This is a genomic window from Labrys sp. (in: a-proteobacteria) (genome assembly GCF_047605565.1).
Lineage (GTDB): Bacteria > Pseudomonadota > Alphaproteobacteria > Rhizobiales > Labraceae > Labrys > Labrys neptuniae.
The window spans coordinates 1-57,671 of the sequence record NZ_JASGFM010000027.1; the positions used below are offsets into that span (position 1 = coordinate 1).

General features: G+C 64.4%; 50 protein-coding genes (1 of these 50 running past the window's edge). 23 read left to right on the forward strand and 27 right to left on the reverse strand.

Annotation, left to right across the window (positions count from 1 at the left end; translation table 11 throughout):
* Positions 1-303: 303 nt before the first annotated feature.
* From QM672_RS21560 to ppaT, 6 genes are all read right to left on the reverse strand, one after another.
* Complete coding sequence (locus tag QM672_RS21560; protein WP_415085003.1) at positions 304-1,077, reverse strand: ABC transporter ATP-binding protein; 774 nt, start codon at positions 1,075-1,077, stop codon at positions 304-306.
* On the reverse strand, positions 1,070-1,960 hold the full coding sequence (locus tag QM672_RS21565) for an ATP-binding cassette domain-containing protein (RefSeq protein WP_415085005.1): 891 nt from the start codon (positions 1,958-1,960) through the stop codon (positions 1,070-1,072). The genes QM672_RS21560 and QM672_RS21565 overlap by 8 nt, the downstream gene beginning before the upstream one ends.
* The gene (locus tag QM672_RS21570) at positions 1,957-2,787 is read right to left on the reverse strand and encodes an ABC transporter permease (RefSeq protein ID WP_311932794.1); all 831 of its coding nucleotides are present in this window, start codon (positions 2,785-2,787) and stop codon (positions 1,957-1,959) included. The genes QM672_RS21565 and QM672_RS21570 overlap by 4 nt, the downstream gene beginning before the upstream one ends.
* The gene (locus QM672_RS21575) at positions 2,784-3,725 is read right to left on the reverse strand and encodes an ABC transporter permease (RefSeq protein ID WP_415085007.1); all 942 of its coding nucleotides are present in this window, start codon (positions 3,723-3,725) and stop codon (positions 2,784-2,786) included. Before QM672_RS21575 ends, QM672_RS21570 begins: the two co-directional genes overlap by 4 nt.
* 143 nt (positions 3,726-3,868) lie before the next feature.
* Complete coding sequence (locus tag QM672_RS21580; protein WP_415085009.1) at positions 3,869-5,482, reverse strand: ABC transporter substrate-binding protein; 1,614 nt, start codon at positions 5,480-5,482, stop codon at positions 3,869-3,871.
* A complete protein-coding gene (gene ppaT / locus QM672_RS21585) occupies positions 5,466-6,689 on the reverse strand; it encodes a pyridoxamine--pyruvate transaminase (protein WP_311932797.1) in 1,224 nt (407 codons plus the stop codon). Before ppaT ends, QM672_RS21580 begins: the two co-directional genes overlap by 17 nt.
* 381 nt (positions 6,690-7,070) lie before the next feature.
* On the opposite strand from ppaT, the gene QM672_RS21590 reads away from it, so the two are divergent.
* Positions 7,071-8,129 (forward strand): lysylphosphatidylglycerol synthase domain-containing protein, encoded by a 1,059-nt coding sequence (locus QM672_RS21590; RefSeq protein WP_415085011.1) that lies wholly within the window; start codon positions 7,071-7,073, stop codon positions 8,127-8,129.
* Positions 8,130-8,205: 76 nt separating this feature from the next.
* Here QM672_RS21590 and QM672_RS21595 read toward each other — a convergent pair whose 3' ends face one another.
* Positions 8,206-9,120 (reverse strand): bestrophin family protein, encoded by a 915-nt coding sequence (locus QM672_RS21595; protein WP_311932800.1) that lies wholly within the window; start codon positions 9,118-9,120, stop codon positions 8,206-8,208.
* 172 nt (positions 9,121-9,292) lie between these two features.
* Between QM672_RS21595 and QM672_RS21600 the strand changes: the two genes are divergently transcribed.
* From QM672_RS21600 to QM672_RS21615, 4 genes are all read left to right on the forward strand, one after another.
* Positions 9,293-9,700, forward strand: coding sequence for a VOC family protein (locus QM672_RS21600; protein WP_415085013.1), 408 nt, complete (start codon positions 9,293-9,295; stop codon positions 9,698-9,700).
* Positions 9,697-9,951, forward strand: coding sequence for a hypothetical protein (locus tag QM672_RS21605; protein ID WP_415085015.1), 255 nt, complete (start codon positions 9,697-9,699; stop codon positions 9,949-9,951). The genes QM672_RS21600 and QM672_RS21605 overlap by 4 nt, the downstream gene beginning before the upstream one ends.
* Positions 9,952-10,156: 205 nt before the next feature.
* Entirely contained in the window at positions 10,157-10,672 is a 516-nt protein-coding gene (locus tag QM672_RS21610) for a hypothetical protein (protein WP_367625106.1), read from the forward strand.
* 57 nt (positions 10,673-10,729) lie between these two features.
* A complete protein-coding gene (locus QM672_RS21615; RefSeq protein WP_415085017.1) occupies positions 10,730-11,875 on the forward strand; it encodes a PQQ-dependent sugar dehydrogenase in 1,146 nt (381 codons plus the stop codon).
* A 1-nt stretch (position 11,876) separates the two neighbouring features.
* On the opposite strand, the gene QM672_RS21620 is transcribed toward QM672_RS21615, so the two are convergent.
* A complete protein-coding gene (locus tag QM672_RS21620; protein WP_367625104.1) occupies positions 11,877-12,500 on the reverse strand; it encodes a GNAT family N-acetyltransferase in 624 nt (207 codons plus the stop codon).
* 227 nt (positions 12,501-12,727) lie between these two features.
* Positions 12,728-14,446, reverse strand: coding sequence for a caspase family protein (locus tag QM672_RS21625; protein ID WP_415085020.1), 1,719 nt, complete (start codon positions 14,444-14,446; stop codon positions 12,728-12,730).
* A gap of 386 nt (positions 14,447-14,832) precedes the next feature.
* Here QM672_RS21625 and QM672_RS21630 point away from each other — a divergent pair, with 386 nt between their 5' ends.
* Entirely contained in the window at positions 14,833-15,720 is an 888-nt protein-coding gene (locus QM672_RS21630) for a cupin-like domain-containing protein (protein ID WP_311932810.1), read from the forward strand.
* Positions 15,721-15,748: 28 nt separating this feature from the next.
* Here QM672_RS21630 and QM672_RS21635 read toward each other — a convergent pair whose 3' ends face one another.
* Both QM672_RS21635 and QM672_RS21640 read right to left on the reverse strand, forming a co-directional pair.
* Positions 15,749-16,333 carry a class I SAM-dependent methyltransferase gene (locus QM672_RS21635; protein WP_311932811.1) on the reverse strand — a complete coding sequence of 195 codons (585 nt, stop codon included), beginning with the start codon at positions 16,331-16,333 and terminating at the stop codon, positions 15,749-15,751.
* 263 nt (positions 16,334-16,596) lie between these two features.
* Positions 16,597-18,645 (reverse strand): DUF4139 domain-containing protein, encoded by a 2,049-nt coding sequence (locus QM672_RS21640; RefSeq protein ID WP_415085022.1) that lies wholly within the window; start codon positions 18,643-18,645, stop codon positions 16,597-16,599.
* A gap of 245 nt (positions 18,646-18,890) precedes the next feature.
* Here QM672_RS21640 and QM672_RS21645 point away from each other — a divergent pair, with 245 nt between their 5' ends.
* From QM672_RS21645 to QM672_RS21655, 3 genes are all read left to right on the forward strand, one after another.
* The gene (locus QM672_RS21645; RefSeq protein ID WP_367625100.1) at positions 18,891-19,769 is read left to right on the forward strand and encodes a metal ABC transporter solute-binding protein, Zn/Mn family; all 879 of its coding nucleotides are present in this window, start codon (positions 18,891-18,893) and stop codon (positions 19,767-19,769) included.
* Entirely contained in the window at positions 19,766-20,554 is a 789-nt protein-coding gene (locus QM672_RS21650; protein ID WP_367625099.1) for a metal ABC transporter ATP-binding protein, read from the forward strand. Before QM672_RS21645 ends, QM672_RS21650 begins: the two co-directional genes overlap by 4 nt.
* A 121-nt stretch (positions 20,555-20,675) precedes the next feature.
* Positions 20,676-21,467 (forward strand): metal ABC transporter permease, encoded by a 792-nt coding sequence (locus QM672_RS21655; RefSeq protein ID WP_415085025.1) that lies wholly within the window; start codon positions 20,676-20,678, stop codon positions 21,465-21,467.
* A gap of 8 nt (positions 21,468-21,475) precedes the next feature.
* Here the strand turns inward: QM672_RS21655 and QM672_RS21660 are convergent, their stop codons facing one another.
* Complete coding sequence (locus QM672_RS21660; protein WP_415085027.1) at positions 21,476-22,882, reverse strand: PLP-dependent aminotransferase family protein; 1,407 nt, start codon at positions 22,880-22,882, stop codon at positions 21,476-21,478.
* A gap of 108 nt (positions 22,883-22,990) precedes the next feature.
* On the opposite strand from QM672_RS21660, the gene QM672_RS21665 reads away from it, so the two are divergent.
* Positions 22,991-23,503 carry a GNAT family N-acetyltransferase gene (locus QM672_RS21665; protein ID WP_415085029.1) on the forward strand — a complete coding sequence of 171 codons (513 nt, stop codon included), beginning with the start codon at positions 22,991-22,993 and terminating at the stop codon, positions 23,501-23,503.
* A 26-nt stretch (positions 23,504-23,529) separates the two neighbouring features.
* Complete coding sequence (locus QM672_RS21670) at positions 23,530-24,390, forward strand: DMT family transporter (RefSeq protein ID WP_415085031.1); 861 nt, start codon at positions 23,530-23,532, stop codon at positions 24,388-24,390.
* Positions 24,391-24,696: 306 nt separating this feature from the next.
* On the opposite strand, the gene QM672_RS21675 is transcribed toward QM672_RS21670, so the two are convergent.
* Entirely contained in the window at positions 24,697-26,268 is a 1,572-nt protein-coding gene (locus tag QM672_RS21675) for a serine hydrolase (protein ID WP_415085033.1), read from the reverse strand.
* 229 nt (positions 26,269-26,497) lie between these two features.
* The gene (locus QM672_RS21680) at positions 26,498-27,361 is read right to left on the reverse strand and encodes an alpha/beta fold hydrolase (protein WP_415085035.1); all 864 of its coding nucleotides are present in this window, start codon (positions 27,359-27,361) and stop codon (positions 26,498-26,500) included.
* 169 nt (positions 27,362-27,530) lie between these two features.
* Between QM672_RS21680 and QM672_RS21685 the strand changes: the two genes are divergently transcribed.
* From QM672_RS21685 to QM672_RS21705, 5 genes are all read left to right on the forward strand, one after another.
* Positions 27,531-28,310: a class I SAM-dependent methyltransferase gene (locus tag QM672_RS21685; protein ID WP_367625091.1), complete on the forward strand. Its 780-nt coding sequence runs from the start codon at positions 27,531-27,533 to the stop codon at positions 28,308-28,310.
* Between the two features lie 136 nt (positions 28,311-28,446).
* Complete coding sequence (locus QM672_RS21690; RefSeq protein WP_415085038.1) at positions 28,447-29,733, forward strand: chloride channel protein; 1,287 nt, start codon at positions 28,447-28,449, stop codon at positions 29,731-29,733.
* Positions 29,734-29,862: 129 nt separating this feature from the next.
* A complete protein-coding gene (locus QM672_RS21695; RefSeq protein ID WP_068297942.1) occupies positions 29,863-30,138 on the forward strand; it encodes a DUF1153 domain-containing protein in 276 nt (91 codons plus the stop codon).
* 577 nt (positions 30,139-30,715) lie between these two features.
* Positions 30,716-32,239 carry a gamma-glutamyltransferase family protein gene (locus QM672_RS21700; protein WP_415085040.1) on the forward strand — a complete coding sequence of 508 codons (1,524 nt, stop codon included), beginning with the start codon at positions 30,716-30,718 and terminating at the stop codon, positions 32,237-32,239.
* Positions 32,240-32,241: 2 nt separating this feature from the next.
* Positions 32,242-33,483 (forward strand): amidohydrolase family protein, encoded by a 1,242-nt coding sequence (locus QM672_RS21705; RefSeq protein ID WP_415085042.1) that lies wholly within the window; start codon positions 32,242-32,244, stop codon positions 33,481-33,483.
* Between the two features lie 77 nt (positions 33,484-33,560).
* Here QM672_RS21705 and QM672_RS21710 read toward each other — a convergent pair whose 3' ends face one another.
* The 8 genes from QM672_RS21710 to QM672_RS21745 form a co-directional block, all read right to left on the reverse strand.
* Entirely contained in the window at positions 33,561-35,207 is a 1,647-nt protein-coding gene (locus QM672_RS21710; RefSeq protein ID WP_367625087.1) for an AMP-binding protein, read from the reverse strand.
* Between the two features lie 135 nt (positions 35,208-35,342).
* Positions 35,343-37,085: a tetratricopeptide repeat protein gene (locus QM672_RS21715; protein WP_415085044.1), complete on the reverse strand. Its 1,743-nt coding sequence runs from the start codon at positions 37,083-37,085 to the stop codon at positions 35,343-35,345.
* 344 nt (positions 37,086-37,429) lie between these two features.
* Positions 37,430-38,860 (reverse strand): gamma-aminobutyraldehyde dehydrogenase, encoded by a 1,431-nt coding sequence (locus tag QM672_RS21720; RefSeq protein ID WP_415085045.1) that lies wholly within the window; start codon positions 38,858-38,860, stop codon positions 37,430-37,432.
* A gap of 131 nt (positions 38,861-38,991) precedes the next feature.
* Positions 38,992-39,798, reverse strand: coding sequence for an ABC transporter permease (locus QM672_RS21725; protein ID WP_322434324.1), 807 nt, complete (start codon positions 39,796-39,798; stop codon positions 38,992-38,994).
* Between the two features lie 306 nt (positions 39,799-40,104).
* Complete coding sequence (locus tag QM672_RS21730) at positions 40,105-41,046, reverse strand: ABC transporter permease (protein WP_068297923.1); 942 nt, start codon at positions 41,044-41,046, stop codon at positions 40,105-40,107.
* On the reverse strand, positions 41,046-42,077 hold the full coding sequence (locus tag QM672_RS21735) for an ABC transporter ATP-binding protein (RefSeq protein ID WP_415085047.1): 1,032 nt from the start codon (positions 42,075-42,077) through the stop codon (positions 41,046-41,048). The genes QM672_RS21730 and QM672_RS21735 overlap by 1 nt, the downstream gene beginning before the upstream one ends.
* Positions 42,078-42,432: 355 nt before the next feature.
* Complete coding sequence (locus tag QM672_RS21740; protein WP_311932834.1) at positions 42,433-43,575, reverse strand: ABC transporter substrate-binding protein; 1,143 nt, start codon at positions 43,573-43,575, stop codon at positions 42,433-42,435.
* 260 nt (positions 43,576-43,835) lie between these two features.
* Entirely contained in the window at positions 43,836-44,747 is a 912-nt protein-coding gene (locus tag QM672_RS21745; RefSeq protein ID WP_415085049.1) for a LysR family transcriptional regulator, read from the reverse strand.
* Positions 44,748-44,788: 41 nt separating this feature from the next.
* Between QM672_RS21745 and QM672_RS21750 the strand changes: the two genes are divergently transcribed.
* On the forward strand, positions 44,789-46,009 hold the full coding sequence (locus QM672_RS21750) for an NAD(P)/FAD-dependent oxidoreductase (RefSeq protein WP_415085051.1): 1,221 nt from the start codon (positions 44,789-44,791) through the stop codon (positions 46,007-46,009).
* 112 nt (positions 46,010-46,121) lie between these two features.
* Here the strand turns inward: QM672_RS21750 and QM672_RS21755 are convergent, their stop codons facing one another.
* The 3 genes from QM672_RS21755 to QM672_RS21765 all read right to left on the reverse strand — a co-directional run bounded on the left by QM672_RS21755 (position 46,122) and on the right by QM672_RS21765 (position 48,031).
* The gene (locus tag QM672_RS21755; RefSeq protein WP_415085053.1) at positions 46,122-47,084 is read right to left on the reverse strand and encodes a nucleoside hydrolase; all 963 of its coding nucleotides are present in this window, start codon (positions 47,082-47,084) and stop codon (positions 46,122-46,124) included.
* Between the two features lie 103 nt (positions 47,085-47,187).
* Positions 47,188-47,793, reverse strand: coding sequence for a methyltransferase (locus QM672_RS21760; protein ID WP_415085055.1), 606 nt, complete (start codon positions 47,791-47,793; stop codon positions 47,188-47,190).
* 67 nt (positions 47,794-47,860) lie between these two features.
* Positions 47,861-48,031 (reverse strand): hypothetical protein, encoded by a 171-nt coding sequence (locus QM672_RS21765; RefSeq protein ID WP_415085057.1) that lies wholly within the window; start codon positions 48,029-48,031, stop codon positions 47,861-47,863.
* A 104-nt stretch (positions 48,032-48,135) separates the two neighbouring features.
* Here QM672_RS21765 and QM672_RS21770 point away from each other — a divergent pair, with 104 nt between their 5' ends.
* Together QM672_RS21770 and QM672_RS21775 are read left to right on the forward strand one after the other, a co-directional pair.
* Complete coding sequence (locus QM672_RS21770; protein WP_415085059.1) at positions 48,136-49,074, forward strand: LysR family transcriptional regulator; 939 nt, start codon at positions 48,136-48,138, stop codon at positions 49,072-49,074.
* A 168-nt stretch (positions 49,075-49,242) separates the two neighbouring features.
* Complete coding sequence (locus QM672_RS21775) at positions 49,243-49,752, forward strand: hypothetical protein (RefSeq protein WP_156771783.1); 510 nt, start codon at positions 49,243-49,245, stop codon at positions 49,750-49,752.
* 83 nt (positions 49,753-49,835) lie between these two features.
* Here the strand turns inward: QM672_RS21775 and QM672_RS21780 are convergent, their stop codons facing one another.
* Positions 49,836-50,879 carry a helix-turn-helix transcriptional regulator gene (locus QM672_RS21780; protein ID WP_415085061.1) on the reverse strand — a complete coding sequence of 348 codons (1,044 nt, stop codon included), beginning with the start codon at positions 50,877-50,879 and terminating at the stop codon, positions 49,836-49,838.
* 263 nt (positions 50,880-51,142) lie between these two features.
* Here QM672_RS21780 and QM672_RS21785 point away from each other — a divergent pair, with 263 nt between their 5' ends.
* The 3 genes from QM672_RS21785 to QM672_RS21795 are packed head-to-tail and all read left to right on the forward strand — an operon-like array spanning position 51,143 to position 54,935.
* Positions 51,143-53,329 (forward strand): TonB-dependent receptor, encoded by a 2,187-nt coding sequence (locus QM672_RS21785; RefSeq protein ID WP_415085063.1) that lies wholly within the window; start codon positions 51,143-51,145, stop codon positions 53,327-53,329.
* Positions 53,330-53,331: 2 nt separating this feature from the next.
* Positions 53,332-53,700: a hypothetical protein gene (locus tag QM672_RS21790; RefSeq protein ID WP_415085065.1), complete on the forward strand. Its 369-nt coding sequence runs from the start codon at positions 53,332-53,334 to the stop codon at positions 53,698-53,700.
* Positions 53,697-54,935 carry an MFS transporter gene (locus tag QM672_RS21795; RefSeq protein ID WP_415085067.1) on the forward strand — a complete coding sequence of 413 codons (1,239 nt, stop codon included), beginning with the start codon at positions 53,697-53,699 and terminating at the stop codon, positions 54,933-54,935. The genes QM672_RS21790 and QM672_RS21795 overlap by 4 nt, the downstream gene beginning before the upstream one ends.
* Here the strand turns inward: QM672_RS21795 and QM672_RS21800 are convergent.
* Positions 54,917-56,143 (reverse strand): MFS transporter, encoded by a 1,227-nt coding sequence (locus QM672_RS21800; protein WP_415085069.1) that lies wholly within the window; start codon positions 56,141-56,143, stop codon positions 54,917-54,919. The genes QM672_RS21795 and QM672_RS21800 overlap by 19 nt on opposite strands.
* 153 nt (positions 56,144-56,296) lie before the next feature.
* Here QM672_RS21800 and QM672_RS21805 point away from each other — a divergent pair, with 153 nt between their 5' ends.
* Positions 56,297-57,671: the 5' portion of an IucA/IucC family protein gene (locus tag QM672_RS21805; protein WP_415085071.1), read on the forward strand. 416 nt of this gene lie beyond the right edge of the window; only the first 1,375 of its 1,791 coding nucleotides appear in the window; it begins with the start codon at positions 56,297-56,299; its stop codon lies beyond the right edge, outside the window.

The window sequence follows — 57,671 nt, forward strand, 5'->3', positions numbered from 1 at the left end:
GCAACGCCGTCCGTCGATGGCCGCTGTATAGAGGCACCAAACCGCAGGTGTCAACGCCCCCTTTTGCGGATTTTTGCAAAATCGTCATGGGGCCATGCCGGGCCAGTAGAGGCCGCGGATCGGCATCCCGGTCGAAACCCACCCGAAAGGCCCATTTTGCTGCATCTAGAGCCCAAATCAGGAATAATTTACCATATTGCGCCGCATCAAAAATTTCCTGCGCTCTGTGGATAAATTCCAGCCAGCCCGGTCGGCTTGCTCCAAATCCGGGTCGGAATCGGCCTCACCCTCGCGAAAAATTTTTCAGAATCTCATTTTGGGGGCCGCGGCGACCAACAAACGCGTCATTTCGCTTTGCGGCACCGCAACAAGAAGATCGGGAGGACCGGATTCGACGATCCGTCCGGCATCCATCACGCAGAGCCGATCGCACAAGGCCGCCATCACGGCCAGATCATGGGCGATGAACAGGAGCGCCGTGTTGGCCTTCTCGCGGATGTCGAGCAGCAGGTTGAGGATCTGCGCCCTGACGGCCACGTCGAGCGCCGAGACCGGTTCATCCAGGACGATCAGGGCCGGATCCGTTGCCAGAGCCCGGGCGATGGCGACACGCTGGCGCTGGCCACCGGACAGTTCATGGGGGAAACGGCCGAGCAACCGTTCCGGCAGGCCGACCCGCTCCATCAATGCCAGGATCCGCTGCCTCTCCTGCGTCCGAGACAGGGAATGCCAGATTCGCAAGGGATCGCCGATGACGCGCTCGACCCGGGCACGCGGATTGAAGGCAGCCAGGGGATCCTGGAACACCATCTGCAGCCGCGGCCGGATATGGCGCAACGCCTTGCCGGCAAGATGGGTGATCTCGCGTCCTTCGAAACGGATGGAACCGGAATCGACCGGATTGAGTCGCAGAATCGCGCGGGCGAGGCTGGTCTTGCCCGCGCCGGAGCCTCCTGCCAGACCGACGATCTCGCCCGGTGCGATGGCAAGGTCGACGCCACCCAGGATGGCATGCCGCCCCGCCGGACCACGCACGCTGAAGCACAGCGCCTCGATTTCAAGCAGGGCATCAGCCATGACCGGCCCCCTCCCCCACGGCGGGAACCTTGACGGAAAAATCCCTGGGATCGATCTCGGCAAAGCGGCGCGAGCGGGGACGTCCGAGCCCCTGATTCTCGAGGTCCAGACTCTTCAGTTCCAGACTCTTCAGTTCCTGCCGTGTCGCCAGCAAGGCCTTGAGATAGGGATGGGATGGTGCCCGGAACAGCCGCTCCGCCGGGCCGGCCTCGACCAGGCGGCCCTGATAGAGCACCGCGACATCGTCTGCCAGTTGCGAGGCAAGGGCGATGTCGTGGGTGACGAAGATCAGGGTGAGCCCACTTCCCGCCGTCAGCGTCCGCAGCAATTCGACGATGGCATGCTGCGTGATAGAATCGAGAGCGCTGGTCGGCTCGTCCGCGATCAGCATGCTGGGCTCGCTGACCAGGGCCGCGGCGAGGGCGATGCGCTGTTTCTGGCCACCTGAAAACTGGTGCGGATATTTGCGCAATGCGGCGTGCGGATCGGGCAAGGCCATGCGGCCGAGCCAACCCTGCGCCAGGGCCAACGCGTCCGCACGACTCCCGCCCCGGCAGGCCCGGCGCGCCTCGGCGATCTGATCGCCCACCCGGATCAGCGGGTCGAGGCTGCCGCCCGGATCCTGGAAGACCATGCCGATATCGCGCCCGGGACGCGGCTGCGAGGCAAAGCCCGGCCGGGTCAGCCGGCCGGTGCTGACCGCATTGGATGGCAGCAGCCCCGCCAGGGCCGCCGCCAGGGTTGACTTGCCCGATCCGCTTTCTCCCAGCAAGGCCAGATGCCGGCCGGCCTCGATGTCGAGGTCGATGGCCTGCAAGGCCGGATGCATGCCGGCACGATCGCGATAGGAGACGCCGAAGCCGCGCAAGGAAAAGAGCTTCATGCCGCCGGCTCCTTCACGCGTAGCGCCTTGGCATAGCCTCGCCCGGTGAGATGGATCGCCAGCACCATGGCAACAAGGGCAAGACCCGGCACCAGCGATAGCGACGGTGCGCTGCGCAGCAGCGAGCGCCCTTCGGCCACCATGCTGCCCCAGCTCGGCCGGTTGGGATCGCCGAAACCGAGGAAGGACAGAGCCGCTTCGATCAGCACCGCCGCCGCCGCGATGATCGCAGCGAGCGAAATCACCGGCGGCAGGGCATTGGGCAGGATCTCGCGAAAGCCGATGACGAGCGGATGCATGCCGGCAACACGGGCGGAGGCGACGAAATCGCGCTCGCGCAGGGAACGGATTTCGGCGCGCGCGATGCGGGCAGGTTGCGGCCAGGCGCCGGCACCGATTGCCAGCACGACGGCCGGCAGGCTCGGCCCGGTCACGCTGATCAGCGCCATGGCGAGCAGGAAGGCCGGCACGGTCTGGAAGGCATCGGAGAGGCGCATCAGCACGTCGTCGGTCCAGCCGCCGAGGAAACCGGCCAGCGTGCCGACGAAACAGCCAAGCAGCAGCGAGGCGAGCGCAGAAGCGATGGCCACGAGAAGCGTGGTACGGCTACCCCAGGCGAGCTCGGCGGCGATGTCGCGCCCCAGCCGGTCGGCTCCCAGAGGGTGGGCCGAATCGGTGAAAGGCGGAAGCAGCGGCGGCGCACTGATGGCAAGCGGATCGCCGGGAAAGATGAATGGCGCCGTCAAGGCCAGCGCAGCAAACAAAGCAAGCAACACCAGGCCGACACGGCCCTCCCCACTGCGCAGCATGGCCATCAATATGGTCATGCGACACGCTCGCTGGCGCCGATGCGCGGATCGAGCCAGGCCTGCACCAGATCGGCCAGCAGGTTCATGGCGATGACGACGATGGCGCTGAACAGCACTACGCCGAGCAGCAGCGGCGTATCGCGGCGAGAGACCGCCTCGGCCGCCAGGCGGCCGAAGCCGGGTATGGCAAAAACGCTCTCCACCACCACGCTGCCGCCCAGCAGGGAAGCCGACTGCAGGCCGAGCATGGTGATCACCGGCGCCAGGGCATTGCGAGCGACGTGGTTCAACGCCAGCCGCCAGCCCGTCACGCCGCGGGCGCGCGCGGCCCGGATGAAGTCGGCATGCCAGACCTCCTCCATGCCATCGCGCAACAGGCGCAGGAACAGGGTCATGTAGAGCAGGCCGAGCGCGCCGACCGGCAACACCAAATGCCGGGCGATGTCCCCTGCCCGTTCCAGGCCCGTCTTGCCGGAAGCCATCGTTTCGAAGCCGCTAGCCGGCAGCCAGCGCAGCATGACGGAAAAGACCAGGATCAACACCAGGCTGAGCCAGAAGCCGGGCATGGCGTAGAGGGCGAGCGAGCCCAGCGACAGAACGCGATCGAGCCAGCCATTCGGGCGCCAGCCCGCCAAGAAGCCGAGCCCGATGCCGAGCAGGAATGCCAGCGCCAACGCCGAGCCCATGGTGATCAGCGTCACCGGCAGGCGCTCGAGCAGGACGCCGAGCACCGGCCGCTGAAAGGCGGTCGACCAGCCGAAATCGCCGTGAGCCAAGGCCGACAGATAGGCCTTGAGCCGAAAGGCGGGCCCCTGATCCAGACCCCACTCGCTTCTCAGCTCGGCGATCCGCGCCGCATCCGCCCCGCCGATACCGGCGACATAGGCATCGACGGCATCGCCCGACGCCGATTCGAGCATGAAGAAGGCGCCGATGACGACCAGGAGCAGAACCATCAGGGCTCCACCCAGCCGTCGAAGAAAGCGCGGAATCACGGGCGATTATTCCCGGATGCGCGGACGTCTCGTCCGCCTCTTGGTCTCCCGGGAACGTGGCGGTTCCAAGAGCGGACGAGACGTCCGCGCACCCGGAAACGATATCACGGTGCCATCTCCGGCAAGGCGGTATCCGCCCAGGACGACACCGCCCAGCGCGGATTGTTGGAGACGTTCTGCAAATTCTCGCTGGCCACGGTGATGAAGGAGAACTCGGCCACGTTGATGAGCGCGAGATCGTCCACCACCAGCTTCTGGAACTGCTTGTAGAGCTCGGCTCGTTTTTCGGGATCGATCTCGACCGCGGCCGCCGCGATCAGCGCATCGGTCTTGGGATTGGCGTAGCCATACTGGTTCGAGAACGGCACGCCGGCCGGTATGCCGCTCTGGAACAGGATGGTGGTGGAAATCGCCGGATCGGAGCGGTAGACCGGCGTGCCGACGGCCAGATCGAAAGCGTGATCGGTATAGACGGCCTTCAGATGGGCGGGCGAATCGTTGGAGACGATCTCGGCATCGATACCGATCTTGGCCAAAGCCTGCCGGAGATAGGCGCCGAACTGCACGGTTTCGTTGAAGAAGGGCGCCGGTAACAGCTTGAGATGGAAACGGATGCCATCCGCTCCCTTCTTGTAGCCGGCTTCGTCGAGCAAGGTCTCGGCCTTGGCCGGATCGAATTCGTAACGCTCGACATCCGGGTTGTAGAAGGTCTTGTCGGTCTGCGGCACCGGTCCGGTGGCCGCAGTCGCATAGCCGCGGAAGATCGCCTGCACAACGAAGCCCTTGTCGATGGCATGGGCAATCGCCTGGCGGACGCGTAGATCCGCCAGTTCCTTGCGGGTATGGTTGATCTCGATGATCATCTGATAGGTGAGCGCCTCATAGCCCGTGGAATAGACCTTGAGGCCCGGCACCTTGGAGATGCGGTCGAGATCGGCCAGCGGCACGGCCGAGAAAGCGGCAAGCTGGATCTCGCCCGCCTCGAGCGCCGCGCCGGCGGATTGGCGATCGGACAGCACCTTGAACAGGATCTCGTTGAAGTGCGGCTCACCCTGGGCCCAATAGGCTTCATTGCGCCTGAGCAGATAATATTCGCCCGGCTTGTGCTCGACGAATTTGAAGGGCCCGGTGCCGATGAGCTTCTCATTGGCCGGGTTCTTCATGATGTCGGTCCCGGCAAAGACATGCTTGGGCAACACCGAGGTCAGGGCCGGCAGGCAGTTGCGGATGAGCTGGAAGGGTGTGGGCGCCGAGAAACGCAGGACCGCCGTGAGGGGATCGGGCGTATCGACGCTTTCGAGATCCTTGAATACGACACGGCCGAGATTCTGCAGCTTCTTCCACACTTCCAGGGCGGAGAAGGCGACATCGGCCGAGGTGAAGGGCTTGCCGTCATGCCATTTCACATCGGGGCGCAGCTTGAAGGTGACGGCCTTGCCATCGGTCGATCCCTCCCAGGACAGGGCAAGCTTCGGCACCAATCCGTCCGGGCCGTTGTAATCGGCCTCGGCCAAGGGCTCGACCACCTTACTGGCGACGAAGAAAACGCCGTTCGAAGCAACGATAGCAGGGTTGAGATTGGTCGGCTCGGAATCGGCGGCAACGGTCAGGCGACCGGCCGGAACTTCGCTGGCAGCCAGGCGATGCGGCAGCCCAAGCGCCAGGGCCGTTCCGGCACTGGCGAGCAGGAATGAGCGGCGGCTAAGCAGGATCGGCATGTGCAACCTCCCGGGAGGAGCCGTTCGAATCAGCGTGATTGGATGATGCTTGGCTGAGAATGGCAAGCGCAGCATTGACCCCGGTGCCGGCATCGGCCTGCCGGCCGAGTTGGTTCAGCGCGCCGCCCAGCGCCGCCACCGCGGTCACGGCCAGCATCGGCTCGGCCGCCGGGCCCATATGGCCGATGCGCAGCACCTTGCCCGCCGTCTCGCCGCGACCAAGCGACAGCATCACGCCGTAACGTTCCAGCAGCGTATCGCGCAGACGGATGTCCGCAATGCCCTCGGGCAAGCGGAAGACCGTAGCGGAGGGTGCGGCAATTGCTTCTCGTGCCGGCCACAGCTGCAGGCCCAGCGCCTTAAGCCCGGCCCGCGCGGCTGCCGCCGTACGGGCATGCCGGGCCCAGACCCGTTCGGGCCCTTCCCGGAGATAAAGGTCGAGCGCCGCGTCGAGGCCATGAATCTCCGCGAGCGACGGCGTGACCGGAAACGCCCGCCCGGCCTCGGCCGCCAGTTCCCAGTCGAGCAGCGACAGGAAGGAAGCCCGCGGGGCATCCGGGTTGGCCTTGATTCTCTCCCAGGCCCTCTCACTGACGGCAAGCAGGCTCAGGCCCGGCGTAGCCCCCAGGCATTTGGCCGCGGAGGTCACGAAGATGTCGATCGCGGCCTCCTCCGGATGCACGTCCAGGCTGCCGAAGGAGGAAACGGCATCGGCGATGACATAGGCGCCGTGCGCGCGGCCGAGGCGGCCGATTTCAGCCAGGGGATTGAGCGTGCCGGAGGGCGTGTCGTGATGGCAAACGGTGATGATCGAAATATCGGGGCGCGCCGCCAGCGCCTCGCGCACCCTTTCCGGGTCGATCGCCTCGTCGAACGGCACTGCAAGCTCGATCACCTCGCTGGCATAGCGGCGGGCCCAGCCGGCATAGCCCTTGCCATAGACGCCCGAAACGAGATTGAGCACGACGTCCTTGCGGCCGATCAGGGAAGCGGCGGCAGCTTCGAGCCCCAGCAATGCGTCCCCCTGCAGGATCAGGGGCAGGCTCGAAAGGCGCAAGGCGGCCTGCAACTTACCCACCACCGAGCGGTAGAAATGCTGGAAAGCATGATGTCCATCATAGACGGCAGGCCGGGCCATGGCGTTGAGCACAGCGGGATAGGCCGTCACCGGCCCGGTCGTCAGCATGAAAGGCGGTGGTGCAAGCATGGAACAGTCCGCGCGGAAAACGATTTGATTGGATGCTAGCTTTGCGGCGCATCGCCGACAACGCATGAATTACAGCGAGTTAACGCGCCTCATGGGGAAATACATGTTAGTTGCGTTAAAAATAGGACTGTCTCCGGCGTGACTGTTCTGCGACGCTCATCATCGGGTTGTCTTGTGTTCGACACGATCCCGTTGTTAATGGCACCAGGTAGAGTTTCCCGATGAAGCGTTCGGATGGGCTTCATCGGGAAACTCTGCGAATGCCCGATAACGAGCAGTCTCTCTTGATGATCCTTGCCGCCCCATCAAGAGAGACCTACTTGCGGGACATGGTGCGATGACACGTTTCGGCAACCGGTTCGAACCCTTACCCAGACGGACATGATGAAGAACAAACTCGAATATGTTTGGCCGGTCATCGGGCTCGCCGCCGTCGTATTCTCGGTCTATCTCCTGTCCAAGGAGCTCAAGGGCGTCGAAGTCGGCCAGGTCTGGCAGGCCGTGGTCGATCGCGGCCCCGTGATGATCCTGCTGGCCTTCGCCTCCACCACGCTCGCCTACGCTGCGCTGGCCTGGTACGATCGCATCGCGCTGATGCATGTCGGCAAGAAGCTGTCCTGGCCGGTGGTCTCGGTCGTCTCCTTCGTCGCCTATGCGCTCGGCCACAATATCGGCGTCTCCGTGCTCTCCTCCGGCCTGGTGCGCTACCGGGCCTATTCCAGGATGGGGCTGAACGCAGCCGAGGTTGCCGTCGTCACGGCCTTCTGTGCCTTCACCTTCGCCTATGGTGCCGTGTTCCTCGGCGGCATCGTGCTGGTGGGTGAGCCGGAACTGCTTTCGCGCCTGTTCCATTTCCCGCCCAGCGCCGCCTTCATGCTGGGCTTGGCCATGCTGGCCTTCGTACTGCTCTACCAGGCCGGTGCGATCCTGCATCTCAAGCCCCTGCGCATCCGTTCGCTGCAGATCGCCTATCCCAAGCCGACCATCGCCTTCCGGCAGCTCTTCGCCGCTCCCATCGAAATCGTCGGTGCCGCCGGCATCATCTATTTCGCCCTGCCCGACGCCCTCAACCCGGGTTTCTTCGTGGTATTGGGCATGTTCCTGGCTTCCTTCTGCGCCGGCCTGATTTCCAACGCCCCGGGTGGTGTCGGCGTGTTCGAGGCGGTTTTCCTGCTGATCATGCTGCCGGCCGGCGCCAATCCGAGCGATCCTGCGGTGATTCAGTCCAAGGCTGAGATCATTGCGGCCCTCCTGATGTTCCGCCTGCTCTATCTGCTCATCCCGCTGGCGATTTCCTGCGTCATCGTGCTCTACACCGAGCGCCAGTCCCTGGGCGGCCTGCTCGGCTCCGTCGTCGGCGGCAAGTCGGTCGAAGGCAAGGACACCCAGCCGACGATCAAGCTCGAAACCGTGCGCCAGGACCCTCCGCAGCATTCGTAAGCCCGGCCAGATCGGCGCTTGCTCGATTTGCCTTGAAGTCGGGGCGCAGATCGCTCGATCAGGCCCTGCCTTCATGTCAGCTCAGCACGAAATCAACGGGCGTGGGTGCCTCGGGCAGGTCGGTCTCGCCGAGATCCTCCAGAATGTTGATTTCGATGGTCCGGCAGATCGCCATCACCGGCAGGCTGTTCGGTGTGGCGCCAAAGGGCGCCACCAATTCGTCGCCGAGCACGTCGAGACCGAAGAAGGTGTAGGTCACGATGGCAGCGATCACTGGCGTCCACAGGCCCATGCTGTCGGCAAGGCCGAAGGGCAGCAGGAAACAGAACAGATAGACGGTGCGGTGCAGCAGCAGGGAATAGGCGAAGGGCAGCGGCGTCTGCTTGATGCGCTCGGCCGCGGTCAGGTCGGTCGAGAGCCCCGAAATTCTCTCCTCGAGAACTTGCGCCATCTGCGCCGAGATCCGTGCCTTGTCGAGGGCTTCGCCGACCAGCCGGCTCATCTGCAGCAACAGGCGATTCGGCCCGTGCCGGCTTGCGGTGACGGCAGCACGATCGGCGGCGTCGAGATGGCGTAGCGCCACTTCGTCCGGCGCCTCGTCGCGCAAATGGCAGCGGACCAGATCGCAAAAAGCGATGGCAAGAAGCGCCAGCCGCCTCGCCACCTCCGGCTCGGCGGCAAGATAGGCAAGGGCCTGGCGCGACAATCCCCTGGCATCGATCACCAGAGCCCCCAGGATCTTGCGCGCCTCCCACCAGCGATCATAGCTCGCAGTGTTGCGAAAGGCCGAGAAGATCGACAGCGCCACGCCGATCAGGGAGAAGGGCAAGGCGGCGATCGGCGGCACATGCATGAAGCCGCGGGTTTCCAGCAGCGTCACCGCAACCGAGATCAGCACCACCACCAGCATTTGGGGCCAGATCTGCGGCACGATGGAGCCGCGCATGATGAAGAAGAGTTCCCATGCCTGCGGGTTTTTGCGAACAATCATAAAAGAGTGATCCGGTTGGGGCGTATCCTGGCATGTGGCACGCAGGCCAGCTTGTGCCACACCGCGAAGGCGACGTGAATTTTCTCGCCGCCGCATCGGGATGCCGTATTGTCGCGCTCGGCCGGGTGCGCTGGAGGCCAGCCCCGATCGGCGCTTCAAAACAGGAGAAACGATGCCGCAGCATCTGGGTGCAGTCACACTGGTCGTCCGCGACTATGACGAGGCCAGGGATTGGTATGTCGGCAAGCTCGGTTTCGAGGTGGTCGAGGACAGCGACCTCGGCGACGGCAAGCGCTGGCTTCTGGTTGCTCCGCCGGGTGCTGGCCAGACCCGCCTCCTCCTCGCCAAGGCTGCGTCGCCGGTACAGGCGGCGGCAATCGGCAATCAGACGGGGGGCCGCGTCTTCCTGTTCCTCAATACCGACGATTTCCGGCGCGATCATCGCCTCTATCTCGCGCGTGGCGTGCGATTTCACGAGGAGCCGCGGGTGGAGGCCTATGGCACGGTGGCAGTGTTCGAGGATCTGTACGGCAATCTCTGGGACCTGCTGCAATTGAGCGGGTCGGACAGGCCGGCATGACCTGTCATTTCCATGCCGGCCTATGCCCGGGCTGCGGTCAGGGCCGGCTGTTCCTCTATCGCAGTGCTGACACAGGCACCGTCTATGGCCATTGCGAGGAATGCGAATGGGGATATAGATCGCCGGACAGGCTGGCGGCAAGGGACGGCTTTCTGACGCTCCTGGATGAGGAAGATGCCGAGCCGGCCAATGAGGAAGACATCCGTCGCAGCGCCTGGGCCAATGGCAGGATTTTCGCGGTGCGCGAATAGAATTGCCGCCTTTTCCGCTCCTGACGCGGGGTGATCCGCTCGGTGGCGCCTCTCGCCATTTTCGATGGCCTGGTGTCCGATCGCACACGGCCCCCTCGTCGTCTTCGATAAGACCCGAATGCGGTTGACGATGGCCTCGAGATCATTTAAGTTAGCGTTCGTTCACTAACTTAAATGATCTCGAGCAAGCCAGCAGGACAGGACCATGACCTCTCCTACGCCGTCACAGACCAGGGCTTTCTCCAACGGATTGCTGGCCTATGCCCTCGCGAGCGTTGCGCTCGCCCTGTTCTACTGGGGTGTCTATCTCTACATCGACAGCCTGCCCTGCCGCGAACTTCTGTGCAATTTCGAATGGATCCTGCTTTTCTTCGGTCCGATCGTGGCAGTGTTTCTGGTGGGGCCCCTGGCCAATTTCGGAATTCTCCTGTGGGAGCGCCGGCGCTCATCGACCGTCTGGCCACTCCTGCGCCTCGCCTTCAGCGCGATCGGCGCCGGCTTCTCGGCGCTGGTCGCGGCGACCTTCGTCATCCAGCTGGCACGGCGCGGCATGGTCATGATCGATCTTTCACCCCAGAGCCTGATCTTTGCCGTGATCTTTTTGACAGCGACCTGGATCAACCTGCGCTGCGCCGAGGCCATCCTGCGCAAGGGCGATATCTGTCCGCTGCGCTGCAGACGGACAACGTCGTCCGGCCATTGGAAGGACGCAATCGGCTGAGATTGATGCATCCGGGTCCGGGCCGGCAGGTTGCACGGGCCGGTGGGGGACTCATCGATGCGCAATGCCGTCCGAATCGCTCTGACTGCCGCAATCATTGGGGGCATAGCGGCCCTTCCCGGCCTGGCCCTGGCCGAAGTGAATGCGGCGAACAGCCCGGCCTCGCCGAGCCGCCCCTTCAAGACCACGACTGTCGCGCGTTTCGACACGCCCTGGGCCATCGCCTTCCTGCCCGACGGGCGCATGCTCGTCACTGAGAAGGGCGGGCAGCTGTTCCTGGTGACCCCAGCCGGCACCAAGTCTGAGGTTAGCGGCGTTCCGCGCGTGCAGGCCGGCGGCCAGAACGGCCTGCTCGATGTTGCGGCCTCGCCGGGCTTCGCCCGAGACGGGCTGGTCTATTTCAGCTATGTCGAACCAAGCTTCGGCGGCGGCACACTCGCCCTGGCACGAGCCAGGCTGAAAGAGGCGGGCGGCAAAGCGGGTCTCGACGATCTTGCCGTGATCTGGCGCGCTTCGCCCAAAGGCGGGGGCGGCCAGCCGGGCGGCATCATCGCCTTTGCTCCCGATGGGCGCCACCTCTTCCTCAGCTCCGGCGACCGCATGGAACCGGAAACCGCCCAGAACACCGAGACCAATCGCGGCAAGATCCTCAGGCTCAATCTCGACGGCACGGCGCCTGCCGACAATCCGATGGCGGCCCAGGGCGGCGTGCAGGCCGAGATCTGGAGCCTGGGCCATCGCAATCCCTATGGCCTGGCTTTCGCCCCCGACGGCAGCTTGTGGGAAAACGAGATGGGGCCGCGCGGCGGCGACGAGCTCAATCTGATCCGCAGGGGCGCAAATTATGGCTGGCCGATCGTCTCCAATGGCGACAATTACAGCGGCGTGCCGATCCCTCGGCACCGGACCCGCCCGGAATTCGAAGCCCCGGTGATCTATTGGACCCCGATCATCGCCCCCGCCGGCCTGGCCTTCTATTCGGGCAAGCTGTTTCCGCAATGGCGGGGCTCCGCCTTTATCGGGGCGCTGCGGGGCGAAGCTCTGGTGCGCATCGCCTTCGACAGCAAGGATGGTGCGCGCCAGGCCGATCGCTGGGAGATGGGAGCCCGCATCCGTGATGTCGCCGTCGATCGCGACGGCGCGATCTGGCTGATCGAGGATGCTTCGGACGGACGCCTGCTGCGCCTGACGCCGGCAAAATAGCTCAGGCGGTGAAGTCCGCCAGCGGCACATGCGCCGCCGCCTGGCGCGGCAGGCATCCGCTCAGCCGCGGATCGGCGCAGACTTCCACCTCGAAGGCGAAGGGCACGAAGCCGGAGCGGCGGTAGAAGGCAAGCGCACCGGGGTGGTCGAACGTGCAGGTATGCACCCATAGCCGCTCGATCGGTCTTGCCCAGGCCTTGGCCAGGGCCTGGTCCATCAGGAAGCGGCCGGCGCCCTGTCCGATCGCTTCCGCCACCAGGCCGAAAAAGGCGAGTTCGCACTGCCCCTTTTGGCGGAAATCAAGCTCCAGCAGGCCAAGCTGCCGCTTGCCTGCCATGAGGACATAGACCTCGACATCGGGATGCTCCAGAATCGCCCTGAGTTCGGCGTCCGGCATGGCCAGGCGCGAAAACCACAGCCAATCCTCGCCGACGGCCCGATAGAGGGCGCGATAGTCGCTCAACTCCGGCTTCTCGATCCGCTCCAGCGTCAACGGCCGTTCGAGCGGCTTCGCCGGCTTGGGCCTGGGCTTTTGCAGCATCTCGAGGCAGGTGACCACATTGGCGAGCATGCCGGGCGGCACGTTGGAGTAGCCGGCGGGAAGAATGGGAGCGGAGGAGGCCATGGAACCGAACAATGCTGAAGCGTTTTGTGATCTCAATGAAGCACTTCAAATCACAACGGCGCGTCGAAGCAAAGAGCTATAACGATTTGACGGAGCTCCCAAGAATCGCAAAAACTCGTCGAACCAAAGAGTTGGAGCAAACAAACGTTCGGTCTTGAACGTGCTTTGCTCTGGGGTACCGCGACACTTTCCCCAAAATCCACCTTGCCTCACCCGATCTCCCGGCCTCAATCCTTCTCCACCGTGTTGATCTCGGACTGCGAGCCGTCGCGCCAGGTCACCTGCACGCTGATCGACTTGGTACTGCCCGGTAACTTCAGATAGGTCTTGGCATTGTTGGGGATCGAATAGGGATCCTTCATATTGCAGACCGGCAGGTCGAAGCGGGTCAGCGGCGGCGCACCATTCAGGCCGTATCGTACCTCGGTGATGGCGCAGCGATAGCTCACCAGCGTGGTGAAATAGACCAGCACGCCGTTGAAATCGCGAAACTCCACCCAGCTGCCCTGGATCGAGGTGAGATTGCGGCGCTGGTCCTCGTAAAGGGCGATGTCCGGGTCGAAGCGAATCGAGAAGGGGCCGACATCGGCGCCATCGATGCTGCGATAACGCACCTGGATGATGCCCGCCTGGGCGCGCGGCGACATCGAGAAGGATGGATTGGGCATGCGCCCGCCCGTACGCTGGTCGAGGACGTCGAGCAGGCCGGTCTCCTTGAACTCGCCGGCCTCGCCGACCCGATACGACAGGGCCGTCGCCGGCTCGGGCAGGGACAATGTCACCGTCCAGCCGGCATTGGAGCGCGAGAAGCTGGCGATCGGAGCACGGCCGATGGGCTGCGTCAGCTGGCCCGGCTTGGTGTCCGGACGGACCAGGGCGAGCTGCTGGCCGGTCGCCGCACCGCCCTGCTGGAGATTCAAGGCCTTGGCCGGATCCGTCGTGGGCGGATTGGCCGGATTCTGAAGGGCGATACGGGAGTCCTTGCCACCGATCGTGACCCCCGGCCCGAGCTTCACGCCGGGCCCGATCGAGACACCCTTGCCGGCCTCGGTCCGTCCGACGGTGTTGATCTCGGTGCGGATGTTCGGACCGGTATTGCCTTGCGGGCTCGCCGAGGCGACCTGCTGCCCCACCTGGGGGGTGGTGTCCACCGCGTCCGACAGCACGACGTCGCCGATGACCTGGTCGTAATAGGCCGGCGTCTGGTCGTGGCCGACGCTCGCGGCCAAGGCACGCACATCGACCTGCGTTTTCTTGGCGATCTCGACCAGGGTCTGGCCGGGCTTCGACAATTCGCCGAGGAAGCTGCGGGTGAACACGGAATTGGGATTGCCGTCCTGGTCCGACAACCGATCGAGCGCCTCCTGCTTGGCGCCCGCCGACATCAGGACGAAGACGCCCTCCGGCGCATCGACACGGGCAAGGCCGCGGGTCGCCGCCACCGAGCGCGACCTGTCATTGGCGAAGGGGTTGTTGCGGCAGGCATCCAGAACCAGCACGGCAACGCCGGCTCCCCTGTCCCGGATCCCGTCGATGACGCGCTCCACCGAAAAGGATGCATCGCGGATGAGATCCTGCTGATTGGTCTGGACCGAAGGAACGTCCGTGGGCAGCAGATAGTTGGTACCGCCGATCTCGAAGCCATGGCCGGCATAATAGAACACCGCCCGGTCGCCGGGCTGGATATCGGCGTTGAAAGCCACCAGGGCCCGGCTCATGCCGCGCTGATCGGCATTCTCGACCCGCCTCACCACATAACCGAGCTTTTCGAGCTGGTCGGCAATGGCGCGGGCATCGGAGACCGCCTTCTGGAGAGAGGTGACATTGGCATAGGAATCATTGCCGATGACCAATGCGAGATTGCGGGCCAGGGCAGCTTCGGCTGCGCACAGGCCGAGCGCCAGCGATAGAACCAGACTAGTGAAGAAGCGTGCCGAACGCCGCATGATACCCTCGAAACCGGCAGGATCAGTCAGGCGTCGCCGGCCGCGCCTTTATAGTTTGCTTGTATAGTTCGCCTGGCGGCAGAAGGCACGAGTTTTGCGGTCCGAACCGTGCCTTTGCGCACTCCGATCGCCTTGCACGATCCTGTTCACGCCAGTCGCGAGCGCTTGCCCGGACCGTTCTTCTTGTCATGGGCAACGCATCGACTTCCCTTAAGTGATACGGCTTACGAGCGAGTGAGAGAAGGTCTCCCCTCCTACTAAAGATTGATTTGGACGCCCCCGAAAGACTCCTCCATCCGCCTCGCCCACAAAGTAAAAATCTGCGATAAATCAATAAATAGAACTTAACTACTGATACATTCTGCTCAATTCAGAGGAAACAAGGCATGCTGACGAAGCCATCTATTGTTCAGCATTCGGAGCAATGGTCAACGGTGGAGCCGTTCGAGGAATGCCGTCGCCTGCTGCACAAGGCCGCATTCTCGATGCAGCACCCGCTGGCCAGCCATCCCCTGTTTTCGATCGACGCCCTGGTGAATGTGGCCGAAGAAGCAGCCAAACGTCCGGGCGACCTCTATTGGGATGCCGGCGACCTGTCGATCACCGACAAATGGGGCTCGGTCCCCAAGCCGGACATGACGGTACGCCAGGTCATCGACCGCATCGAGACGGCCGGTGCCTGGATGGTTTTGAAGCACATCGAAATCGATCCGCGCTACAAGAAGCTGCTGGACGAATTCGACGACTTCATTCGCCAGATTGCCGGCCCCGAAGGCTCCAAGCTGCTCAGCAACACCGAAATGCTGATCTTCATCACCTCGCCGCGGCGCAAGACCCCCTATCACTTCGATGCCGAGGTCAACGTCCTCACCCAGATTCACGGCACCAAGGACATCTGGGTCTGCGATCCGATGGATCGCAGCATCACCACCGAGGATGAGCTCGAGCGCTATTACGCGGTGACGACCACGGCCGGCACCTTCAAGCCGGAAGCCGAGCGGAAGGCGCGCAAAATCACACTGCAGCCCGGCGACGCGGTGCATATTCCTACGCACGGCGCGCATTGGCTGCAGAATCACGACAATATTTCGATCAGCCTGTCGCTCAACCTCGAATTTCCGAACTGGAAGTACAAGGATGTCTACCGGGCCAATTACTATTTGCGCCGCATGGGCTTGAAGCCCCGTTCGCCGGGCCATTCGGCAATCGTCGACCGCTCCAAGGCCGCCACCATCGGTTGTGTCCGCCAGGTCAAGAAGCTGGTGGGTCGCTGAGGCAAGATTCGGCTGGCGCGCCGCGAGATCAGCGCGGCGCAGAAGCTCCGCGGCGGCCGATCCGATACACCGTGGCCGGCGGTAGGTTGGCGAAGGCCCGGCCGATCCGGACCGCCCGCAAGCCAAGTTCTTCGAGCATCGGCCCCGGCACGGGGCAGCGGGCGCCATAGGTGAATTGATAGAAAGCGCCGCCCGGGCGCAGGATTTCGAAGGCGCCTGCCAGTATGGCACGAACCTTGTCCCGGGGCAGGTTGAGGAGCGGCAGCCCGCTGATCACCGCCCCAGCCATCGGCCCACCGAAGAGCTCGAGCGCTCCCAGGCTGGCCGCATCCTCCTGCAGCACGCGGGCCAGGGGAAAGCGCACACGCAGCAATTCGACGAATTCGGTGCCCCGCTCCAGCAGCGTGAGCTCGTCCTCCCGTATGCCACGCGCCAGCAGGGCCCTGGTGAAGACACCCGTACCCGGCCCCAGTTCGACGACAGGCCCCGAGGACGAGGTGATCTCCCGAGTGATCAGCTCGGCAAGGGCCGGCCCGGAAGGCGCGATGGCGCCCACACTGAGGGGATCGGAATTCAAGGCCCGCAAGAAGGGCAATACGTCACGCATGGTCATGCCATCGTCCGCTCGCGATCGAGACCACATGGAGCATCGCGGCTGAGGCAGGCTCCATGCATCCGCCGAAACGGATGCAGCCTCGATCATGCCTGCACCGCCGGTGCCTGCCATCACATCGAGAGGCGGAACGCGACTCAATCTTCGCCGGCAGGCACGACCATTTTGCCCGGCTGCATTGAGCCAGCATTGCAACCCTTAGGCGGTCGTCAAAAAAGCGGCATAGACCGGCCCCGTTGCGGGACCGGTCTTGTCTCCCGACGCTACAGGGCCCTCACGCGATCGCCGAGGATCTTGCGGGCCGCCTCATATTTGGCCCGGGCCTCCCTGATCGCCCCATCGAGCTTGTCGAGCGCCTTTTCCTGTTCCAGCATCTTCTGCGAATAGAGCCGGGCTAGGTCGGAACCCTGCGGTGCCGATTTGAGATTTTCGCGGATGCGTTCCTGGTCCTGGGTGATGCCGTCGCGCTGTTCTTCGAGGCGGCTCGTCGCGGCCTGTGCCTCGTCGCTCGCCTTGGCCGCCTCGGCAACCGTGGCAAGCCGGGCCTTGGTCTCGGCATCGAGATCGGGGGCGGCCATCAGGGCCTGGATACGCTCGCCGGTGACATCGGCAATCGCCATCGCCTCGACCACGGGCCGTTCCAGCGTGACCTTGTATTGCCTGGACTTGCCCGCCTCGACGTCGAAACGGATGCGATAAGCCTGGCCGGCGATGGTCGCCTCCTCGGCCTTGGGCTCCACCAGGGTCCAGTCGGCTACGCGCGGCTGCTCGATCACCATATGGCGCAGCTCACCGGCGCCGTTCTTGACCCGATAGGTCGTGGTCTGGCGCAGGCGACTCTCGACCTGGAGCGTACCGTCGACCACCTTGATCTTGGTGATCGCCTTGGCCGAACTCGACTCCGAATCGACCAGCACCTTCTGGTCGGCGCCGAAACCGATCAGGCGGAAATCGCCGGTCGGCAGCAGCGGGAACTGGGCTTCGCCCGAGAAGAGAGGCCCGGCCTCGGTGCCTTCATAGATGGTGGCCGAGCCTGCGGGCAGCGAGGTGGCGCCGTCGTTCTTCAAGGTCAGCGCCTGCCAGGGATTGCGGCTGCCGCCCTGATACCAGGCCACGGCCTGCGAGGGCATTTTGAGATCGACGAAGGGAATGGTGAGGCTCTCGCCCGAGCCGACACTGACCAGCTTCGACAGGGTGAAGCTGGCGCCGGCGGCGTTCTCCTCGGCGGCGCTGCCGGCTTCCTGCGGCTCGGCCATCCTGAATTCCTGTGCGCCGCCACCCTGGCCGAGAAAGGCCTGATTCTTGCGAAGCCGCGCCGATGGCGCAATCGGGGCGGGCGCGGCGGCGGGAGCCGGGATCGCCAAGTCGTTCATAGCCTGGTCCGCGCCGGCGCCGCCAGACATCCTCAATTCCAGATTCTGCTGTCCGGCATCGGTACGCGGCAAGGCCGTGCGGCTCACCGGCGGCGCAATGGTCTGGCGCTGGACGTAATAGGGATCGTAGAGCGCCTGGCGGAAGGTCACCGGCGAAGCCGAGGACAAGGTCACCTCGACATCCTTCCAGGGATTGCCCGTCATATTCTCCAGGACGACCCAGCCCTGCAGGCGCGCCTTGTCCTCGTCGGCCTTGGGCAGGGTCAGGCGGTAGGCCGCCTTCCAGACCGGCGCTTCCGCCACATAGCCGATGCGCACGGTGCGCTTGCCGCCCTCGGCGAGCTGGATGGAAATGTCGCGGCCGGAACGGTCCTGCGCCGTGCGCAGGGCCTTCAGCGCCGTCTCGACCTGCTCGCCGAGCCTGGCGTCCTTGAATTCCAGCCCTTCGGCCTCTTCCAGGATGAACTGCTCGATCGCGGCGCCGGAGAAGACGGAGACGCGGGTGCGGGTCATGGTGCCGCCGTCCTTGCTGGTCACCGTCTCCGTCTGCACGCTGGCGATGCGCCCTTCGAGCTTACGCGGGCCCGAAAGCTTGATTTCGGCCCCCTTCAGCGCCGCGATCAGGGCGGGCATGCTGTCGAGATCGGATTTCGCGAAAGGCAGGGAAGCGAAAGTCTCGTCCGCACCGGCCTTGCCGGGCAGCGTGGCCGAACCGGTGCCGGCCGGATCGAGAATCAGCACGCTCTTGAGGATGTCGTCGACCTGGTCGAGCCGGGCACGCAGGGTCAGCGTCTCCTTGCCGGAAACCTCGGCAGCATATTCGAAATAGCCGACGCCTCCGGTGCCGAGCACGGCACGCTTTAGGACGAGTTCGGCGGCTTCAGCGGTACCGGTAAGCATGGTGGTGGCCATCAGGACGAGGAGAATGGGGGAACGCATGAAAAGCCCTCAAGGGAGATCGGCGACGGGTCTCGATGCCGTTGTAGCAGCTTTGCGGCTTATCGGAGGTGTATCGGCGGTTACAGGCAAGCGCAACCGGTGGTGGGCCGGCGTTCGCACCGCCGCCAACCAGGACGCGATTGACATCCCTCGCCCTGCCGACTAATCAGAGATTGTTACATTATAACATTTCAGATTTTGCGATGGGCCTGCAGCCTGTCCTTTCCAGTGTCATGGAGATCACGATGCGTTCGATGATGTTTGCCGCCGTCCTGATGGCCGCGGCAGCGATCATGCCCCACCCGGCCACCGCCGCCGAGAAGATCAAGGTCGTCGCCGCGGAGAATTTCTATGGCGACCTCGCCAGCCAGATCGGGGGCGAGCACGTCGAGGTCACCTCCATCCTGTCCAATCCCGAGGACGATCCGCATCTGTTCGAATCGAGCCCGTCCACTGCGCGCGCGCTCTCGACCGCCGCGATCGTGGTCTATAATGGCGCCGACTATGACCCGTGGATGGACAAGCTGCTTTCCGCCTCCGCCAATCCCGATCGCAAGGCGATCGTCGCCGCCGAGCTCACCGGACACAAAGTGGGCGACAATCCCCATCTGTGGTACGAACTGAAGACGTTCCCCGCCGTGGCCACGGCGCTGGCCGCCGAGCTCGAAAAGCGCGATGCTGGCCACGCCGCCGACTACAAGGCCAATCTCGCCAAGTTCGAAGCCTCCTTCTCCGAGTTGACGAAGCAGGTCGATGCGATCAAGACCAAGTACAAGGACACGCAGGTGACTGCCACCGAGCCGGTTTTCGGCTATATGGCGGAGGCCCTTGGCCTCAAGATGCTCAACCAGGATTTCCAGACCGCGATCATGAATGACAGCGAGCCGAGCCCCAGCCAGGTCGCCGCCTTCGAGAACAGTCTCAAGGACGGCTCGGCCAAGATCCTGTTCTACAACAATCAGGTCACCGACGAGACCACGAAGCGGCTCCTGCAGATCGCCAGGGATCACAAGGTCGCGGTGGTGGGCGTCACCGAAACCATGCCGGCTGGCACCGCTATCCAGGCCTGGTTCGACGGACAGCTCGGCCAGGTCGATCTGGCCCTTTCCGGTTTGACGCAGTGAGTGCTGTCGGTTTCGAGAAAGTCAGCCTGACCCTCGGGAGGCGCCGGATCCTGTCCAGCGTCTCCTTTTCCATTGCCGAAGGCCGGTTTGTCGGCCTGCTCGGTCCCAACGGTGCCGGCAAGACCACGCTGATGCGAGCCGTACTCGGCCTGGTCAGCCCGCAGGCCGGGCGGATCAGCGTGCTCGGCGAAGCACCGCGGCGCGGCAACCCCAAGATCGGCTACATGCCGCAGATGCGGCGCAGCGCAGCGCTATCAGGCCTCAGCGGCTACGAACTCGTGCTCGGTGCCATCGAAGGCACGCGCTGGGGCTGGCCCTTCGCATCCGCGGCCGACAAGGAAGCGGCCTGGGCCGCAATCGAGCGCGTTGGCGCCGCCGATCTCGCCCGCCGGCCGATCTCCCAGCTTTCCGGCGGCGAGCGCCAGCGCCTGCTGATCGCCCAGACCCTGATCGGCGATCCCAGGCTCCTGCTGATGGACGAGCCGCTCGCCAGTCTCGACCCGGCCCATCAGCGCGGCATCGTCGAGCTGATCAAGGAGGTCGCCTCGGAGCGCGGCATCGCGGTGCTGTTCTGCGCCCATGAGATCAACCCGCTGCTCAACGCCGTCGACCAGGTGCTCTATCTCGGCCATGGCCGCGCCGCGATCGGTACCGTCGACGAAGTCGTCAACCGCCATGTCCTGTCCGATCTCTATCGCACGCCCATTCACGTCGCCCGCGTCAATGGTCGCATCTTCGTGATGGCCGAGGAAGGCGAGCTGGAAAGCCACGTGCATGATGGGTGACGCCTGGGAGCACGGGCATCCTCCCGGGACCGCCGGCTTCCAGCCGGCTCTTCCCACCCCCTGACCGATACGGTTCCAAGAGCCGGCTGGAAGCCGGCGGTACCAGGAAAGAAGCCCCACGATGTTCGAGTATGAGTTCATGCGCAACGCCTTCATGGCCTGCACGATCGTGGGGATCGTCGCCGGTATCGTGGGCTATTTCCTGGTGCTGCGCGGCGAGACCTTCGCCGGCCATGCCCTGGCGCATGTCGGCTTCCCCGGCGCGACCGGCGCCGCACTCCTCGGCCTCTCGCCCTTTGTGGGCTTCACCGTCTTTACCGTCCTGGCCGGCATCGGCATCGGCCTGCTGGGGGAACGCGCCCATCGCGACGTCGCCATCGGCATCGTGCTCACCCTCTCGCTCGGCATCGGCCTGCTCTTCCTGTATTTCTACAAGGCCTATGCCGGGGCGGTGACCAATCTGCTGTTCGGCAATGTACTCGGCGTCAGCCTCGCCACGGTCTGGATCCTGGCCGGCCTCGGCCTCCTCTGCCTGGTCGGTCTTGCCGTCATCGGGCGGCCCCTCCTGTTCGCCAGCCTGCAACCCGAACTCGCTGAGGCCAAGGGCGTGTCGACATCCCTGATATCAGCCCTCTTCATGGTGGTCGTGGCCCTGGCCACCGCCGAGGCGATGCAGATCGTCGGCGTCCTGCTGGTCTTCGCGCTGATGGTCGCCCCTGCGGCGGCGGCATTGCGGATCAGTCACCGGGTCCGCCAAGGGTTGATTATCTCCGTGGTCCTGGCGGTCGCCATCGCCTGGATCGGCCTGATTCTGGCCTTCTATACCGATTGGCCGACCAGTTTCTGGATCACGGCCCTGGGAGCGCTCGCCTATCTCGCTGCGGGGCTTGTGGCACGCAAGCGCGGGCGCTGAACAGGAGATCACGCCCCCCCGGACAGTGTTGCCGTCTTCTCCATCACTGCGGCGAGGACATCGAAAATGCGCTTGTCGGCCGACTGGGCCACGTTGAAGCGCAGGAAGCGAGCGGCGTTGCGCGAGACGCTGAAGACGTTGCCGGGGGCCATCACCACGTCCCGCTCCAGGGCCTTGCGTGCGATCACCGCCGAATCCAAGCCCTCGGGCAGTTCGGCCCACAGGAACATGCCGGCCTGCGGCTCGAGCCACAGGCGCAGCCCGCAGCCCTCCAGTCTTTCCGCCGTTGCGGCCATTGCCTTGGCCAGCCGCGGGCGCAGACTGTCGAGATGGCGACGGTAGCTGCCATCGGTCAGCAGGCGCAGCGTGGTCTGGGCCGCGACATCGCTGCAGCCGATGCCGGTGGCGAGCGCCAGATCCGTCAGTCCTTCGATCCAGTCGGCCCGTGCCACGATATAGCCGCAGCGCAAGGCCGCCGTCAGCGTCTTGGAGAAGCTGCCGAGATGGATGACGCGCTCGAAACCGTCGAGCGCCGCCAGGCTCGGTGAAGGCCGGGCTTCGAAATCGGCGAAGATATTGTCCTCGACCAGGATGAAATCATGCTGCTCGGCCAGTTTTAAGAGGCGGTGGGCGGTTCCCACGCTCACCGTCGCGCCGGTGGGATTATGGAGGACGGCATTGGTCAGATAGAGCTTGGGACGATGCTCGGCGCACAGGCTGGCGAAATGCTCGAGATCGGGACCCTGGCGGGTGTAGGGCACACCGATAATGCGGGCCCGCTGCGCCTGCAGCAGCGATTGGAAGTTGAAATAGCAAGGATCGTCCACCAGCACGACGTCGCCGGGCTGGATCAGGAAACGGCAGACCAGGTCGATGGCGCGCGAGCCCGAATCGGTCAGCAGAATGGCGGCAGGCTCCACTTCCAGGCCCCGCTCCGCGAAACGGCGGGCCAGATGCTCGCGGAGCGGCCGCAGCCCCTGGGGCACGCTATAGGTCGAGATATTGGCGCTCTCGTCGCGCGCCACGGCACGAAGCCCGCGCCGCACCATGTCCTCGGGCAGCCAGGAATCGGGCAGCCAACCGCAGCCGGGATGTAGCGCACTCGTCTGCTGGGTCAGGGACTGCCGGTAGATCCAGAGCGGATCGATAGCACGGTCAAGGCTCGGTCCGCTCTCCGCCAAGGCGAAGGGGCGGATGCGACCGGCAGCAAAAAAGCCCGAGCCCGGCCGCGCCGCCACGGCACCCTGCGCGACCAGCCGGTCATAGGCCTCGACGACGGTCGATTTGGATACGCCCTGCCGTTCGGCCAGCCGGCGGATGGAGGGCAGGCGCGCACCGGGCGCCGTGGCGATCAGGCGGCGGATCTCCGCCATCGTCGCCTCGATCAGCGTGGAACCACCAACTTGATCCAGCATCCGTACCTCTCCATGAACCAGTACAGTTCAGATCGATTGTACCGGTCTGTCCCTGTCGATGCCAGCGCAATTCTGGGACAACAAACTCGATTATTCGAAGGTTTCCCCATGACGACTGCCATCAGGATCAGACAATTCGTACCGGCCGACCGGGATGGCGTGCTCGACGTCATCCTCCCCATTCAGCGCGAGGAATTCGGCATCGAGATCACGGCAGGCGACCAGCCGGACCTGAACGCGATCGGTGATTTCTATCAGAGCGGCCGGGGTGGATTCTGGGTGGCGGAACATGACGGCGCCATCGTCGGTACGATCGGACTGAAGGATATTGCTCCCGGCCGCACCGCGAAAGCGCAGGCCGCTTTGCGCAAGATGTTCGTGGCCGCCCCCTATCGCGGCCGGCCTTACGGCGTGGCTTCGCGCCTGCTCGGCCATCTCCTGGACGAAGCCCGCGAATGCGGCATCGAGGAAATCTTCTTGGGAACCACGGCCAAATTCCTGGCCGCCCACCGATTCTACGAGAGGAACGGCTTTGCCGAGATCGCCCGGCACGATCTGCCCGCCAGCTTCCCGATCATGGCGGTCGACACGAAATTCTATGTCCGCGGCATTGCCGGCTGACGAAACGAAATACGAAAGATACAAAAATGGACGACAAGTCGGCAGGCTGGCTCAACGGTTTCCTGGGCGTGGCGATCTTCTCCGGATCGCTGCCGGCCACCCGCGTTGCGGTGCATGACCTGACGCCGCTTTTCCTGACCACGGCACGCGCCGCCATCGCCGGCCTGCTCGGCATCGCCCTCCTGGTCATCCTCAGGCAGAGATGGCCGCGCGCTTCGCAGTTGGGTTCCCTGGGCCTGGTCGCCATCGGTTGCGTGGTCGGCTTCCCGCTGCTGACGGCGCTTGCTCTGCAGAGCATCACCTCCTCGCGCGCCACCGTCTTCATCGGGCTCCTGCCGCTCGCCACCGCCATTTTCGGGGTGCTGCGGGGTGGCGAGCGTCCTCGCCTGGGCTTCTGGGTGTTCTCGATCGCCGGGGCCGCCATGGTGGCCGCCTATGCGTTGAGCCAGGGTGCCGCCGGCAATGCCTGGGGCGATGGGCTGATGGTGGCCTCCATCCTGGTGTGCGGCCTCGGCTATGCCGAAGGCGCCCGGCTGTCGCGCGATCTCGGCGGCTGGCAGGTGATCTCCTATGCTCTCATCCTGTCGCTGCCGGTGATGCTGCCGCTGGCGATCTGGTGGCTGCCTGCCGATCTCGGCGCCATCGGCTGGCCGGCCCTTTCGGCCCTCGTCTATGTCTCGCTGTTCTCCATGCTGATCGGCTTCGTGTTCTGGTATCGCGGCCTTGCCCAGGGTGGCATCGCCGCTGTTGGCCAGTTGCAATTGCTGCAGCCCTTCATGTCGCTGGCTCTCGCGGCCTTGCTGCTGCACGAACAGGTCGGCCTGGCGGTGTGGGCCGTGGCCGCCGGTGTGGTGATCTGCGTCGCCGGCGCCAAGCGCTATGCCTGATGCGCGCGCCATGGCCGACACGATCCCGCCGCTTCCCCCGCGGCGGTATGCCCCGGAAAGCGTGATTTTCGTACCGACAGCATCAGGCTCGATTTCGGAATCGAGTCTGATGCTGTCGTTTCTTGTTGTCGCATCGGTCCTGCCGAACACCGGCCTCCACTTTTCGGGACGATGCTCCGGAGCAAAACGCGTTCAAATGTGAACGCGTCTTTGCGATTCTTGGTGACTCCGTCAAATCGCAAAACGCTATAGGCCCGCTGTCCAGCGGGCTTTTTTGGGGCGGTCAGAGCGGGAACGGAGAGCCGATCATCGGCTGAAACTGCCCTGGCCCTCGGCATTCAGGTAGTTGACTACCATCGTCCTCGGGCCACTTCCCTCGCCCTGGAACTTGACTGAAGACAAGGAACCCTCCGGCGCATTCTCGCCGTCGGGCTTCAAGGCAAAGACATCGCCATCCCAGTGGCGGAGAGGGAATTTCATCGGGCGCGGGCCGAGCAGCAGGACCAGATGGTCACCCTCGACCTGCACCGTACCGACCTCGAAATAAGGGCTCGCATAGGCGCCGGCGTAACTGGCAAGCGGCCTGGCTGGTTTGGGATGGGCTGGCGGAGCCTCGCCCACGAGGTCGCCGATCGGCTTGAAAAAGCCCATCATGTGCTGATGCATTAGGGTATACCAGTCCCGCGTTTCCTCGCCATATTGCACGATGTCCATGAAGCGGGCTGCGATGGCCTCGGCGGCGCCGATCGGCGCGCCATTGGTCAGGACCACGATGCCGACATCGGCCGAAGGCAGGATCTGGAAGGTGGTGCCCGCCCCCAGCAGGAACGCGCCCGAATGGCCCATGGAGGTCCGACCATTGGCATTGACGTTCACATTGAAGCCATAGCCGTAGAAGCTGGTGCGCGCATCGAGCGTCTCGCCGCGCCCGCCCACTGCCTGGGGCGTCAGCGCCGGCAGGATGGCCTTGGGCGCCATCAGCGTTTCGCCGCCATATTTGCCGCCCGCGAGCAGCAATTGCAGCCACTTCGCCAGTTCCGTGACATTGGAGGAAACCCCGCCCGCCGGCGCCTGCTGGTCGGGATCGCGATCATAGCGGGCCTTGAACTCACCACCCTCGAAGGCATGCAGAACGGCACGGTTCCGTTGTGCCAGGAAATCCTTGTGAAGATAGCTGGTCGACCGCATGCCCAGAGGCTGGAAGAGCAGCCGATCGGCCAGGACCTCCCAGCGCTCGCCCATGGCGGCGGCGACTGCCTCGGCCCCGATCGTCGTGCCGTAATTGGCGTAATGATAGGAGGTCCGGAAGGGGTCGAGCGGCATCAGCCGGAGTCGCGGGATGATGTCCCTCCGCTCAAAGCCGAGATCCTCCAGATCGTCCCCGGCCGCTTCCGGCAGGCCCGAACGATGGGCAAAGAAATCCCCGATGGTGGCCTGATTCGAGACATAGTCGTTGCCAAGCAGGAAGCCGGGCAGATAGGTGCGGACGCGATCGTCCCAACTGATGGCCTTGCCGGCCATGGTGCCCTTGGTCATCGCGATCGCGGCGATCGTGGCGGAAATGGACTTGGAGACCGACGCGACCTGGAACACCGTGAATTCATCGACCGGCTGGGTTTTGTCGTCCTTGACGCGTTCGCCGTATCCCTTTGCGAACACGGTCTTGCCGCCGTGCACGACCGCCACGGCGATACCGGGGACATGTGACTGAGCCCTGACGTCACGAACGATCTCAGGCAAGCCGGCGATCGCCTTCTCGACGCCGCCCTTGTAGAGCGGCATGGCATCCTCGGGCGGCGACGGCCCGATCTCCGGCTTGAGCGACTGAGCGACCGCCATAGCCGACAGCATCGTCGAACCGGCGACGACGGCTGTCATCAGCGAATGCCGCAACCGAGAGCGAACTTTACTACCCTGGTGACATATAGGCATCGCCGAATTCTTCCGATGACATGAGAAAGACTCCGACCACCCTGCCCTTTTCAGTTTATTTTTGCCAGCGTGAAATAGCCCGCCAAGCTGTATTCGATCAGCACGGTTCGCTGTACGAAATTTACTACGAATTCAACGCGTGAAAGATGGGCGCGACTGCCCTCCCGGACATGCGTTATGTCGCATGATGGGCGATAGCTTGCACCATCTCGTCGATGTCCCGGTCGTGGATTTCGTGCCCGCCGCCTTCGATCCGGTGCAACCGCGCATTCGGCACGGCCTTGGTGAAGGCCTCTCCATGGGCAATGGGAAACAAGGGATCGGACGTACCGTGGATCGCAAGAACCGCTATCGTGAGATCGGAGGCTTTCAGCCTTGCGGGTTCCTCCCCGCCCACCAGCGCGAAATGGTTGGTGGCGCTGGCAAATGACGGCGCCCGAGCCATGTCGCGCGCAATCAGCGCACTGACGGCTTCGGCATCATGCGGATGCCTGGTGCCGGCGAGCATGGCAGCATCGCGGCGCAGGAAATCGGCGATGGCCCCGAGATCGGACCAGTCGACTGCCTCGCCCGCCGCGGAATGCTCCCGATAGGCTTTGGTCGAAGGCGGCAGTCCCTCGACCGCGAGCGGCGAGGTGCTGATCAGCGTGAGCGTAAGCACGCGGCGGGAATGGCGCAATGCGGTCTCCTGCGCGACGAAACCACCCATCGACATGCCGACCAGATGCGCCGCTTCCAGGCCATAGCCGTCGAGAACCGCCATGACGTCGTCGGCCAGATCGCTGAAAGAGTAGCCGGGTTCGCCTTGCGGATAGTGGGTGGCGAGGCCGGTGTCGCGCTGGTCGTATCGGATCACATAATGTCCCTGAGCGGCCAGGTCCCGGCAGAACCTCTCCGGCCACCACAGCATCGAGGACATCATCCCCATGATCAGCACGATGGGCGGGCTGGATGGCGCGCCGAAAGCCTGCGTCTGAAGTTTCGCGCCTTTGACTGCGACCGATTTCTCGGTGACGCGGGATGATCCGGCCCATTCCATATACACCATCCTTCTGCTTGCATATCGCAACTGGATTCGACATTGCATATCTGGTCCTATTATGCAATCAGTTTGTGGCGAAGGACCTGGTATGCTCCGGCCTTCGGGCCGTCCAGTATTCGGCAGCGGGATGCGCTTCTCATAGCCACGACAGAACCGGATGGACCTCATGGCGTTGGACTGTGCCGATTTCTACGACGCGGAATTGTCCCGGCATAATCGCCATTTACGGGCCGCCGCCAGTGTCGGCCCAGGCGACCGGGTGCTCGATATTGGTTGCGGTGCCGGCCAGACCACGCGCGAAGCCGCCAGCATCGCGGTGGAAGCGGGTGTCGTCGGCGTCGATACGTCCGCCGAGATGCTCGCGATTGCGCGACAACGCAGCCTGGAGGCGGGCTTGAGGAACGTCGCCTTCGAACAGGGCGACGCACAACACCATGCCTTTCCGGCTGCCGTCTTCGATTTGTGCATCAGCCGGTTCGGCGTGATGTTCTTTGCCGATCCGGCCGCCGCCTTCGCCAATATCGCGCGGGCCCTGCGCCCCGGTGCGCGCCTGGCATGGATGGTGTGGCAAAGCCAGGAGCGCAACAGGTGGTCGGGCGCCATCAGGCAGGCACTGGCTCCGGGAGGGGTGATTTCCGTCGATGCCGGCAAGCCGTTTTCACTCGGGGATCCTGCAGTGGCCACGGCGCTTCTCCGCACCGCCGGCTTCACCTCGATCGACTTCGCTGAAGTGAACGAGCCGGTCTTCTACGGGCCGAATGTCGATGCCGCCTTCGATGCCATCGCCGGCCTCTATCTGGTGAAGGACGCGCTCGCGCGCACGGACGAACCACCGGATCGGCCCCTGCAGCGGCTTCGAGATCTGCTGGACGCCCATATGACGGCCGAGGGCGTGCTTTTCGACTCGCGCGCCTGGATCATCAGCGCCGAACGGGCGAGGGATTAGTGGAAATGACAGGGTGAGGGGCAATTTGCCCCCAGCCCGCGCCAGCCAGGGCGCCTTGCAGAACGATCCGCCATTCTTGCTTGCCGTCGCAAGGCCCCGGCGGTGTAGAAGGGACGCAAAGGACTTTGCTTGCCCGATGATTCCTGACGATCTTCCAATATTGCTGCGTCGCCGCACCGCCACGACCATCGGCGCCGTCGTTCTCGGCCTCGTCGCCCTTGCCTTCACCTGGACAGCCGACCAGGCCGCGAAGCTGTTCGAGCTGATGGTAGCCAAAGCTCCCTATGCGCCACTGGTGGTGACGCCCCTCGGGCTCGCTCTCCTGGCCTGGCTCACGCGTCGTTTCGCGCCCGCAGCGCGGGGCTCCGGCATTCCCCAGATAAGTGCCGGCGCCCGCGATCCCCGTCATGCCGTTGCAACCGGCCTGATCTCCATGAAGGTCGCCGTCTTCAAATTCGCGGCGACGGTCGGCGCCATCCTGGTCGGCGCTTCGGTCGGTCGCGAGGGACCAACGGTGCAGATCAGCGCCGCAATCATGGCCTTCATGCATCGCCTGCTGAAGATCGACCTGTCGCCCGCGGTGATCATTGCCGGTGGGGCGGCAGGGGTTTCCGCTGCCTTCAACACACCGCTCGCCGGCATCGCCTTCGCCATCGAGGAACTCGCGGCCTCCTACCACCAGCGCCTCGCTCTGCTGGCCATGGCGGCCGTGATGATCTCGGGCCTGGTCAGCCTGGGCATTGCCGGCGACTACATCTATTTCGGGTCCGTGCACGAAGCGCTGCCGCTCGGCGCCGCCCTGCTCATCGCGCCGCTGGCCGGCGTGATCGGCGGCATCACCGGCGGCCTGTTCTCGCGGGCGATCCTGGCCTTCGGCGCCACGGCGCTCGCCCCGATTGCGGCGCTACGTCGTCGCCCTATCCGCCTTGCCCTGGTCTGCGGCCTCCTGGTTGCAATCCTCGGCGTACTCAGCCAGGGCGCCACCTGGGGCACGGGCTATGAGGTCGCCCGCCGGCTGGTGGAATCCCACGCCGAGCCCCTCTGGTTCGGGCCGGCCAAGTTCCTCTCGAGCCTGATCACCGTGCTGTCCGGCGTGCCGGGCGGGATTTTCGCACCCTCGCTCGCCACGGGTGCGGGAGTCGGCAATCTGATCGCCCTCGCCTTTCCCGATCAGCCGCTCGGCGCCATCGTGCTTCTCGGCATGATCGGCTATTTCGTCGGTGTGGTCAGGGCTCCGCTCACCGCCGTCATCATTATTTCGGAAATGTCGGACAGCCGCGCCATGGTGCTGCCCCTGCTCGCGGCCGCCATCATTGCCGACGGGGTCTCGGCCCTCATCTGCCGGGAAAAGCTCTACCACGCCCTGGCCAAGCCCTTCCTGGCGCCTGGCAACCGGACAGACGACAATGAAGTTAAGGCCTGATTCAGCTTGTTGCCGAATTGTAATGATCGAAGCGAGATCAATGACTTTTCTGAATTTCCTTCAACAATTTTTAAGCGAGCCCTCCTAGCCTGCAGCTCACATGGTCATTCGAATTGTGTGAGCGTACCCATGACCGAAACTCTTCGCCCTCGGGTGAAATATGTCATTGGCCCCGACGGCAGCCCCCTGACCGTTGCGGACCTGCCACCTCCCGGTACCCAGCGCTGGGTGATCCGGCGCAAGGCAGAAGTGGTGGCCGCCGTGCGCGGCGGACTTCTGAGCCTCGAGGAGGCCTGCAACCGCTATGTGCTGACCACCGAGGAATTCCTGTCCTGGCAGGCCTCGATCGACCGCCACGGCCTGGCGGGTTTGCGTACCACGCGCATCCAGCATTATCGTCAGTAGACTCGGGATCAGGCCTTCCGGCCTGCTCTTTCCACTTGCTGCGGATACGACGGTCCAAGAGCAGGTTGCGATGATCAAAAGCCGCAATCTGCTCTTTTTTGTCGCGCGGCGCGCCACATCTCCACGGCCTATAATAGCCTGTCGATCTGCGAGATCGGGTTCATGCCCCCCGCACAAAGGGTCTTGGCGTCATACCAAGGCTCGACGATGCCGACCGGGCGAAGCATGACCTTCCTGGACATGACCTTCCTGGAAACGCTGGCGTCCTCGCCCGCTCTTTAAAGCGCTCAGGCCGGCCGATCGGAAGGGAGGACGGACGCCAGCGACGCCACGAATAGACAACGTCCGGACGCCTTGGGTTGGCCTGTCCAGCGCTGCGAACGCTTCGCTGTCGTCTGCCCATCGCCGGGATTTCCGCCGGGTGCACCGACGTCGGGGCCTGGAAGAGTTCGGACGCGCCTACGCCAGAGATGGCCCGGAACTTGCTTGACTGGAGGTCTATTCACACAATCGCGGCGATTGCATGAAGACCGTCCCACGGCAAAGGCCCAGCGACAACGCGACGTCGAGCGGGGGCATGGTCGTCGCGCCGCACTGGCTCGCCACAGAGGCCGGGGCAAAGGTCCTCGAACAGGGGGGCAATGCCATCGAGGCGCTGGTTGCCGCGAGTGCGGCACTCTCGGTCCTCTATCCACATTTTTGTGGTCTCGGCGGAGACGCGGTTTGGCTTGTTGCCGATCGCGCGGGCTCTGCCACCGTCTTCCTGGGTATCGGCCAGGCGGCGAGGTTCATCCCCGATCTGCCTGCCATCCCGCTCCGCGGGCCGCTTTCGGCCATGACGACGGCGTGCCTCGTCGACAGTTGGGGACAAGTCCTCGACCACTCCCACAGCCACTGGCAGGGCCGATTGTCCATCACCGGCCTGCTCGACGACGCCGTCGCGCTGGCACAGGACGGCTTCGACGTCGGTCCTTCTCAAGAATTCTGGCATCGTTTCCGCGCAAGCGAGGTCACGCAATGGCCTGGCTTCCAAGAGATCTTCTCCCGGGACGGCATACAGCGCCAGCCGGCTTTGGCGAGTTCGCTGCGCGCCATAGCCGATCGCGGCGTGCGCGAGTTTTACGAAGGCGAGCTGGGCGCGCGCATCGCGTCGGGCCTCCGGGCCGCCGGTTCACCCCTGACTGCCGCGGATCTCGCCAGCACCCGCACACTCCGTGAGCAGCCGCTTATGCAACGCTATCGCGACGTGACCCTTCTTGCGCCGCCGCCGCCGACGCAAGGCGCGACGACGCTTGCCATCATGGGCGTCTTGTCTTCCTTCGATCTGGGCCGGCTCGACCCTGCCTCGGCCGAATTCTATCACCTCCTCGTGGAAGCCGTGAAACGGGCTTTCCTCGATCGCCCATCGATCGCCGATCCCACCTTCACGGATGTGAATATCGTGCGGTTGCTCGATGGGCGCCGGTTGGCTGCGAAGGCACGCTCGATCGATCTCGACAGGGCGTTGCCTTGGCCGCCCCCCTTCCAGACCGCCGACACGGCCTTCCTGGCGGCGACGGACAGCGCGGGCAGGAGCGTCGCCATGCTGCAGAGCCTTTATTTCGACTGGGGCAGCGGCGTCGTCGCCGGTGACACCGGCATCCTGTGGCAGAACCGCGGCGCGGCCTTCAGCCTCGATCCGGCGAGCCCGAACTGCATCAGGGCCGGCAAGCGTCCCTTCTACACATTGAACCCCGGTATCGCCTTGAAGGACGGGCGTCCTTGCCTGCTCTACGGCACTCAAGGCGCCGACGGACAGCCGCAGACCCTCGCTCTGCTGCTTTCGCTGCTGATCGACCACGGGCTCGATCCGCTTGCGGCGCTATCCCGGCCGCGTTTCCTTCTGGGACGCACCTTCTCGGACAGTCGCGACAGCCTGAAGATAGAGGCCCATGCCGGAGATTTACTCCTTGCCGAGCTTGCGGACAGGGGACATCAGGTGGGCCGGATCGAACCCTTCAGCCAACTCGGCGGACATGCCGGCATCATTCGCCTCCGACCCGACGGGACGATCATCGCTGCACATGATCCGCGCAGCGATGGCGGGGCGATCGGTCTTTGACGATGAACATTCCCCCAGCCGACCTGCTTATCCGCAATGCCCGCCTGCCGACCAGTGAGGAACCGGTCCACTTGGCGATACGGGATGAGGCGATCGTCGCGATCGGGCGAGAACTTCGCTGTGAAGCGGTTGAAATCGTCGACGCCGACGGTGCGCTGGCTTGCGGCGGCTTCGTCGACAGCCACATCCATCTGGACAAGGCCTGTATCCTCGATCGCTGCCGCATCTGCGAGGGTACCTTGGCGGAGGCGGTGCGCGAGACGGCAAGAGCCAAGGCGTCCTTCACCGAGGCGGATGTCTATGCACGGGCCGCTGGCGTCGTCGAGCAGGCCATCATACAAGGCACCATGGCGATGCGCAGCTTCGTCGAGGTCGATCCGCGCGCCGGCTTGCGCTCCTTCGAAGCCGTCAAACGCGTTCGCCGGGATTACGCGTTCGCCATCGATATCGAGATCTGCGCCTTCGCGCAGGAAGGGCTCACCAACGAGCCGGAAACGCTAGGTTTGTTGAACGAGGCCCTGGCGGGCGGAGCGGATCTGGTGGGTGGCGCTCCCTACACCGATCCCGATCCGGCTGGACAAATCAGCCTGATCTTCGACCTCGCGCAAGCGCACGGCGTCGCTGCCGACTTCCATCTCGATTTCGATCTCGCACCCGAAAAGAGCAATCTGCCCGTCGTCCTGAAGGAAACGATACGACGCGGTTGGCAGGGACGCGTTTCGCTCGGACACATGACGAGCCTTTCGGCGCGGCCGTTGCATGAGGTTGAAGCGATCGCGACAGGGCTCCGGGAGGCCGGTATTGCAGTGGTGGCCCTACCAGCCACCGACCTGTTCCTAAATGGCCGCGAGTATGAGCGACTGGTGCCGCGTGGGGTCGCTCCGACTCATATTCTGGCCTTGAGGGGCGTGAATGCCTCGATCGCCACCAACAATATTCTCAACCCCTTCACGCCATTTGGCGATGCCTCACTCCTCCGCATGGCGAACCTCTATGCCAATGTCGTTCAACTTTCGCGCACCGAGCATCTGCGGCTCGTATTCGACATGATCGGTCCCCTTGCAGCGCGCGGAATGCGGCGCGCATCCGGCCTATCGGTTGGAGCGGCAGCCGACATCGTATTGATCGACTGCGAGACGCCTGAACAGGCGATACGCGAGAACAGCCGCGTGATACGAGGCTGGAAGCGCGGTCGCCCGACATTCCGTACGACGAGGCCGGAGATCATTCGTCGAGATTACTGATGTCGCCGGGCTGCAACGCCAGAGGCAGTCGAATTCCCCAGTTGGAGCAAACCGCATTTGGACCGAAACGCTTGTTGCTAGCCCCGCAAGTCCTTGCGCAGGATCTTGCCGACATTGGATTTCGGCAGGTCGTCCCTGAATTCCACGAATTTCGGTACCTTGTAGCCGGTGAGATGCTGCTTGGCATAGGCGCGCACCGCCTCGACCGTCAAAGCGGGATCGCTCCTGACCACGAAGGCCTTGGGTGCTTCGCCGGCCGCGCCGTCTGGCACGCCGATCACCGCTGCTTCCTTGATCCCCGGCATCTTGGCCAGCACGTCCTCCACCTCGTTGGGGAAGACGTTGAAGCCCGAAACCAGGATCATGTCCTTGCGCCGGTCGACGATGCGGAAATAGCCGGCTTGATCCATCACGGCGATGTCGCCGGTGAGGATCCAATCGCCGCGCATCACCTTGGCCGTCTCGTCCGGGCGGCGCCAATAGCCGGCCATCACCTGCGGCCCGCGCACGGCGAGTTCGCCGGGCATTCCGAGCGCCACCTCGTTGAAATCGTCATCGACACATTTGACATCGGTATCCGGCAAGGGAACGCCGACAGCCCCATTATGCCCCGACCCGAACGGGTTGAAGCAGACGACGGGCGACGTTTCGGTCAGGCCGTAGCCCTCCCCCACCGGCACGCCGACGGCCTTGTGCCAGCGCTCGGCGACCGCAGCCTGCAGGGCCGTGCCGCCGGCGATGCAGACCCTGAGATGGGGCTTGGGCATGGCGGTGAACCAGGCCTCGTTCAGCAGGCCGTTATAGAGCGTGTTGACGCCGGTGATGTAGCTGACCGGATATTTCTCGAAAGCCTTGCGCAGATTGCTCAGGGGACGCGGATTGGGCACCATCAGCACATGGGCGCCGCGCGCCGTGAAGGTGAGGAAATTCACGGTGAAGGCGAAGATGTGATAGAGCGGCAGCGCCGTCATGATCACATCGTCCCGCGTGAAGGCGCCGCCCCCGAAGGCCAGCACCTGCAGGACATTCATGACCAGGTTGCGGTGGGTAAGCATGGCACCCTTGCTCACCCCGGTGGTGCCGCCGGTATATTGCAGGCAGGCCGTGGCCGAGGCGTCCATGCCGGCGGTGATGTCCGCGACCTTCAAGCCACGCGCGAGCTTGGCCTGGCCGAGTGCCAGGGCCTGCCTGAGGCGGATATGCGGGAAAGTCGCGGCGGGAATCTCCTTGCGTACATGTTTCTGCACCAGGCCGATCACGGTACGCGGCCAGCCCGGGAAGAATTCGGCCGCGCCGATCAGGACCACATGCGGCACCTTCACCGTTGCGAGGGTCTTGGCGGTGCGGTCGGCGAACATGTCGATCACCACCAGCACCGAAATGCCGCCATCGGCGAAGACAGCGCCCGCCTCCTCGGCCAGGTAGAGCGGGTTCACGTTGACCAGTACGCAGCCTGCCTTGAACACGCCGAAAGCGACCACCGGATAGGCAAGCCCATTGGGCGCCTGGATGGCCACGCGCGAGCCCGGCGGCAGTTTCAGCTCGGCGTGCAGATAGGCGGCGAACTGATCCGACAGTCGATCGGCCTCGGCAAAGCTCAGCGAGCCATGCATTCCGTTGGGCATGACGCAGGTGTAGGCGGTCTTGCGCGGGGTCTCGCGCGCACTCTGGACGATCATGTCGCCCAGCAATCTGTAGGGCACCTCCCCGACATGCGGTTTCATGTCTCCGTCATAGGCCGCCAACCATGGCCTTTGCTCAGACGAAACCGCCGTCATGATTCCTCCCAATCCGTTTATGGTTGACGATATCATGACGGAATTGTCGCGTCGGGCAAGCTGGCTCGAAACGGACGCACATTAATTCGGGGGAACGAAGTAGAATTCCGTGGTCAAGCCCGACAGGCGCTCCGGACGCTGCTTGTCCCCCGTCGCCTCCTTCACCTCGGCCGTCACCCTCTTCATCAGGGTTTCGACCTCCACACCCGGCGCGCCGACATTGTCGAGAAAGGCGCGGGTGAAGGGAGAGTTGCGCCCGGTGCCGTCCGCCGCCACGTCATTGGGCTGGGTGGCGAACACCACCAGCGTATCGGGCGAATCGACCGTGATGCGGGCAAGCCCGCGCGTCTCCGCATAGGCCCGATTCCGCGCCTTCAGCTGAGCCTTGAGGGCATCGGCAAACGGATTGTTGCGGCAGCCGTCCAGAAAGACCAGCGTGGTCTTGGCCTGCGTATCCACGGTCTGCAGCAGACGCTGCAGCGACACGTTGAACTGCTGGACATCGAACAGGCTGCGCACCCTGGTATCGACAGGCAGCAGCCAGTTCTCGCCATCCACCTGCATGGCGTGGCCGGAATAGTAGAAGACGGCGACATCGGCGCCCTGCGCCTTGGCGACGAAGCGCTCCACCGTGTCGGAAAAGCCCGCGAGAGTGAGGTCGTAGCCGGTCACCACCTCGAAGCCGAGCTGGCTCAGGCGAGCGCTGACATCGGCGGCATCGTTGTGGGGATTGGCAAGGGGAGCCTGCGGATAGGCGGCGTTGCCGATCACCAGGGCAACGCGGCGCTGCGCCTTGATGGCCGCGAGCGCGCCGGCCATGGGCGCCACATTGGCGCCGGACGGCGGAACGGATGCTGCCGCGCCGGACTTCTCGACGGCGGCCAGCAGGTCGCGCGTGTTCAGGAAGTCGGACTTCTGGGCGAGGATGTTGCGGAAATCCGCCGCGGCCAGGTCGAGCTTGCCGAGTTCCTTGTAGGCCTGGCCCCTGCCGTAACGCGCGTTGAGATAGGAGGGATCGAGGTCCAGCGCCTTGGTGAAATCGGCGATTGCGTGCTCATAGTCCTTTTTCAGGCCATAGGCGCCGGCCCGCCCGCTCCAGGCGAGGACGGTATCCGGCTGGAGGGCCAGAGCACGGTCGTAGTCGGCGATCGCCTCGTCGAAGCGCTTGGCGAGTACGTAGTTGTTGCCGCGATTGACGAGGGCATTGACATAGGTCGGATTGAGCTTGAGCGCCTGGGAGAGATCCGAAATCGCCCGGTCGGTCTGCTTGAGTTCGGCGTAGACATTGGAGCGGCCGCTATAGGCGTTGAAGAACTTCGGGTTGATGCGGATCGCCTCGCTATAGCTCTTGATCGCCTCCTCGTAGCGGCCCTGGTTGAAATAGACGTTGCCGCGGCCGTGATGGGGATTGGCATCGCGCGGATCGAGCTTGATGGCCTGTCCGAAATCCTGGAGGGCCAGATCGTTTTCGCCGCGCCAGAAATGCACGTTGCCACGGCCGACATAGGCCGTCTCGTTCCTCGCATCGAGGCGCAGCGCCTCGACGAAATCGGCCAGCGCCTCGTCATAGCGCTGCAGGCTGACATAGGCGTTGCCACGGTTGGAAAAGGCATAGGTGCGAAACTGCTCTCGCCGTCCCTCGGGCAGATCGAGAAACTGCGTGCAGGCTTTGACGCTGGCTGCCGGGTCCTTTGCGATGGCCCGGCAACTCTGCCAGAGCGCCTCGACGGCGGCCGGCGCCGTCCTGGCTGGCGCGATCGTCGGCATTGCCCACAAGGCACCGACCAGTATCGCTACCGGGATCAGCCGTTTCCCGAGCTCCATGGCAATCACCTCGTTCATGAAAAAGGCATGATGAAATCAATGGCTTGCGCAGGCTGTTCCATGCACAACACCAGACCATGCCCGAACTTGGCATCGCTGTCCAAAAGGAAGGGGCGGACCTTGCCTGGGACAGGGCCCATCCCTGCCCTAATGCGGTTCACTTAAGCATTTTCGAATCTGCTCGCCCCTTGTCATTGCCGGGCCTGACCCGGCAATCCAACTCCCCGACGATTTGTGCGTGCGGCTTTCTGGGTAGCCGGGTCAAGCCCGGCTATGACAAACTCGCAGTGGCTCCTGCCTAAGTGGACCGCATTACATCCCCGCTCGGTTTGCGAAAGCGAGCGTCAGCCCATCTTCACCATGACGTGGCGCGCCACGGTGTAATCTTCCAGGGCATACATCGACAGGTCCTTGCCATAGCCGGAGGACTTGACGCCGCCATGCGGCATCTCGCTCACCAGCATGAAGTGGCAGTTCACCCAGGTGCAGCCATATTGCAGGCGCGAGGCCATCTGCATGCCCCTGGAAATGTCGCGGGTCCACACCGAGGAGGCCAGGCCGTAGTCGGAATCATTGGCCCAGCCGAGAGCTTCCTCGACATCGCCGAAGCGCGTCACCGAGACCACCGGCCCGAACACCTCGCGCCGCACGATCTCGTCGCTCTGCAGGGCCCCTGCGACCACGGTGGGTTCATAGAAGAAGCCCTTGCCCGCCGCCTGGTGGCCGCCCGTGGCGATCTCGATATGCTTGTGCTCGGTGGCCCGCTCGACGAAGGAGGCGACGCGCGAGCGCTGTCGCGCCGAGATCAGCGGGCCGATATCGTTCTCGTCATCGTTGGGCTGGTTGTATTTCAGCCCTTTCACCGCACCGGCGAGCTCGGACACCAGATTGTCGTAGATCTTGCTGCCGGCATAGATGCGGCAGGCGGCGGTACAGTCCTGGCCGGCATTGTAATAGCCGAACAGCTTGACGCCCTCCACCACGGCCTCGAGATCGGCATCGTCGAACACGATCACCGGCGCCTTGCCGCCGAGTTCGAGATGGGTGCGCTTGACCGTCTTGGCGGCGGCCTGCAGCACCTTCTTGCCGGTGGCGATATCACCCGTCAGCGACACCATCGCGACCTTGGGATGATGGATCAGGGCATTGCCGACGCTCTCGCCGCGCCCGACCACGACATTGACCACGCCCTCCGGAAAGATCTCCGCAATGCTGGTGGCGAGCTTGAGCAGGGTCAGCGGCGTCTGCTCGGACGGCTTGATCACGATGGTATTGCCGCCCGCCAGGGCCGGCGCCAGTTTCCAGGCCGCCATCATCAGGGGATAGTTCCAGGGTGCGATCGAGCCGACCACGCCGACGGCATCGCGCCGGATCATCGAGGTGTGCCCGGCCAGATATTCCCCGGCGACCAGCCCGTGCATGTTGCGCACGGCGCCAGCGAAGAAGCGGAAGCAATCGACGACGCCGGGGATCTCGTCCTGCAGCACGCGGATGCGCGGCTTGCCGCAATTGAGCGCCTCCAGCGTGGCATAGGCCTCGGCATCCTTCTCGATCGCATCGGCCAGCTTGAGCAGCAGGGCCGAGCGCTCGGCCGGGGTGGTGCGCGACCAGCCGGCGAAAGCCGCAGCTGCCGCCTCCACGGCCTCGTCGACCTGTTCGACGGAAGCTTCGGGAAGGTCGACCAGCGTCTCCTCGGTCTTGGGATTGAGCACCTTTTCCGGCGCCTCGGTGCCGGGCACGAATTTCGAACCGATCAGCATTTTGGTATCGAGCATGGCGATCTCCTTGGGCATTCCAGAAGCGTTTTCCAGAAAAGTCGACGGACTTTTCGCTTAAGAAAACGTGTCAAAACAAAGAGTTTGAGCAAGGTGCGATTGAGAGATCGCACCTTGCTCAAGAGGCCTGGTCATTTGCCGGAGCCGGCGACGTTTTCGCCTTCACGGGTGAGGTAATAGGCGGCCAGGATCGGCAGAGCGGTGACGAGGATGACGATCACCGCCACCACATTGGTGACCGGGCGCTGACGCGGCCGGATCAGTTCCGACAGCATCCAGATCGGCAGGGTCTGCTGCTGGCCGGCGGTGAAGGTGGTAACGATCACCTCGTCGAAGGACAGGGCGAAGGCCAGCATGCCGCCTGCCAGCAGGGCCGTGCCGATCGAAGGCAGCACGACATGGCGGAAGGTCTGGAAGCCGTCGGCTCCAAGATCCATCGAGGCCTCCATCAGCGAAGGCGACAGGCGGCGGAAACGCGCCACGGCATTATTATAGACGACCACGATGCAGAAGGTGGCGTGGCCGAGCACGATCGTCCAATAGGAGAACGGGATATCGGCCAGGTTGAACGCGGCCCGCAGCGCAATGCCGGTGATGATGCCCGGCAGGGCGATCGGCAGGATCAGCAACAGCGAGATGGCTTCCCGGCCGAAGAAGCGGGTGCGCGACAAGGCTGCCGCCGCCAGCGTGCCGAGAATGATGGCGAGGAAGGTCGAGACCAGCGCGACCTTCACTGAAAGCCCCAGCGCAGCCCAGACATCGGGCCTGTTCCAGGCCACGCCGAACCATTTCAGCGTGTAACCCGGCGGCGGGAACTCGAAGCTGCGCTCCTCGGTGGTGAAGGCATAGAGGATGATGAAGAGAAGCGGCAGGTGCAGGAAGAGCAGGCCGGCGGCAGCGGCAAGGCGCAGGCCCAGCGGTGAGCGGTTCTCGGTCATGGTGCCCTCGCCGGAACGCCGATAGCTGGCGACAGGGTTGCCGCAGGCCGAATGCCGGCGGGCACCGATACGCCGGTCGTACGAGATGATGGGCCTGACAAAAGAGCGCGACATAGGAGTCCCCTCGCCCCGTACTTACGGGGAGAGGATAGAGGTGAGGGGCTACGGAGCGCGTCATTTTGTGCGGTCGCGCCGCCCCTCATCCTTACCTTCTCCCCGTAAGTACGGGGCGAAGGGGTGGCTGACGTTGCGTCTTTGCGCCTTGAGCTAGCATTCATGGGCACGATACCCGCGCTCTCTTTGCGATCACAGCGCATCGAAGGCCCCCAATCGTTTGGCGACGGTGAGGAAGATGCCCATGATCAGCACCGGCACCACCGAAAAGGCTGCGGCCAGCGGGATGTTCCCTGCGGTGCCCTGCTGGGTGTAGACGACCTGGCCGAGGATCAGCGAGGACGGTCCGACGATCTGCGGCACGATGTAGTCGCCGAGGGTGAGCGAGAAGGTGAAGATCGCCCCGGCCACCAGGCCGGGAAAGGCCAGGGGTAGAATGACCTTGCGAAAGGTCTGGCCCGGGCTGGCGCCGAGATCGCCGGAGGCCTCGATCAGGGAGCCGGGCACACGCTCCAGCGCCGCCTGTACCGGCAGGATCATGAAGGGTGTCCACAGATAGAGGAACACCAGCACCATGCCGGTATAGCTCACCGAGAGGGAGGGTCCCCCCAGGATAGGCAGCGACAGCCAGGCCTCCAGCAACCAGGCCAAACCAAGCTTGGCCATGATCCAGCCGATCACGCCTTCCTTGGCCAGCAGCAGCTTCCAGGCATATACCTTGACCAGATAGCTCGACCACAGCGGCATCATCACCGCGATATAGAACAGCGCCTTGATACGACCGCGGGCATAGCGGGCGGCATAGTAGGCGATCGGGAAGGCGATCACGGCGGAGAGCAGCGTCACCACGGCCGAAAGGCTCACCGTGCGCACGATGATGTCGAGATTGGAGGGCGACAGCAATTCGCCATAGGTCTTCAGCGAGGGCTCGCGCACGATGGTGCCGGAGAACTCGTCGATCGAAAAGAAGCTCTGCGCCAGCAGGGCAAAGAGCGAGCCGAGATAGACGATGCCGAGCCAGAGCAGCGGCGGCACCAACAGGAGCAGGAGATAGAGCCCGCGCCGGGCGACCAGCACATCCGAGATGCGCCGCAGAAGACCGTCCCGCGGGGCTGGGAGGATAGCGAGGCTCATCACGCGTCCTCCATCAGGTGCAGGGCCTGGCGGGGAAAGCTGACGCGCACGGCCGCGCCCTGTTCGGGCGGCGTGCCGATGGCGGCGGGAATGGCGGCGCTGAGGCGGGCGCCGTCATCGGTGCGCAATTCCAGGCGATTGACGGCGCCATGGTAGAGCACCTGGGTCACGGTGCCCGGCACCACCACGGCATCGCCGGCGGCGCCGACCCCCTGCGGTAGCAGGGTGATCTTTTCCGGCCGCAGGCTGGCCGCGCTGCTCATGCCGATCCAGCTCTGTGTCCGGTCCGGCTCGATCACATTGGACGACCCGACGAAATCGGCGACGAAGCGGGTGCGTGGCCGCTCATAGATGTCCTGCGGGCTGCCGACCTGGGCGATGCGCCCCTCGTTGAACACGGCGACGCGATCGGCCATGGACAGGGCTTCGCCCTGGTCATGCGTGACGAACACGAAGCTGAGGCCGAGGGAACGCTGCAGCGATTTGAGCTCGCCTTGCATCTCCTCGCGCAGCTTGAGGTCGAGGGCACCGAGCGGCTCGTCGAGCAGGAGTACCTTGGGCCTGACCACCAGGGCGCGGGCGAGCGCCACGCGCTGGCGCTGGCCGCCCGAGAGCTGTCCGGGCCGGCGGTCTTCCTTGCCCGCGAGCTTGACCATGGCAAGGGCCTCGCGTCCCTGGCGGTAGCGCTCCTGCCTGGCGACGCCGCGGATCATCAGGCCGTAGCAGACATTGTCGAGAATGTTGAAATGCGGAAAGAGGGCATAGTCCTGGAAGACGGTGTTGACCGGGCGCCGATACGCCGGCATGCCCTCCACCGCCTCACCGAAGATCTCGATATGGCCCCCGGTCGGCTGCTCGAAGCCCGCGATCAGGCGCAGGCAGGTGGTCTTGCCCGAGCCGGACGGCCCCAGCATGGCGAAGAATTCGCCGGGCGCGATGTCGAGATCGACGCCGTCGACCGCCTTGACGCTGCCGAAATGGCGCTGGACGCCGCGGAACGAGACGGCCGGAGTGGTGCTGGTTACAGCCATGAGGATACCTCAAGGACGGGGGACACAACCTGGGCTGGTTCAGCCGCCTCTGTCTGGACGAAAATTTCATGACCCGCACGGGCACAAAGGCAAGGCGCTGGTACGCCGATCTTCAGATCGGCATGCCCTGGAGAAAGTGCGATTTCCGTGGATCGCACTTTCTCTCTAACTCTTTGTCTTGACGCGCTTTCTTAATCGAATTGGCTCGACCTTTGTCATTGCCGGGCTCGACCCGGCAATCCAGCCCCCACGAGCGCTGTGGGCGGGGCCGCTGGATGCCCGGATCAAGTCCGGGCATGACAAAGATAGCACTTCGAGTATTTCCGAATAAGCGCCTTCGTCGCGCGCGCCTGCCTCAACGCCCGCCGATCACGGCGATATAATCCGTGACCCAGCGGTAATAGGGCACGCAGGCGCTCTGCGTGGTGCATTTGGCCACCGGGGTGCGCCAGAACTTGATCTTGGGGAAATTGTCGAAACCGTTGGTGGCGCAGCCCGTATCGGTCAGCAGCGCATTGCCTTTGCAGGCCGCCGGAACGGAGGGAAGCGAGCCGAACCAGGCGGCGACATCGCCCTGAACCTTGGGCTGGATCGAATGTTCGAGCCACATATAGGCGCAATTGGGATTGGCGGCATCGGCGGCCATCATGGTGGTATCGGCCCAGCCCGTCGCCCCTTCCTCCGGCACGGTGGAGGCGATCGGCTTCTTGTCGGCCCGCATCAGATTGACCTGGAAGGGCCAGGAACCGGAAGCGACCACGCCTTCGTTCTTGAAGTCGTCGACCTGGATGTTGGCGTCGTGCCAATAGCGCTGGATCAAGGCATGCTGCTGGCGCACCAGTTCGAGCACCGCCTTGTACTGGTCCTCGTTGAGCTCATAGGGATCCTTGATGCCGAGCTCGGGCTTCTTGCTCATCAAATAGAGGGCGGCGTCGGCGAGGTAGATGGCACCGTCATAGGCCTGGATGCGCCCCTTGTTGGGCTTGCCGTCCGGCAGGTTCTGCGGCTCGAACACCACGCTCCAGCTCTTGGGCGCTTCCTTGAACACGTCGCTGTTGTACATCAGCACATTGGGGCCCCACTGATAGGGCACGCCGTAATGCTTGCCGTCGACCGTGTGCCAGGGCGCGTTTTGCAGGCGCTCGTCGACGGTCTTCCAGCTCGGGATCAGCGAGGTATCGATCTCCTGCACGCGCTTGCCGGCGACCAGGCGCAGGGAGGAGTCACCCGAAGCGGTGACGAGGTCGTAGCCCCCCTCATTCATCAGGGCGACCATCTCGTCGGAGGTGCTGGCGGTCTTCACATTGACCTTGCAGCTGGTCTTCTTCTCGAAATCGGTGACCCAGTCATAGCTCTTGTCGGTGTCGCCGCGCTCGATATAGCCGGGCCAGGCCACGATGTTGAGCTGGCCCTCCCCCTTGCCGATCTCCTTGGCGAGCGCCGGTACGGCTACTGCCGTAATACCCGCCAACGCCACAACCCATCTAAGCCTGGACATGATGCTTTTCCTCTGGTTGCCGTCCGTTCGAATACAGGGCGAATTCTTGATTGCGGCGAGCATGCCTTGGAAAAGCCACAGGCGCCACACCATTCGGGAGATCGATGATATCGGTTTTTCCGATATCATCGCCGAGTGATCGTTTCGCTGCATTTCGGCTGCCTTGAGCAAAGTCGCTTCGACCGAAATGCCTATCTCCTAAGCTCTTGGGCCTGACGCATCCTGGCGCTTCTCGACGTTCCGTCGAGCTGCACAACGCTCTAGCTGCGCCCTCTCCCCGCCCGATAGGTGCGCGCCACGGCGACGAACTGCGTGGCGATGGCATCGAGCGGCGAGCCGCGCCGCCAGCCGATCACCACTTCCACCGGTGACAGGGCCTCGGCAAGGTCGCGGGCCTCGATCTTGTCGCCTTCCAGCGACCAGGGCCGATAGGTGAGGTCGGGCAGGATGGCGACGCCGGCCCCCGTCGCCACCAGGCTGCGGGCGGCCTCGACCGAGCGGGTGCGGATGGCGACCGGCGGCCGCACACCGGCCCGCCGCCAGGCATATTCGGCAGCCTCGGCGATCTCGTCGAGCATCAGGAGCACGAAGGGTTCCTCGGCGAGATCCACGATGCCGATGCTCTCGGCCTCCGCCAGGCGATGGCCGATCGGCAGCCAGAGACGATAGGGCGAGGCTTCCATCGTCTCCACATGCAGGGCGGCGGAGCTGCGCTCGGTGCCCGCCACCATCACGGCAACGTCGAGCTCGCCGCCCACCAGCAGATGGTCGAGATAGTCGCGGCTGTCCTCGATGATATCAACAGCGACATGCGGGAAGGCGCGGCGGAAGCGGGCCAGCAGATCGGGCAGCACATAGGCGGCCACCAAAGGCGTCACTCCGACGGCAAGGCGCCCCTCGATCGGCGCCGTTTCCGAGCGCAAGGCACGGCGGGCATCGGCGATCTCGGAGAGGATCTTGCGGGCATGGCGCAGGAACTGGTGCCCCTTCAGCGTGAGCTCGACGCCATGGGAGCGCCGATCGAACAGGGGAAAGCCGAGATCACCCTCCAATTCTCGGATGGCTTCCGTCACCGTCGATTGCGAAATCGAAAGCTCGTGCGAGGCACGCGATACCGCGCCATTCTCGGCCACCGCCACGAAATATTGGATTTGCCGGAAGGAGAATGCCATGAGGGCAGTGAGCACAACGCGAATGGGAAATAAAGACGGACGTGGCCGATAGCAGCGACATCGTCATCATCGGCGCCGGGCCGGCGGGCCTGATCGCCGCCGAAAAGCTGGCCGAGGCCGGGCATGGCGTGGCTATTTATGAGCGCATGCCCTCGCCGGCCCGCAAGTTCCTGATGGCCGGGCGCGGCGGGCTGAACCTCAGCCATGGCGAGGATCTCGATCGCTTCCTGACCCGATATGGCCCGGCCCGCGGCGTCCTAGAACCCGCCCTGCGTGCCTTTGCACCCGGCGATCTGGTCGCCTGGGCCGAGGGATTGGGCGAAAAGACTTTCGTCGGTTCGAGCGGGCGGATCTTTCCCGAAAGCTTCAAGGCCTCGCCGCTGCTGCGGGCCTGGCTGGCCCGGCTGGCACGCTTGGGCGTGACCTTGCACAGCCGCCATTGCTGGACGGGGTGGGATGACGAAGGAACGCTCATTTTTCGCGGGCCGGACGGCGACGCCGTCAGCCGCAAGCCCCGCGCGACTCTGCTGGCCCTCGGCGGTGCCTCCTGGCCGCGCCTGGGTTCGGATGGCGGTTGGGTCCCGCTACTGCGCGGCCGCGGCGTCACCGTCACCGAGTTCGCGCCGTCGAACAGCGGTGCCGAAATCACCTGGAGCCGGGCCTATGCGGAGAAATCGGCTGGCGAACCGCTGAAGCGCATTGCCATTTCCATCGCCGGCACCACGCACCGCGGCGAGGCCGTCGTTACCGAGCAGGGGTTGGAGGGCGGCGTGATCTATGCGCTCTCCCCTGTCATCCGCAGCGCGATCGCCACACACGGCCATGCCGAGATCGGCATCGACCTGCGCCCCGATCTCGACGAAGCGGCACTGGCCCGCCTGCTCGAACGGCCGCAGGGCAGCCAATCCCTTTCGACCTATCTGCGCAAGGCCGCCAAGCTGGCGCCGGCGGCCATCGGCCTGCTGCGCGAGGCCACCGGCAACATGCTGCCGCGCGATCCCGTCCCCTTGGCCCGTCTGATCAAGCATGTTCGCTTGAAGGTGACGGCGCAGCGCGGCCTCGAACGCGCGATCTCCAGCGCCGGCGGTATCGTGCTCGACGAGGTCGACGGCCATTTCATGCTGCGAAAGCTTCCCGGTGTCTTCGTCGCCGGCGAGATGCTGGACTGGGAGGCGCCGACCGGGGGCTACCTGCTGCAGGCCTGCTTCGCCACCGGGGTGGTGGCGGCGAGGGGCATCGAGGCGTGGTTGGCGACAAACTAAGAGGCGGACAAGATGTCCGCGGTCCCAGCCGCAGCGTTTCCAGCGCAAACCTGGTAAGGTTCGCAAGGGCAGTACGGCGGCTGGGACCGCGGACGTCTCGTCCGCAATTTCGTTATACCGCCCGCAACAGGGTCTGCCGGTAGAGATCGAGCAGAGGCTGGTCCTTGACCTCGATGCAGACGGCATGGCTGGGACGGCCATCCCAGTCATTGGGCGGGAAGCCGATCCCGGCGGGCCGCTGGATGGTCTGCCCGAAGGCAAGCCCCTCGCACACCACCCGGACCGGGCCGGAGCGGGTCTCGAACAAGTCCGGCGCCACCAGATAGATCGCCGCCGAGGCATCATGCACGGAAATGCCGGCCAGCCCCTTGTCGAGATAGAAATTCTCGTAGAAGCGGGTGATGTCCCAGATGAAGCGGCCGACCTCGCCGGCCTCCTCGCCCAGCCGGCGCAGATAATCCTGCGGCATCAGCACTTCGTGGGTAACGTCGAGGCCGATGACGGTAACGGGCCAGGCTGCGGCGAACATCTCGTCGGCGGCATGCGGATCGCCATGGATGTTGGCTTCCGCGGCTGGGGTGACGTTGCCCAGATGGCCGCGATAGCCGAAGGCGCCGCCCATCACCACCACCCGGCGGACCAGGCCGGCGATCTCGGGATCCTCGCGCAGGGCCAGGGCGAGGTTGGTCATGCGCCCCACCGCCAGCAGCGTGACCTCGCCGGGATGCTTGCGCACAGTCTCGATGATGAAGCGGTGGGCGGGCGTGTCGATCGCCTTTGTCTTGATCTCGGCAGGGATCTCGATCTCGCCGAGGCCATTGTCACCATGGACAACGGCGGCATGATGGGCGTCATCTCCCGTCACCGGGCCCGCCGCGCCGCGCGCCACCGGCGCATCGATGCCGAAGCGTTCCTTGAGATAGAGGGCGTTGCGCGTGGTGATCTCGACCGGCGCATTGCCATGGCAGGTGGTGATGCCGATCAGTTCGATGTCCGGATGGTAGTGCAGGAAGAACAGGGCCATGGCGTCGTCGACGCCGGGATCGGTATCATAGATGACTTTATGGCTGGGCATCGCAGGCAAACCGGGAAAAAAGGCGGGAACCTTTGCCTCTGCGCCCGGCCATGGGGAAAGTCAACGCCGCGAAGCCCCTTGCGACACCCCGGCAACGCCCGTTTCAAGGCTTGACGGCCAGGAAGGTGTTCCAGGGATCGCCATCCGGATCGACGGAGAACTCGTCCCACGGCAAGGTCAGCCCGGCTTGTTCGAGCCGCAAGGCAAACGCATCGCGTCGCCAATAGACGGTATGGAAGTTTCCGACGGTCTCCCCGTCGCCATCGCGCATCGAGACGAGAAAAGGTGCACCGGGACGCAGCGACGCGGCAACCTTGGCCAGCACGTGATCGATCCGATCGCGGGGAACGTGGATCAGCACGCATAGGCCGACGACGGCATCGTAGGGACCGCCGAGATCGTCCGTGACGATGTCGAGCCGTTCGCCATGCTTGCCGCGAGTGGCCTGCAACTCGAGAAAGCGGCGGGTCGCATCGGTGCGGCGCACCGTGACGCCGAGCGTCTCCAGGAAATCCGCCTCGCGGCCGGGCCCCGACCCAACCTCCAGGATCAATCCGCCACGTCCTGCCATTTCGGCGATGCGCCGCAATGCCGCCTGGTCGCGCAGATTCGGCATTTCGGGAATGCGGGCATAGTAGCGATCCGCGCAGCCCTCATAGGATTGAATGGTCTGGCGGCACTGTTCGAGCGCCTTGGTCGTCCCGTTCATGACAATGGCCTCCCTCTTCTTCGGGATGGGCCTTCCCCATCCTGTCGCATCGCGTCGGCAATGCGGGTCAGCGCCAGCGGACACCGCCGACAACCCGGTTTCCGTCGACCAGGCCAAGGTCGCGCTTCAGGTCGTCGCAGAGGTCGCGAGGATCGAGCAGGCGGTGGGCACGCGACCGGAACGGCGCGGCGAAAAAGTCGAGGATCGAAAGCCTGTGGCGCTTGATGTGTTTCGTCATGTTCATGGTCCTTTTAGGCTGGAGCGATGGAGACATCCTGCCGCCGCCGAGCCTTGGATTCCAATCGAACGTCGCGTAGTATGCATCAACTGGATTGATGCATCATGCCGTGGGATTTGCCGCCTCTGGGCGCCATCAGAGTCTTCGAAGCCGCCGCGCGGCTCGGCAGCTTCACCAAGGCGGCCGAGGAGCTCGGCATGACCCAATCGGCTGCCAGCTATCAGATCAAGGTTCTCGAGGAACGCGCCGGAACACCGCTTTTCATCAGAAAAACCAGGCAGATCGCGTTGACCGAAGCGGGTGAACAGCTCGCCCCCCTGGTTTCGAATGCGTTTTCAGCCCTGTCGGACGCCTGGTTTGCAACCAAGGGCGGCGCCTCCGGCGTGCTCTCGGTCACGACGATCGATACCTTCGCGTCGAACTGGCTTGCCGTCCGCCTTGGAACATTCCAGTTGATGTATCCCGATCTTGCCGTGAAGATGGACGTCACATCCCGCTCCCTCGATATCGCTCGCGAAAACGTGGATGTCGGCATCCGTGTCGGCGCCGGAAAATGGCCCGGACTATCGGCGCACTACCTGTTCAAGGCCGACTATTCGCCGATGCTCAGCCCTGCACTGGCGGAGAAGGTCGGTGGTATCCGTGCGCCCGAGGACCTCTACAAGGTTCCCCTGTGCTGCCCGCAGGATCCCTGGTGGGAGGTCTGGTTCAAGGCAGCGGGAGCACGATTCGAGCCGGATCGGGTGATTCCCGGCCCGACCTTCGGCACCCAGGCCTATGAGGCGACTGCAGCGATCACCGACCAGGGCGCGGCGATGCTTACGCACAACCTCTACGCGGCCTTCCTCGACAAGGGCCAGTTGATCCAACCCTTCGACGTCACCGGGTCTGATGGCGATGGCTACTGGCTGGTGCACGCCGAAGCGCGGCGCACGACGCCCAAGATCAGAGTGTTCCGGGACTGGATCCTCGCGCAGACGGCTGAGATCCGCAGCCGCGAGAAGCGCGAACTCCCGGCAGCCGGAGCAACCCGGCGCGACTGATCGCTGCCGCTCAAGCACCCGAGGGCGTGCAGCCGGCCGCGCACCCTGGAACTTCTATAAACTATTGAAATAAAAAGAGATTTTCTTGAACAAATCAGCTCGGTGTGGTCCTATGCGCGCCGTTGCCAATGCCGGGACCTTGAACCCCGCGGATTGAAGGACACCATCATGACCCTGCCAAGCCCCGACGTCGCACGCCCCGTCGGCTATCATATCGACGCTCCGGCCGAGAACCTGCTCTTTTCCGTCTTCCGCTGCTGGATGGCGGGCTATGCCACCGGCGATGCCGCCTGCTGGGATATCGCCTGGGAAGGGCTGGCGCGCGAGATGCCGGAAGAAAACGCCAAGCCGCTGTTCGGCGAGTTCCACCATTTCGTGCGCACGCTGCGGGCAACGGCCGACAATGAGATCGGCTGGCGGCCGGCCGCCTGCCGTGCCCTGTGCCGCGACGAATGCCTGGTGCTTGCCATGGTCGATGCGGCGCAGCGCGACGACAGGGTCCAGTTGCTCCACGCCGCCTCCTACCTGTTGAAGAGCGATGGCCTGCACCGGGCGCTCGATGCCACCACCGCTCTTGCCAAGGCTCTCGCAAGGGTCGGGCTGTTCATCGCACCCGTCAGCCCCTGCGCCCTGGACACCATGACCCGGATGAAGCCCCCCTCCGCGACGGCCCACTGAAACAAGACGCTACAAGACGGCCGATTCCGGCCGGTGGTTCGAGGCCGTCGATATGGATGGCCGCGAACCGGGACAGTCCACGCTCAAGCGCTGCCCGCATCCGGCAATTCGCTCCCCGCTGGGGGGGCGAGCACGGAGCGGTGCTTGGCGCGCACCAGGCGCGGTGAGGTGTCGAAGCGCCTGCGGAAGGTGCGGTTGAAATAGGACAGGTCGCCGAAACCGACATCGAAAGCGATCTCGCTGATCGAACGCTTGCGCTCGTCCGGCGACTGCAGGCGGCGCATCGCCCTGTCGAGCCGGCGCTGCAGCACGAATTCCGAAAAGGTCTCGCCTTCTCCCTCGAACAGCTTCTGGAGATAGCGTGTGCTGATGCCGTGCCGTAGGGCGATCTGGCTGGCATTGAGCGCCTGGTCGTCGAGATGGGCCTCGATATCCGACTTGATGGCGTTCAGCCGCGCGGCTGCGCGATCCTGCACGGTATGCGGCGTCTGCGCCTCCGCCTCGCCGCACAGGATGTCGACGAGATCGCCCATATAGGCGCAGGCATGCTGCAGCAGCACCGGACCGCTCATCGGCAGCAGGCCGCGCATCAACGCCGCGCCGTAGTTGCCGAGCAGAACCAGCGTGTCGTTGTTTTGCGGGAAGACGCGCAGGCTGGCCGAGCATTCGAGCATGTTCGCGGTGATGCGTTCGCTCGCCAGGATCAGGCAATCGACGCGGTCCACATGCCTTAGCCAGACGCTTGCAGGCCTGCCGCCCGCCAGGAAGATCGCCTCCCTGGCCGAGACGACGGTGCGCTGCCCGTCCCGCACCACCTCCATCCGGCCGTTGGAGGGACGCAACAGCATGCCGCCTGCGCCGGCTTCGGTGCTATCCAGACCCGCGGCATCGAGGACGAGTTCGCTGTCCTGGAGCGGCGAGAAGCAGGAGATCGGACCGATATCGGGATCGAGGCGCAGCAATGCCCGGGCGCCGAGCAAGACCGGATCCGATGGACCGAGCCTGCGCTGCGCAGCCAAGCGTCCGCTGGCCCGCAGTTCGACCAGCGCCAGTTCCTCGCTCGTCAGCCCGTGCCCAAGCAGCCAGACAGGCCGCAGCCTTCCCGCAAAGGGCTCTCGCGGCGTCAAAACGGCGTGATCCGCGCCTCCAGTTCGCTTCAGTCCATCAATCAATGCGCCCAAGTCCAAGAAATCAAACAACTCGACAAGTAAGACCGCTCATCAATATAGAGCGCGAAAGGTCGGATATCCAGAAGTATATGCCACCCAAACTCAGATTATAATCGTTATAAACTGGGAATGTACTATGAATATACAACAGGAATTCGTCTGGAATCGCCAAATATAACTTAGTTTCGGATCGAGAGTGGCTGGAGGTCTAAAAATTCATCATGGGCAAGATATCCGTATCGGCGGTCATGTTTCTATCGGTTGTTTCGCCTGCACTGGCACAACAGTCGCAGGAGCAGCCGATTGAGCTCGATCCGGTTACCGTTACCGCCTCTCGCGCCGAAAGATCCGTCTCCGATATTCCGCAATCGGTCCAGGTGATCGACAGGCAGGAAATCGACAAGCAGCTCCAGCAAAGCTCGAGCGCGTCGGCGGCCCTGGCCAAGCTGGTGCCGGGCTTTTCGGTTTCCAACCAGACGGTCTCGGGCGCTTCCGAAAGCTATCGCGGCCGTGACCTGCTCGTGCTGGTCGACGGCGTTCCCCTCAGCACCCCGCTGCGGGACGTTTCGCGCATCCTGTCCCTGATCGACCTCAACTCGATCGAGCGCATCGAGATGGTGGCCGGCGCGTCCAGCCTCTATGGGGCCGGCGCCACCGGCGGCACCGTCAATTTCATCACCAAGAAGGCTGAACCCGGCAAGCCCCGCATCACCGTGAACACGGCCCTGCGCGCCTTCACGGCGAATGCCGTGGATTCGGTGGCGCCGGAACTGTCCGCCAGCATCTCCGGCAAGGCCGAGAATGGGCTCGATTATGTCCTGAGCGGCAGCGGCTATCTCGGGCGTCGCACCTATGACGGTTCCGGGCGGGAATTGCCATCCGACGCCATGCTGGGCCAGGGCGGCGGCGACCGTTTCGGCCGGGTCAATCTTCTCGCCAAGTTCGGCTATGACTTCGACACCGGCAAGCGGCTCGAATTCTCGGCAGGCTGGTACTATTTCAACCAGACGCCGCGCTACATGACCGACTATTCCGGCTCCTATGCCCGGCCGAGCTATCTGCAGCCCTATACCGGGCAGAGCGTTCTCGAAGACACCAAGTCCCTGTCGCTGCGCTACACCGACAAGGATTTTGCCCTCGGCAGCCTCAACATCGTCGGCTTTTACAACAACATCAAGAAGCGCTTTAATTATTCAAAATTCGATCCACTGTACAACAATCTAGTCTACTATTCCTTCAACCCAGCCGATCCAACCAGCCCCTATAACCAGACCACGCTCTATTCGGACCGCGGCGGTGTCAACCTGACCATCGACACTCCGCTCGACACCATCTGGGAAGGCGCAAAACTCACCTGGGGCAGCGATCTCATCCTCGAGAAGACCCACCAGACGCTGACCAACGGCCAGGACGTCTTTACACCGCTGCAGCAGGTGACGGCGGCGGCCTTTGGCCAATTGCAGGTGCCTTTGACCGATCGCCTCACCGTGCGCGGTGGTGCGCGTTTCGAGCACTTCGCCCTTGACGTCGACGACTTCATCCGGCCGGCGGCCTATACCGTCGGCGCCGTGCTGCCGGCCCTGCGCGTTACCGGCGGCAACTTTTCTTATTCCAAGCCGACTTTCAACATTGGCGGCACCTTCAAGCTGACTGAGACCAGCGAGATCTTCGGCGGTTTCTCGCAGGGCTTCGCCTTGCCCGACGTCGGCGCCTATACCCGCCGCGCCGGCCTGTCGAGAGCCTATGCCTGCCCGATTGCCCGGCCGAACTGCCTTCCCGCCGGCGCGAGTGTTTCCTATGCCTCAATCAGTCCCGAGGCCCAGATCGTCAACAACTACGAACTCGGCATCCGCGGCAGCCATGACCGTTTCAAGGGCAGCCTGACGGGCTTCATCTCCACCTCCAGCCAGGGCGTGACCTTCGATCCCATCACCAACACCATCTCGCAGCAGAAGGAATTCATCTATGGCGGCGAGTTCACCGGCGAATATGCGGCGACGGACCAGCTGACCATCGGCACCGTGCTCGGCTATCGCGAGGGGCGCTACGATTCCAACAAGGACGGCAAGCTCGACAGCTGGCTGCCCAACAACCGCATCGCCACCCCCTTCCGCGGCACGCTCTATGCCAGCTACGTCTTCGACAATGGCGTGTCGGTGCGCGTGGAGGGCGAGGGCTTCTCCGGCCGCGACAAGGCGATCGACCTCAAGGGCACCCGTTACAAGATCAAGCCGGGCGCCACCATGAACGTAGCCCTGTCAGCACCGGTGAAGGGCGGCGAGGCCTATGTGTCCGTCGACAATCTGTTCGACACCCGCTTCCAGAACCCCACCGCGACTTCCGTGCGCAACCTCCCGGTCTATTCCTGGGGCCGTACGGTGACGCTCGGCTACCGCAAGACGTTCTGATCATGGTGGAACTCGACAAGCACGGCGCGCTCCTGATCCTGCGCTACCTGCCGCCCTACGAGGATCGCGACGAGCGCGCCTATCTCGATGCGCTGATCGAAATCGGCCGCAGGGACAGCACCTTTGCCCTGCTGGCCGTCTTCGCCGGCGGCGGCGGGCTCTCCCAGGCCGGCGAACGCGAGCAGGCCCTTTGGTTCAAGGCAACGCGGGAGCGCTTCGAACACCATTGCCGCGCCCTCGCCATCGTCCGGCCGGACGCGAACCCGCGCATGATCGAGACCTTCCAGCGCCTGTGGTCGATGCCGCTGACCGCGACTTGCGACGAACAGGCGGCCAGGAGCTTCATCACGCAGCATATGGAGACGGCATGACGGCGCTCGCCCAGGATATCCCTGCCTCCAGGCCCGGCCGCCTGCGCCTGTTCGCGGTCCTCGGCGGCCTCTATCTGGCCCAGGCCATTCCCTCCTACCTGATCGCCGCCGCCCTGCCCCCCATCATGCGCGAGGCAGGGGTCTCGCGCACCGCGATCGGCTATCTCAGCCTGCTCTTCCTGCCGCTGGTGCTGAAGTTCCTGTGGGCGCCCTTGGTCGATCGCATCCGGCCCTTCGCCCGGGCGCATCGGGCAGGATGGGTGATCCTTACCCAACTCGGCGTGATCGCCTCCATCCTGGCGTTGCTGCCGCTTGGCCCAACCCATGTCGGCGGCATTCTGGGAATCGGCCTGGTCACCGCGCTGCTGGTCTCGACCCAGGACATCGCTACCGACGGCTATGCCGCCAAATATCTGGCGCCGGAGGACCGCGCCATCGGCAACGCCATCCAGGGCGGCTCGGTGGCCTTCGGCGTGGTGATCGGCGGCACGCTCGGCCTCGTGCTCTATCACCATATCGGCTGGGCCGGCATGCTTCTGGTCATCGCCGCCTTTTCGGCCCTGCCGCTGATCGCCGCCTTCGCCATGTGGGAGGCCCCCGCCTCGCCGTCCGACCGGCTGACGCGCCCCTCCATCAAAGCCTTCTTGCGCCGGCCCGAGATCCGCACCGTGCTGTGGATCGCGCTGATCTACCGGATGAGCGAGGGCCTGGTGAAGGCAATGGAAGGCCCCTATCTCGTCGATGCCGGCGTACCGCTCGACCGTATCGGCTATCTTTCAGGCGTATCGGCGGCGACGGCGGGCCTTGCCGGATCGGCGATCGCTGCCCTCCTGGTCAAGCGCTGCGGCACCGCCGCCACGCTCGGCCTGCTCGGCGGCTTGCGCACCTTGTGCTTCGCCCTCTTCGCCGCTCATGCGCTCGGCGTGGTCACCGGAGCCTGGCCGCTGTTCGGCGCCGCAGGCTTCCAGACCTTCATCCGCTACATGGAGATCGTCGCGCTCTACAGCCTGTTCATGACGGTGACGTCATCGGACCAGCCCGGCACCGACTTCACCATCCTGGCCTGCGCCCAGATGGTGGTCTATCTCGTCGGGTCGCTGATCTCGGGCAAGCTCGCCGACCTCATGGGCTATGGCGCGCTCTTCGGCCTCGCCACCGCCCTCTCGGCCATTGCCGTTCTTGCCACCATCAGGTTGCTGGCGAATGTGGCCCGCCCTCAGGGAGCCACGCCATGATCCCGAGATACCTCATCCCGGGGCATCTCGTCCTCGGCGCGGTCATCCAGACGCAGCAAAGCGAGGCAGGTTGCGATCGCAATGCCGACGGCCATCGCGAAGGGCAGCTCCGGCGACAAGGCGAAGGCCGCGCCGCCGCAGAGCGCGCCCAGACCCTGCCCGGCGGCATGGGTGCTGGCGAGCCAGCCGGCGGCCCCCGCCTGGCGATGCGCCGTAACACGCTGGCTAAGGCAGGCGGTATAGGCGGGCGTCGCGACCGCCAACCCGATGCCGGCCCAGACCGCGCCGACCGGCACCAGCCAGGGCAGCGGCGCCAAGATAATGGCCAGGCACCCCAGTGCGAAGCCCGCAACGCCCCAGCGCATGTTGCGCCCCAGTTTGAAGGCAAGGCGCGGCACGAGCAGGATCTGCGTCGCGATCATGGCGACTGCAACCGCGGCATAGGTCGCGCCTCCCAGGCCCGCGGCGGCAATGGCATCGAGGCCGAAGCGATGCTGCAGGAACAGGCCGAGGACGAGCTGGATCTGGCCGAAGCCGAAGGTCAGCGCAAAGCCGACGGCAAGCAACGGAAGGACACGCCGGATATTGGCACGCCTGCTCGATGTTTCGCCTTTCTTGCCGACTGCGGGAGCCGCCGGCAGGTTCGGCGCGCACAGCAGCAGCACCGGGCTGACAACCATCATGACGACGGGCACGATGACGCCGGCTCCCGCGCCCAGCGTCACCAGGGAACCGGCGATGCGGCCGACATTCAGGCCGGCGCTGAGATTGGCAAGCGCGGCCGGCCGACGCTCGGCGACGCTGCGCTGCACGATGGCGGCCTGAGCGTGTGGCATCACCCCGGCAGCACCGACACTGTAGAGCAGGCGCGAGACCAGGAGCAGCCCGAGCGCGGCTGCAGGCACACCGACATAGAGCGCCCCCAGGAACAGGCCCTGGCCTGCAATCATCAGGCAGGCGAGCCCGGCGAAGAACGGCCTGATCCGCCAGGCCGCGCCGTGATGCCCCCAGAGCGGCGCTGCCACCAGGAAAACCGCTGCGCCCAGGAAGGCGACGGCGCCGATCTGCGGCGACGCCAGCCCCGTTCTTTCCGTGACGATCGGTACCAGCGCCAGCAGAGCCGACTGGCCGAAGCCCGACGAGGCCGCGATCAGCGCCAGGCGAAGGCTGTCCGCGCGCGAAACAGAGAGGGCGGCATCGGCGGCCATGCTTTTCTCCAAACAATTTCCTTGATCCAACTAAAAACAAACTTTAGGTAATTCAATAGTAATTTTAGAAAACTTGTAGAAATATTATAAATTGTACAAGTAGTTATTTGTATAGCTTCTTTGCAATTTGGAGTTCTGCCGAAAAGGAACACCATGAACGCCATCGACCTGATCAGACGATCCATCGATATCGCCCACGACGTCTCCATGCGCGCCTTCTTGAACAGCCTGATGCGCGAATGGCAGGGCTGGACGATGGAACATGAAGACACCAGCGCCGGAAGCGGCCGGCTTCTCGCCCGCTTCCCCCTGCCCCGCCGGGGCGGCCATGTCGCCATCGAGATGACGCATCGATCGCGGGCGGCCTATCACGGCTTCCGTCCGCCCTTTCTGGAATTCTCAGGCGCCGCGCCGCCGCGCCCGATCAGCTTTCAGGAGTTCGTCTTCCTGCTCGCCAGCGAACCGGACATCGTCGGCAGCGGCGACAAGGACAGGAGCCTGACCTTCCTGTCGCGGGTGCTCGACAGCATCCGGAACATCGAGGATGTGGCGGCACGCGTCCCGTCCCCCGATGCTTATTTCGCGCAGCGCGACCCCAGCTTCGCCGAGGCGGAGGGCTCGCTGCGCTTCGGCCATGCCGTGCATCCCACGCCGCGCAGCCGGGACCAGTTCACCCTGGAGGATTCCCGGCGCTTCGCCCCCGAATATCGGCAGGGATTCGCCTTGCGCTGGTGGGCTGCCGATCCGGCTCTGGTGCTTCAGGACAGTTCGCGCACCCAGACCGCGGCCGAGCTCTGCCAGAACCTGGCCGCCGGCGATCCTGCGATGGATCCGGAGGTCGTGCAGTCCGCCAAGGGCCGCGTTCTTTTGCCGATGCATCCCTGGCAGGCCGCCCAGCTGGCGCTCGACCCGGCCATTGACGGGCTGTTCCGTCGCGGCCTGCTGAAGGATCTCGGCCATGCCGGCTCGCTTTGGCAAGCGACCTCCTCGCTGCGCGCCATCCATGCCCCGCACGCCGACTGGATGCTGAAATTCTCGCTCAGCCTGCGCCTCACCAATTCGCGCCGGGTCATCGAAACCCGTGAATGCGAGCGCGGCATCGAGATCGACCGCCTCCTGGCCGGTGAAGTCGGCCGGACCATCGCCCGGCGTTTCCCGAGCTTCAAGGTGATGGGCGAACCCGCTTATCTCCTGCTGCAGGATGCCGACGGCAAGGCCCTGCCGCAGACCACGGTGATCCTGCGCGAAAACCCGTTCAAGGGAGCAAGCCAGCCGCCAGCCGCCGTGCTGGCCGCTCTTTGCGAGATCTATCCCGACGGGCATGACAGCGCCCTTGCCACCATCATCCGGCGCATTGCCGGGCAGGAGCCGGCCGATCCCGCTGCGGTGGCACGCCGCTGGTTCCGCCAGTTCCTCGACAAGGTCGTCGCGCCCTTCCTGTTGATCCAGGCCGATATCGGCCTCCTCTTCGGTGCGCATCAGCAGAACATCGTGGTGGAACTTGCCGAAGGCTGGCCGGTGGCCGTGC

Coding starts and splice junctions, on each gene's coding strand:
- QM672_RS21560 (WP_415085003.1), bottom strand. CDS start 1,077: ATGGCTGATGCCCTGCTTGAAATCGAGGCGCTGTGCTTCAGCGTGCGT.
- QM672_RS21565 (WP_415085005.1), bottom strand. CDS start 1,960: ATGAAGCTCTTTTCCTTGCGCGGCTTCGGCGTCTCCTATCGCGATCGT.
- QM672_RS21570 (WP_311932794.1), bottom strand. CDS start 2,787: ATGACCATATTGATGGCCATGCTGCGCAGTGGGGAGGGCCGTGTCGGC.
- QM672_RS21575 (WP_415085007.1), bottom strand. CDS start 3,725: ATGGTTCTGCTCCTGGTCGTCATCGGCGCCTTCTTCATGCTCGAATCG.
- QM672_RS21580 (WP_415085009.1), bottom strand. CDS start 5,482: ATGCCGATCCTGCTTAGCCGCCGCTCATTCCTGCTCGCCAGTGCCGGA.
- ppaT (WP_311932797.1), bottom strand. CDS start 6,689: ATGCTTGCACCACCGCCTTTCATGCTGACGACCGGGCCGGTGACGGCC.
- QM672_RS21590 (WP_415085011.1), top strand. CDS start 7,071: ATGATGAAGAACAAACTCGAATATGTTTGGCCGGTCATCGGGCTCGCC.
- QM672_RS21595 (WP_311932800.1), bottom strand. CDS start 9,120: ATGATTGTTCGCAAAAACCCGCAGGCATGGGAACTCTTCTTCATCATG.
- QM672_RS21600 (WP_415085013.1), top strand. CDS start 9,293: ATGCCGCAGCATCTGGGTGCAGTCACACTGGTCGTCCGCGACTATGAC.
- QM672_RS21605 (WP_415085015.1), top strand. CDS start 9,697: ATGACCTGTCATTTCCATGCCGGCCTATGCCCGGGCTGCGGTCAGGGC.
- QM672_RS21610 (WP_367625106.1), top strand. CDS start 10,157: ATGACCTCTCCTACGCCGTCACAGACCAGGGCTTTCTCCAACGGATTG.
- QM672_RS21615 (WP_415085017.1), top strand. CDS start 10,730: ATGCGCAATGCCGTCCGAATCGCTCTGACTGCCGCAATCATTGGGGGC.
- QM672_RS21620 (WP_367625104.1), bottom strand. CDS start 12,500: ATGGCCTCCTCCGCTCCCATTCTTCCCGCCGGCTACTCCAACGTGCCG.
- QM672_RS21625 (WP_415085020.1), bottom strand. CDS start 14,446: ATGCGGCGTTCGGCACGCTTCTTCACTAGTCTGGTTCTATCGCTGGCG.
- QM672_RS21630 (WP_311932810.1), top strand. CDS start 14,833: ATGCTGACGAAGCCATCTATTGTTCAGCATTCGGAGCAATGGTCAACG.
- QM672_RS21635 (WP_311932811.1), bottom strand. CDS start 16,333: ATGACCATGCGTGACGTATTGCCCTTCTTGCGGGCCTTGAATTCCGAT.
- QM672_RS21640 (WP_415085022.1), bottom strand. CDS start 18,645: ATGCGTTCCCCCATTCTCCTCGTCCTGATGGCCACCACCATGCTTACC.
- QM672_RS21645 (WP_367625100.1), top strand. CDS start 18,891: ATGCGTTCGATGATGTTTGCCGCCGTCCTGATGGCCGCGGCAGCGATC.
- QM672_RS21655 (WP_415085025.1), top strand. CDS start 20,676: ATGTTCGAGTATGAGTTCATGCGCAACGCCTTCATGGCCTGCACGATC.
- QM672_RS21660 (WP_415085027.1), bottom strand. CDS start 22,882: ATGCTGGATCAAGTTGGTGGTTCCACGCTGATCGAGGCGACGATGGCG.
- QM672_RS21665 (WP_415085029.1), top strand. CDS start 22,991: ATGACGACTGCCATCAGGATCAGACAATTCGTACCGGCCGACCGGGAT.
- QM672_RS21670 (WP_415085031.1), top strand. CDS start 23,530: ATGGACGACAAGTCGGCAGGCTGGCTCAACGGTTTCCTGGGCGTGGCG.
- QM672_RS21675 (WP_415085033.1), bottom strand. CDS start 26,268: ATGACAGCCGTCGTCGCCGGTTCGACGATGCTGTCGGCTATGGCGGTC.
- QM672_RS21680 (WP_415085035.1), bottom strand. CDS start 27,361: ATGGAATGGGCCGGATCATCCCGCGTCACCGAGAAATCGGTCGCAGTC.
- QM672_RS21685 (WP_367625091.1), top strand. CDS start 27,531: ATGGCGTTGGACTGTGCCGATTTCTACGACGCGGAATTGTCCCGGCAT.
- QM672_RS21690 (WP_415085038.1), top strand. CDS start 28,447: ATGATTCCTGACGATCTTCCAATATTGCTGCGTCGCCGCACCGCCACG.
- QM672_RS21695 (WP_068297942.1), top strand. CDS start 29,863: ATGACCGAAACTCTTCGCCCTCGGGTGAAATATGTCATTGGCCCCGAC.
- QM672_RS21700 (WP_415085040.1), top strand. CDS start 30,716: ATGGTCGTCGCGCCGCACTGGCTCGCCACAGAGGCCGGGGCAAAGGTC.
- QM672_RS21705 (WP_415085042.1), top strand. CDS start 32,242: ATGAACATTCCCCCAGCCGACCTGCTTATCCGCAATGCCCGCCTGCCG.
- QM672_RS21710 (WP_367625087.1), bottom strand. CDS start 35,207: ATGAAACCGCATGTCGGGGAGGTGCCCTACAGATTGCTGGGCGACATG.
- QM672_RS21715 (WP_415085044.1), bottom strand. CDS start 37,085: ATGGAGCTCGGGAAACGGCTGATCCCGGTAGCGATACTGGTCGGTGCC.
- QM672_RS21720 (WP_415085045.1), bottom strand. CDS start 38,860: ATGCTCGATACCAAAATGCTGATCGGTTCGAAATTCGTGCCCGGCACC.
- QM672_RS21725 (WP_322434324.1), bottom strand. CDS start 39,798: ATGACCGAGAACCGCTCACCGCTGGGCCTGCGCCTTGCCGCTGCCGCC.
- QM672_RS21730 (WP_068297923.1), bottom strand. CDS start 41,046: ATGAGCCTCGCTATCCTCCCAGCCCCGCGGGACGGTCTTCTGCGGCGC.
- QM672_RS21735 (WP_415085047.1), bottom strand. CDS start 42,077: ATGGCTGTAACCAGCACCACTCCGGCCGTCTCGTTCCGCGGCGTCCAG.
- QM672_RS21740 (WP_311932834.1), bottom strand. CDS start 43,575: ATGTCCAGGCTTAGATGGGTTGTGGCGTTGGCGGGTATTACGGCAGTA.
- QM672_RS21745 (WP_415085049.1), bottom strand. CDS start 44,747: ATGGCATTCTCCTTCCGGCAAATCCAATATTTCGTGGCGGTGGCCGAG.
- QM672_RS21755 (WP_415085053.1), bottom strand. CDS start 47,084: ATGCCCAGCCATAAAGTCATCTATGATACCGATCCCGGCGTCGACGAC.
- QM672_RS21760 (WP_415085055.1), bottom strand. CDS start 47,793: ATGAACGGGACGACCAAGGCGCTCGAACAGTGCCGCCAGACCATTCAA.
- QM672_RS21765 (WP_415085057.1), bottom strand. CDS start 48,031: ATGACGAAACACATCAAGCGCCACAGGCTTTCGATCCTCGACTTTTTC.
- QM672_RS21770 (WP_415085059.1), top strand. CDS start 48,136: ATGCCGTGGGATTTGCCGCCTCTGGGCGCCATCAGAGTCTTCGAAGCC.
- QM672_RS21775 (WP_156771783.1), top strand. CDS start 49,243: ATGACCCTGCCAAGCCCCGACGTCGCACGCCCCGTCGGCTATCATATC.
- QM672_RS21785 (WP_415085063.1), top strand. CDS start 51,143: ATGGGCAAGATATCCGTATCGGCGGTCATGTTTCTATCGGTTGTTTCG.
- QM672_RS21790 (WP_415085065.1), top strand. CDS start 53,332: ATGGTGGAACTCGACAAGCACGGCGCGCTCCTGATCCTGCGCTACCTG.
- QM672_RS21795 (WP_415085067.1), top strand. CDS start 53,697: ATGACGGCGCTCGCCCAGGATATCCCTGCCTCCAGGCCCGGCCGCCTG.
- QM672_RS21800 (WP_415085069.1), bottom strand. CDS start 56,143: ATGGCCGCCGATGCCGCCCTCTCTGTTTCGCGCGCGGACAGCCTTCGC.